Raw genomic sequence first — 49,506 nt, forward strand, 5'->3', positions numbered from 1 at the left:
CGAATCTCTTAAGACGCACCAAACATGCGCCATTAGCTCAGTTGGTAGAGCACCTGACTCTTAATCAGGGTGTCCTGGGTTCGAATCCCTGATGGCGCACCATTAACAAATTTTATATCGGGGTGTAGCGCAGATGGGAGCGCGCGTGGTTTGGGACCATGAGGTCGCAGGTTCAATCCCTGTCACCCCGACCACAAAACCTGCGGGTGTAACTCAATGGTAGAGTGCTAGCCTTCCAAGCTAGTTACGAGGGTTCGATTCCCTTCACCCGCTCCATAAATAATGAAAACACAAAGGATAAAATTCCTTTGTGTTTTTTATTGTCTTCTTTGTACTAAATGATTTGTATCAATTAGCTTAATAATAATTCTTTCTCCCTTATGACTACTTACAATTTCGCGTATAGCATTTCTAGCTCTTATAATGGCCTGCTTCATATTTATAAATTATCTTGCCACTTGCCATGTGGGTGGCACTAATATTAGTCATTATCCTCATCATTTAACATAGACTCAATTTTCTTTTGCTTTTTCTTGTTTACTATATAAAGAGTTTCAAATGCTATAAATGTAATAATAGATGACGATAAAAAGGTTACGGCTGCAACTAATAGAGTATTTATAATATCCCTCTTAAACCACTCTCCTAATTTCATATAATTAAGGGTAGTATTAATAATTGCAACAACAAGTCCAGTAACAAGGCTATTTAGCACAACAAGCTTTTGGCTGTATTTCGAAGATTCAAACAGGTCATTTCCCACCATTATATTACGAACTATGATGTATACGGAAATAGCAATAAATAAAATTACCTCAGCTGCATATTGTGAAAATGGTGCATTAAACATATATTGTTGAATTAACGCCGATAAAAGCAATCCATAAAAAAGTATTTGAAATGCATCGCTTCCTATTTTCCTTTTCTGTATTAAAATTCTTTCATCTTGAATTTTTTCTCTTTTCATCAAACTTCCTCCCAAAATAAATCATTTAATGTTTTACCAAGTGCTTTACATATTGCAATGCAGAGGTTAAGTGTCGGATTATAATTTCCTGATTCAATTAAGCCAATAGTTTGTCTTGTTACCCCCACAATTATTGCTAAATCTTCTTGTTTCATATCGCATTCCAAACGAGCAATTTTCATTCTTTTATTTTTCATATTTTCCCTCCTTATATTACATATTGTAATCCAAACATTACTCAATGTCAATTATATATTGCATTTTTATAAAAAACATAAGTAGGCTTTAAATTAAGCCCACTTATGTTTTTGTGCTATTTTTAAGTTTTGTACCCCTTACGGGAAGCCATGGCCTATCTAAGGCTCTCTTCTAACCTATAATTTTCTTGAAACCAGAGAGCTATATTTTTAATTCCTTCTTTATCCCCCTTACCCCCAAGAATAAAACTTCGTACAACATTATCAATTACGCTTATATCTACTGCAATTTTGCCCTTATCTTCTCCAACTATAATTGTTCCATCCTTCTTTCCATCACTCTTAAATATCATAGCTTTAGTATTAAAGTTGCTTTCTATAGCTCTAATATCATCGCATTGAACAAAATCACTTATTTTATCCTTTATGTTTTCTAATATTTTTTCAAAATCATCTGGATTAATTCTGCTCATATAAAACAAGCTCCTTTCTTTCAGAAATAATTAAGATTATAATCCTAATCTAGTTCCTGTAAAACTTCCTCAGAGGAATATACTTCTTTTTGCTCATAATTCATAATAACTTCAAACATTTTACCGGCTGTTTCTTCAGATATATCCTTATCAAAGAATAGCAAGGCTTTATCTCCATATGAGCTGCTCACTGCATCCTTTGCAAAAACTTTGCCTTCATGATCCGATAATATTTCTGTGATTTCTCTTCCCAAATGTGCAAACTCATCGCCCTTATTCCAAGAAACAAATCCTATAAGACTTTTAGCCTCGGAAGAATCAAATCCATTTTCTATAAGAACATCATGCCAGGTATTGCATAACAAATCATCTTTGGTCATTGTATAGCCTCCTCATTATCTTTTGTTATAGTTTTTACTTATTTCTAAAATTATATTATAGCTACTGAAATGTTCCTTCATAGATTTGCTTATACCTACCCTTTTATTTATTTTCATTCTTTTATTCTAAAATATTAGTATTGATTTTACTTACTGTAATATTTATACTAAAAATATTGAAATATCATTAGGAGGGTCTTTATGGAAAAATATAAGGTATATTTTACAGACTTAAGAACTAGACCGGGTTTAAATTTATTAGACAAGCTCGAAAGATTGGTGAAAAAAGCTGGTATAGAAGGTATTGATTTTAAAGATAAATTTGTGGCAATAAAAATTCACTTTGGCGAACCAGGAAATTTAGCCTATATAAGACCAAATTATGCTGCAAAGCTTGTAAAGTTAATAACTGAATTAGGTGGCATGCCATTTTTAACAGACTCTAACACTTTATATACTGGTAGAAGATCTAATGCAGTGGACCATTTAACTGCAGCCTTTGAAAATGGTTTTAATCCATTAACTGTAGGCTGTAACATAATTATTGCAGACGGTCTTAAAGGAACAGAGTATAGAGAAATCGAGATTAATGGTAAACACTGCAAGACTGCAAAGATAGGTTCTGCTATTGCCGATGCTGATATTGTAATCTCTATGAACCATTTTAAAGGTCATGAAATGACTGGATTTGGCGGCGCTTTAAAAAACCTAGGCATGGGTTCTGGATCAAGAGGTGGAAAACTAGAAATGCATTCAGCCTCTCAACCTAAAATAAAGAATAAAAACTGTAAGTCTTGCTCACAATGCGTAAAAAGTTGTTCTCAAAATGCTATAGAACTAGGTGAAAATAATATAGCTGCTATAAATTATAGTAAATGTATAGGCTGCGGCCAATGCGTTGCAGTATGTCAGTTCAATGCAGCACAGGTTATCTGGAATGAGTCAGCAGACACTGCTAATGAAAAAATAGCTGAATATGCTTATGCTGTTATGAAAGATAAAGAAACTTTCCATATTAATTTCATAATGAATGTTTCACCTGACTGCGATTGTTTTAATGCAAATGATTTACCTATTGTGCCTGATATAGGTATAGCTGCATCATTCGATCCTGTAGCTCTTGATAAAGCAAGTGTTGATTTAGTAAATAACGCTCCAATCATTACTGGATCTATACTCTCAGATAAACACTATCACGAAGGTCACGATAAGTTCAGTCATGTTCACTCAAATACAAATTGGGAAACTGGTTTAAAACATGGTGAAGAATTAGGAATAGGTACTTTAGACTATGAATTAGTAACCATATAAAACAAATAATCCATGGGGTCTTACCCCATGGATTATTTATTTTATATAAGACTCATATATACTTTCAATTTTTGACCAATCAATAACATTCCATATATTTTTAACATAATCAGCTCTTAAATTTTTATATTTTAAATAATAAGCATGTTCCCAAACATCTATAGTTAATAATGGCTTTTTATTTATGCTTAATGGGGAATTTTGATTTGCAGTTGTTATTATTTCTAATTCTCCATTTTCGTCTATAACAAGCCATCCCCAACCTGAACCAAAATGTCCTATTGATGAACTGTTTATCTTATCCTTCATCCATTCAATATTACCAAACTTATTATTTATAGCTTCCAAAAGTTTTCCACCTGGTGCAGTTTTAGGATTAGGTGATAAAATCGAAAAATAAAAATTATGATTTGATACTCCTCCACCTTGATTTATAACACCTTGTCTTATACTTTCAGGAATGCTGTTAACATCAGATAATATATCATCTAAGGTTTTGCCTTGTACAAATTCTCCATAACCTTCCAATAAACCATTTAGATTATTAACATATGTTTGCAGATGCTTTGCATAATGAGTTTCTACAGTTAATGCATCTATATATGGTTCTAGTTCATTATATTGATAACCTAATTCTATTTTATCAAATATCATAATTTCATCCTCCATCCTAATAATTTTTATAAGTTAAAATAACATTTTATACTTTACTTAATTTGTATACTTTTATTATACCAAACATTTTTTTATTTTACAATATTTTTATTTATTGCGTGGTGTTACCAATAAATCTTTACTTACTTTTTATATTTGCACCCCCGAGGTGACCAGCATATTGCATAGACAATTACAGTCTATTAGGATATATCCTCATTTGAATTTACAAAAAAGTAAGCATAGATATCTACCACAGTTGTGGCAACTATCTATGCTTATTATATTGTACAAAACAATCTAATGTTTTCCATCTATTTTACATGCAATAGCTTCATCATCAACATCTTTAGATATTATATCTGAATACAATTCCTTATGTCCTTTAAGCCAAGTGTTTGCATATGAACACGTAGCCGTAGTTTTAAGCCCTTTTTCTCTTAAATATTCAGCAACAACCTCCAGCATCTTTCCTGCTACACCCTGTCCCCTTAAAACTGAATTAACATAGGAATGATCAATATCTACTTCTCCATTTTCTTTAAAAACAAAGGTCGTCTCCGCCATCAATTCACCTTTTTCGTCTATGCTGTATATACGTCCATCTTCATATTTCCAATCCATATTTTCTCCTCCTTTAGATAAAAGTTGTTATTTTATATATTTTTCTAATTTCATCTCGCCTATATACTTATTGATGTTAGCCTTTTCTTTTAAATACCCTATATAGGTATTATTATAGCATATGCTAACTCAATTTCAATATAAACTTAATATATCATTCTCTTAACCCTAATTCTGAGCATAAAATAAACCGGAGACTTTTAATCTCTGTAACTTTCTATCCTTTCCGGCCCTCCTATTACTTCCCTCTTTACAACTAACACTCCATCCTTCATCACCTTTACACTCCACTTTATAAGAGCTATTTCTCCATTTTCTATTTCAATAGCACTTATAGAATAAGGCATAACACAGCAGCCGTCATTAAAGTAAGGAGTCTTTGATGGACTAGGAAACTTACTTCCGTGGGTATGTCCAGTAATTATAGGCTGATTATTTTCTTTTACCCACTCTTCGATTTTTCTATCTACTTTATCTCTTTTAGTATTACTTTTTGCAGGGCTGGTGTTATTCCTAAAACCAAAGTTGGCCTCTAAAAATCCCCATATATACCTAACAACATATTTAGTAATAAAACTTAAATTATAGTTTATACAGTCTAATTGATTTCCATGAGTAACAAAAAAGTCCAAGTTTTTATTATCCTTATTATCACTTTTATATCTAAGTATTAGCCCCTCATATATATCTAAGTTATTGTAAAGCTTACAGAGACAGCTTTCTTCTCCATTTTCATCCCTTTTCTTACATAGTTTCTTACTAAAGCTGGCTCTTTTTTTCACCTCATCATGATTGCCATAAATCATATAAAGTCTATTATGTTCTTTAAATTTTAAAAATAAATGAAAAATATCTTTATATATATCGTATATATCTTGTATTTTTCTAACTTCCCAAAGTTCATCTCCATCCCCTATTTCTATATAGGAAAATCCATTGTCGTAATAATAATTTAAAGCTGTAATGTATATATTAGAGTTTGGAAGAAAGTTGTCTTTAAAGCTTCCGTCTCCCCTATGACAATCGCTTATTAAGACTATCTTTGATTTATTATTTATTTCAATAATAGGCGATTTTTCCATTACTTTATTTAAAGTATTATTTTTAAATATGATATACCAACTCCGAAAATTATTGATACATCATTATATGCCGGTAGAAAAAAAGTGCCACCCACATGACAAGTGGCAAGTTAATTCAACTTGCCACTTGTCATGTGGGTGGCACCATAAGATTAAATGCTTCTCCTATTCATAAAATCTGACAAGGATAATTTACTAAGAACTTCATATCCCATTCCCTGCCCCAGTGGCTTAATAATAACTGTTCCCATGTTTGGAATTTCACCTACGCCAATTTCTCTTGGAAAACTGTGAGCAATAATGACACTATTGCTTCCTTCAGGAGGCTTAATTTCTAATCTTGATTGAAGAGAATGTACTATTTGCTTTTGCTCTTGTGCTGGCAAATTTCTACTTAAATTATAAATTTCAACCCAAAATGGATCTATTTGGACAGCTGCTCTTCCGAAAGCTAATTGTGCAGTTTCTATGGTTCTACAAAATGGGCTAGTTACAATTGGGTAACTAATAGGAATTCCTAAGTTACGAAGAATTTGTCCATAATAAACCGCTTGTCTTCTACCAATATCAGAAAGATTTCTTTGGGTAAAACAGTCCCTAAAATTCAAATTAGGCTGATCCTCTCCTACCGTTGCTTCTCCATGTCTAGCATATAGTATATATCCACCCTTTCTAAGTAAATCAAATAATGATTTGTTCAACTTGGCTTCTCCCTTGCAAATTTCTTACTATTTTTCCCAGGGGCCTGGCCCCTTACACATATTTTATGCTTCTATCTCCCAGGTGCTCACTGCTTTATTAAATATAAATAAATTGCTTCACCTAATTTGGGAGATTTGCATTTTACTATGGCCACAGTGGACATTCTTTTGTTGCTAAATAAACTCTTTAATTAATTTTAGAAAAATATTATACTTAAATAGTGATAATATTTTAATTGATATATTATAGATAAAAATTACTAGATTGTGGGGTTTATACATGAGAAAAAAAGATTTACTTGAATTAAAAAAACGTCTTAAAAAGGATCATTGTACCTTCACTAAGATGTGTGGCTGCTATGTTAATGGGGAAAAAAATATTATTTTAAAATTTAGAGAAACCTTTCTAAATTTAAATGAAGATGAATATTTTAAGTACTTAGAAGTTGCTAAAAAGGTACTGTCTGGAACCATTGGGAATAATATTTTAGAGCTTAACTTCCCAGTTAATGAAGATCTTATAAATGAAAAACAAATTTCTCTTATGCAGCTTAAAACCAGTCAATTAAAGAATGATGCTATACTCGATGATTTTTATCAATCCATAATAGATAATTATGATTATACTGGCAACTTTTTAATACTTCTTTTTCATGACGCATATGACGTTATTACTAAAACCAAGGATAATTCCAAGATAGATGAATCCGAAGAAGTATATGAATATGTATTATGTGCCATATGTCCTGTTTTACTTTCAGATCCTGGTCTTAGATACTTTGAAGAAGAAAACAAAATACAAGCACGTATTAGAGATTGGGTGGTTGGTGCCCCTGCTAATGGATTTGTGTTTCCTGCCTTTATTGAGCGCAGTGCAGACGTTAACTCCATTATGTATTACACAAAAAATCCAAAGGATATACATCCTGAATTGATGGAAAATGCTTTAGGTTGTTATTCAAAACAAACTGTTGCTATACAAAAGGATACATTTCAATCAATTATTAAAGATTCCTTTAGCGCTGATGAAGAGAAGGCTAATAAAGTTTTTATGGACATACAAGAAAACTTAAACACTATGATAGATGAACACAATTCCATATATGATGATACAGATGCTGAACCTATAGCCTTAACAAAAAATGATGTACAAACCCTTTTAATAGAAAGCGGAGTTCCTGAGGAACTTACTACTAGGATTGAAAAGTCCTATGTTGAATGCTTTGGGGATGACCTTCCTTTAGCAGAAAATTTAATTGATGCAAAGGTACTTAAGGCAAATGAGCAGAGAAAAAAGGAAGAAAACCTTAAAAAACAAGTAGAAGTACTTCAAGCTAGACTGGAGCAAATTAAACAAGAAGCCGCTGTAGACAATGAAACTCCCCTATCTACAGAAGTTAATGATGTTGAAGCTAATGATGATAATGCAGCTTTGGAAGAAACTTTAGGAGAAGTTTTAGAAACTTCTTCAGAAGAAAACTTAGAGGGTGCTTTAGAAACTGATTTAGAAGGAACTCTCGATACAAATTCAGCAGATAGCAAAGTTACTCCTGACTATGATGTTATACTTCAAGTAAAGCCTGAAAAAATACCTGAAATAAAATCTCAAATCATTGATGGCCAAAGATGCATAGTTATTCCTATTAATGAAAATGAACAAACTACAGTTAATGGCTTGGATGACCTAATTTAGTTCCTAGAATGGGGCCTCGCCCTATTCCAATGAAAATTTTAAGCCAATGCTTATGAGATTAAGCATTGGCTCTTTACTATTTACTTTCTATTTCTTTTATCATTCTCTCAGCGGAAGAAACAAATTGAGAGCTTGGATAGTTTTTTATTACCTTCTTAAAGTACACTAGTGCATTAGCATTATCATTAAGTTCTTTATAACTGTCCCCTAATTGATAAGTAAGCCAAGGCATAAGACTTGCGTCTGGCTTAATCTTATAAGACATCTGTAGCTTTGGCAAAGCCTTCTCATAATTTCCTTGTTTATATAATCTATTGCCTTCATTATATATGTCCCATATTTCCTTCGTAGTTAACTTAGATCCATCAACATCTTTACTAGTCTGATCTTGTCCAGATTTTGTGTTATCTGATTCTTGTTTGATATCTTTATCATTTTCATTTTTCTCTTTAGTATCTTTATCATCTTTATTGGATACATTGTTTTCATTATCTAAAGTTTTATTATCCTCATTTGATTCGGTATCTTCTTTGTCCAATTTTTCATTATTCTCATTTGATTCGCTATCTGATTTATCTAAGTCATTATTTCCCTCTGAAATTTGCTCTGTACTTTTCTTTGAAAGATCTACTGTGCTATTGTCAGCCTGGCTCTTTTTAGGACCATCACCAAGAATTAATCCAATCCCGTAGCCTATGATAAAAATAGCTACAAGCACAAAAAGGGTTGAAATTATTATGATGTTCTTTGTTTTTGCATTTTTCTTTTTAGTCACTTAATTACCTCCCTGGAATTCTTAATACAACTGATAATTTTATAATAATATTATGGATTTAATATGAATGCGTACAAAATTTATTCTAAATAATTATATATTCTTTTTAATAAAAAATCATAACCTTGCTAATAACATTAATTAAATAGTTATATCTGAAATAAACTGGTTTAAATTACCATAGGCATATCTCTTGTATAGTAGCTTTATATATGTTATTATATGTTTGTAGCAAATAACAAATATTTGTTAATAACTATACTTTCTGAAATGCTCGTTAAGCTCTTATTTTGAACCTACATTTAAAATTCGGGAGTTCAATATTTAGATGCGGAAATGTACCTTCTTGTGAGTCCCCATGGGGCATTGAAGTCGATTGAAACATCTGTGAGGACACCCACCTATCGAAGGATAGGTGTCAAAATTAGAGTACCGGTATTTTGGATATATACTTAGAAAATTTAAGCCAATGCTTTCATAAGCATTGGCTTTTTGATTTATAAAAAATCTTATCAATATGTTGTTCTTTAACACAATCTGTTACATTAGTTGTTTTAAACCTTTATGCTCAATTCAAATATTTATACGTTTTTAATCTTTTTTCTCATTTCACTCTAGCTGGCTTACCCCCATTGGTGATTAAAGTCACGGTACAACCTTTTAGTAATTGCTATAATAAGTTAAAAGGCTTGCTTTAGTCGCAAGAAAATAAAGCATCAATTTACTGAATGGAGTGATTTTCAATGAAAAAAACAAGAGTTAATTTTAATAAAATGTATTATGGCTTCCCTATTTTTCTTATAAGCTTTTACGATGAAAATGGTGTGCCTAATGTCACTACCCTATCCTCTTCTTACACATTAATGGATATGGTAACCCTAGGCTTTGGAAAAAAGGGCTATGCAATAAATCAAATTAAAAATGTGAAGGACTTTGTAATCAACATACCTGATAAAAAGATGATGCAGCAAATTGACTTTTGTGGATTTATTTCAGGTCATAAAACTAAAAAGTTTGATTTTGTAAATTTAACTCCAATAAAGTCTGAACTCGTAAATGCACCAATAATTGAAGAGTGCCCAGTATCTATTGAATGCACCTTAACGAACATTATAGAAACTGATGATTTTCCTAATATCACAAACATTTTAGCAAAGATTAAAGGAAGAGTTGTTGATTCTTCGCTTTTAGATGAAGAAGGTAATTTAATTTGTGAAGAACTAAATCCAGTCTTATATGTGGGAGATGGGGCAAAACGTGCCTATAGATATACTGAAAAGGGAACTATGGATTCTCCTAAATCATTTTTATAATAGCAAAAAGGGGCTGCATTAGTAAAACTTCAAAGTTTATATCAATACAGTCTTATCTATATACCCTAAAGAATAAATATATAATGTAAATATATTTTAGAGGTGAATGATGAAAACTGTTGTGATAAAAGAAATAGAGGGTTATGAATTAGATTCTATCTATGAACTAAACCTTAATAAAAATAGACTTAAAGACTGCTGTGGTTGCTGGAGCTGCTGGTGGAAGACCCCTGGAAGATGCATAAATAAAGATTTGGATGAATTTTATTCTAAGTACCTAGAAGCAGATAGAGTGATTATATTTTCTAAGGTTACAAAAGGTTTTGTAAGCGGAAATTTAAAAAGCCTTTTGGATAGGATTATTCCTTTGTTTATTCCTTATATTGAAGTGTCAAAGGGTGAATCAATGCATGTGCCCAGGTATGATAAATATCCTGACATAGAATTTTATTATGATGGTAATTTTAAAACTGATGAAGGTGAGCAAATTTTAAAAGACTATATTTATCGTACTTTTGATATGTTTGAATCAAAGAATGTTACAGTTAAAAAAATCGAAGAGTATAGGGAATAATTTAGCGGAGGGATATATGAGTACAATAATTATTAATGGTTCTCCTAAAGGACAAAATGGGAATTCTGAAATCTTTATTAAGCATTTTATAAGCGGTATGAAATCTCCCTGTGAGATAAGGTATATTATCAAGGAAGATCATAAAACTCTTGCACAATATGTTAAAGATTTTGATACTATTATCTTTGTACTTCCACTTTATATCCATAGTATGCCTGGAGTTACTATGCGATTTATTGAGTACTTAGAGCCTGCAGAGCCTTCTGAAAATAAATCTATAGGTTTTATTTTGCAAGGTGGTTTCCCTGAATCAAATCAATACAAATATGCAGAAAGATACTTTGCTTCACTTTCAAAGGAGCTTAATAGAACTTATTTAGGAACCGTAATTAAAGGCAACTCAGCAGGGATTTATATGATGCCTAGCTTCATGACGAAAAAACTATTTAACTCATTAAAAGGATTAGGTGAAATATATGAGCAAACTCACAGCTTCGATAAAACTATTATTGAGGATTTTAAAAAGCCACAGGAACTTAAGGGATTTGAGCTTACAAAGATGAAGTTTGCTGCTAAGTTAGGATTAAACAAAGTATTCTGGGATAAATTTTTGAAAGAAAATGGTGCTTATGATAAAAATTTTGATAGGCCCTTTCTATAGAGCTTTATAGCTCAAAGTATGGAGTAAACCGGGAAGAGTATAGGACTCTTCCCTTTTTTATATTAACTAAGGTCTAGTTTGATATTCTACTACATACTTTCCATCTACTTCAGATACATTTAAAACCTTAAAGCCTTTCTTTGCTAGCTTTTTAGATGCAGTGTTAAATTGCTTTTTATCACGATATGTTCTTTCAGTTAACTTTTTCATAAATTATCATTCCTTTCCCCTAGGTCTAAATATATTATCATATCTAGTATTGTATCCTTTTTATTGATTTATAATAATATAAAAAATCAATGAAATTCATCTGTACTCTTTTTCACCATTTACAAAACAATATAAATGTTGTAAGCTAATAATGAGTAAACACTCATTATTAAAAAGTTATTACTTATATCAATTTATCTATAGGAGGAATCAAACATATTATGGACTTTTCAAAGGATGAAAATGCAAGTTTAATAGAAAGCCTATTTTTAGAAGGAAACTTTTCCGAGGAAGAAATTACAAAAAGACAGTGGCAGATAATAGAGGCTGCAGTGAAGGTTTTTTCAGAAAAAGGCTTTGGCCAAAGCAGAACCAGTGAAATTGCTAAAGAGGCAGAAGTAGCAGAAGGAACTATTTTTAGGTATTACAAGACTAAGCAGGATTTACTTATGGGACTTGTAATTCCTATAATTGTTAAGTTTTTTAGGCCCCTAGTTATTAAATCTGCAGAAACAATTATAAAGAATGAAAAAGATAAACCTATAGACGAGGTAATAAAAGATTTATTTATAGATAGGTTAGCTCTTATAGAAAAAAACTTTCCACTTATTAAAACTGTTTTTGTGGAAGCCATGTATCATCCAGAGTTATTAGAAACTATTCAAAGGGATATTGCACCTAAGGTTATCCCCTTTATAAGTGCCTTTGTGGAAGCAAACATAGAAAAGGGAAATTTTAGAGATGACATAGATCCAAGTGTTATAACAAGGACCATGATTAGTATGCTTATGGGTTATATTTCTCTAACGGGTATGTTCCCTGAGTTTTTCCCTAAAAAAGAAGGCAAAGAAGAAGATATAAAAAATATGGTAGATATATTGCTTAATGGCATATTATCTAAGAAATAAAAGGAGTGTTTATGTTGTCAAAAAAGAAAAGTATCAAAATTATAGCCTCCCTACTGGCATTAGCATGCCTTTCAACCTTTTTTATAATGAAAAATGCTAATAAGGATAAAGATAATGAATACATATACTATGGTTCAGCAGAAGCAGATAAGATAAACCTCTCTGCAGAAATCAATGGAAAAGTTAAAGAGCTAAAATTTAAAGAAGGAAATAAGATTAAGCCAGGAAACTTAGTTGCAATTATAGACCCAAGTGAAAGTGAACTAAAACTTCAAAATGCTGAAATTGGTATAAAAAGTGCTGAAAATCAATTAGGAAAAGTACAAGATGGAACCAGAGCAGAAGAAATAAAAGCTCAAGAAGCTGCAGTGAGACAAGCCCAGGCTTTAGTTGCACAAGGAGAAGCCTCTGTTCAATCAGCCAAGGATAACGTTGATGCTGCAAAGAAAAATTATGATTATAGAAAAAAGATTTACGATGATACGACAGCTCTATATAAAGAAGGAATAGAGTCAAAATACAATATGGATGCAGCTAAGAACCTCTTTGACAACGCTTCAAATACATTAAATACTGTTAATAGTTCCATAAATTCCGCTAATGCTCAGCTAAATAGCTATAAAGCACAGCTGGATGCTGCCAAAGAAAAGTTAAACCTGCTTATAAATGGAGCTACCAATAGAGATAAAACCTCTGCCTCTTATGAAGTAGAAAAAGCTAAAAATAGTTATGAACTTTCTAAAATTGTACTGGATAAAAGCAATGTAATATCTTTAGCATCTGGAACCATAGAAACTATCAATTATAAAACAGGAGAATACGTGGCACCAGGAAGCCCTATAGTCACATTACTCAATACTGAAAATATGTGGGTAAAAATATATGTGCCAGAAAAAGTACTTCCTAGCATTAAGCTTGATAAAGAAGTAACTATGAAAAGTGATTTTCTTGAAGGTAAAACTATAAAGGGTAAGATAAGCTATATTTCCTCAGAGGCAGAATTCACCCCAATGAATATAGTTACTAAGAAAGATAGAGCAAAGCTTGTATATGGAGTGAAAATAAAAATAATAGATAACTTAGATATAGTTAAACCTGGAATGCTCTTTGATGTAAATTTAAAATAATGGGGGTTTATTATGGAATACGCTATTTCAATAAAACATCTAACTAAAAAGTTTAATGACTTTACAGCGGTGGATGACCTATCCTTTGATATACCTAAAGGAAAAATATTTGGATTTTTAGGACCAAATGGTTCTGGAAAATCCACCACCATAAGAATGATTTGCGGAGTGCTAAGACCTACATCTGGTGAAGGTAAAGTACTTGGCTATGATATTATAAAGGAATCTGAGAAAATCAAACAAAATATAGGATATATGTCTCAAAAGTTTAGTTTATATGAAGACTTAACTGTGGAGGAAAATCTTGATTTCTACGGTAATATCTATATGTTACCTAAGGAAAGATTGGCCCAGAGAAAATTAGAACTCATTGAAATGGCCAATTTAAAAGGTAAGGAAAAAAGTTTGGCAGGCACCCTATCCGGCGGATGGAAGCAAAGACTTGCTTTAGGCTGTGCACTTATACATAGTCCAAGTCTACTGGTGCTAGATGAGCCTACTGCAGGAGTTGACCCTGTTTCAAGAAGAGAATTTTGGCATACAATAACAGAACTCGCTAAGGGTGGCATAACTGTCCTAGTAACCACCCACTATATGGATGAAGCCTCTATATGCGACATTACAGCTTTTATATACAATAGTAAACTTATTACCATTGATACTACGGATAACTTATATAAAAAGCATGGCGTAAATAATTTAGAGGATATATTTATTGATTATGTGAAGAAACTTTCCAATAGAGATGTTATATCATCTTTTGATGAGCTAAAGCTGTCAAAGGATTAGGGGGAAAATTTAATGAAATGGAAAAGACTATTTACTATTACAAAAAAAGAATTTATTCATATAAGAAGAGATAAAGCCAGCTTAGCCATAGCTATGGTTATGCCAATTATGATGCTGTTTTTATTTGGCTTTGCAGTAAACACAGATGTAAATAATGTAAATTTAGTTGTTTATGATGGAGATAAAACCTCTGATAGTAGAGAATTAGTAAATAAATTCACAAATTCCTATTATTTTACCCTGTATGATATGGTGAACTCTCAAAAGGAAGTACAAGAAGCCATAGATATGGGCGAAGCAAAGGTTGGTCTTGTAATTCCACCTGAATTTGCAAAAAACCTTAGAAAAAACACCCCTTCGGAAATTCAAGTGCTGGTAGATGGCTCAGATCCAACTATAGCAAGAACTGCACTGTCTTATTCTTTATTAATTGGGAATAACTATTCCCTTAAATTAAAGAAAGTAAACTCAGGCAGCAGCGTTAATGTAAAACCTTTTACTTTATACAACCCAACTATGGAAAGCAGTAATTTTAATATACCTGGAGTTATAGGATTAATTCTGCAAAACATAACGGTAATACTAACTTCCTTTACCATGGTAAGAGAAAAAGAAAAAGGAACCATAGAGCAGCTTATTATGACTCCCGTTACAGCCCTTGAATTAATTTTAGGAAAATTGATTCCTTATACTATTATAGGCTTTGTGGATATGCTGATAGCACTTGGTTTAGGATATTTAATATTTGGAGTTGTGGTAAAAGGAAGTATGCTCTTACTTATTTTGTTAGGCACATTATTTTTAATATGTTCCCTAGCCATGGGAATGCTTATATCAACTGTAGCTAAAACTCAACTGCAAGCCATGCAGGCTTCCATTGGACTGCTTTTACCAAGTGTACTTCTTTCAGGATTTATGTTTCCAAGAGAAGCTATGCCAAAAGTTGTATACTACATGGGTAACATTTTACCTATAACATACTTTCTGCAAATACTTAGAGGAATAATAGTAAAGGGCGTTGGTTTTTCTTATCTAATAAAACCAATTAGTTCCTTAATGCTTTTAATTTTTATTATTGTCTTTATTACTATGAAAAAGTTCAGTAAAACCTTGGATTAAAAAATAAAGAAGCAGCAGACTATCTATAACTGGTTTACTTCAGAGGTACAAAACCTAAAATTACAGAGATTTTTACAATAGCTTTTGTAAAGGAAAAGGCATGATAATTAGATGAAATTATCATGCCTTTTTACTTCTCATTATAAAGTTTTTGATGAAGAATATGAGAATATTACGAACTAATTTCCCCTCGAAAAATATTCAGGTTATAGTGTCAAAAATATTAATATAATATATAGTACTAATATTTAACATTAGGTAATATTACATTTATTGTTATTATATTACCATCACATTCAGCCCAAATTTGACCATCGTGAAGTTCTACTATTTTTTTAGAAATTGCTAGTCCCAGTCCTGAGCCTTCAATATTGCTTGACCTTGAAATATCAACTCTATAAAACTTTTCAAACATTCTATTTAATTTATCCTGATCTATATATTCACCTTTATTAGATATAGATATTACAACGTTATTCCCTTTGTTGCCTGCCTTAACAATTATATCTGATGGTTTAGAGCTGTATTTTTCTGCATTGCTTAAAATATTTTCAAAAACTCTAACCATTTTTTCAACATCCATCTTTACGGGTAGTTCTGCATCAGTAATCTGTGTTACAACTTTTAATCCCTTACTCTCAAGCATAGGGGTATATTCTCCTACTATTTGGTTAAGAATAGGGCAGATGTCCACATCTACAAACTCTAAAGCAACCTCCTTGCTTGATAGCTTTGTGTATTCAAAAAGTTCATCGATTAATTTTTTTAATTTAATAGAAAGATTATACGAGGAATTCAAATATTCCTTTTCTTCTTCTTTGGTACTAAACTTTTCATTTTTCAAGATATCTAAATATGCAATAATTGGTGTAAGAGGTGTTCTTAAATCGTGAGAAACATTTGTTATAAGCTCTGCTTTAGTTCTTTCTAATTCTCTCTCGTACTCAAATTTATTTTTTAATTCTTTAGACATAGTGTTTATATTTATGCATAATTCAGCAAGTTCATCGTTACCTTTAATCTTAAGTGGTTTCTCTAAATTTCCACCAGCAATGAGCTTTACTTCTCTCGTTATATATTTAATATATTTTATATGTCTGTTTGACATTAATAAAAAGCATAAAACAAAAACTCCAACACCAGAAGCTAAATATACTAATGCAAAATAAAAAAGAAAACCATTACTCAAATTATTTTGATTTTTTTCCAGATAAGGACCAAACACATACAAGGATAATGTAAATAAATACACTAATGACAATATGAAACTCAATACAATCTCAAGCAAAAGTTTTACTTTTAAGCTTATAGTAATATCAACTTTTTTCATATCTTATACCCAACTCCCCAAATCGTTTTGATATATATGGGCTTCTTAGGATCTTCTTCTAGCTTTTCTCTTATCTTAGTTATATGAACCATTACAGTATTATCCGATTTGTAAAAATCTTCACCCCATACTCTTTCATAAATCTTTTCTATACTAAAAACAATCCCTTTGTTAACTGCGAGAAGCTGCAATATATCAAATTCTTTTGGAGTAAGTCTAACATCCTTATCACCTACAAACACTTGCCTTGTATCTGTATTTATACTTAAGTTACCAATTTCAATTATATTTTTAGGTGTTCTTGACTCAGTGGTATATCTGGTATACCTTCTTATTTGGGACTTAACCCTTGCAATTAACTCCATTGCACTAAAAGGCTTGGTAATATAGTCATCAGCCCCGGAAGCTAGTCCTTGAATTTTGTCTAAATCCTCTGATTTTGCAGATAGAAAAATTATTGGCATAATACTATCTTCTCTAATTTTCATACAAACTTCCGTACCATTCATACCTGGCATCATAATATCCAAAAGCACAAGTGCAACTTCATTTTCAGATATAAATTTCAGTGCCTGATCTCCATTTTCTGCTTTAATTATTTCATACCCCTCATTTTCCAAATATATCCCTATAACTTTCCTTATTTCTGCATCATCATCAACTATTAAAATTTTCTTTGACAAAAGTAAGCTCCTTTCTATTAAAAATTATTACATTTCAAAACATAAGCAGGCGGTACATTAAGTACAACCCTTTCCAGTTCTATTTCTTTAAAATAACTGGAAATAAACTCCTTCCTTAGAAGAGTGTACTGAAATGTTATAAATAATCCATCTTTCTTTAATATGGTTCTAGTTTTCTTTAAAATTTTGTTTGAAATATTTTTAGGTAGACTGGCAAAAGGCAACCCTGAAACCACGTAGTCTACATTTCTAATTTTATACTTTTCTAAATACATATCTACATTTTCGGCTGAGTCATTAATTATAATAATATTATCATAACCTTTATATCTCTCTTCTAGTAGTGTACAAAAGTCTTTATTATATTCTAGCAGTAATAATATTGTGTCCTGCTTTTTCCCTTCTAGAAGCTTGTCTGTAAAAACTCCGGTACCTGGACCATATTCAACTATACACTTTGCATTTTTAAAATCAATACTACTAACCATTTTCTTTGCTAGTCTTTCTGAACTAGGGGCTACGGCTCCAACAGTTCTTGGTGACTTAAAATATTCTATTAGAAACTTTACTATCTTCATACTAAGTATTCCTCCTTATTTTTATGGTTATGCTCTGTTATTTCTTCTTTTAATGTTCTTAGTATAAAGATAAAAAGTTAATATTTTCCCCTCAAAAACCTTAAGAATTCTTAAAATTTTGTAGATACTATATTTTTTGTAGTAAAAAAACATCCCAAAATATACTCTTTTTTCGGGATGTTCTATCAAAGCATTTTATACTCATTTATTTTTTCTATTATACCAATTCCTTGTGGAATAAAAGGTAATTATGCTTAATGTTAATACTATTAAAGTAACAAAATAAATAGACTTCATATAATCTTCGCCCCATTAGTCTTTTATAAATCAATCTGGCTATTCCATTTTCTATATTTCACATAACTAACTAAAATTATAATAATAAATGTAGTAATAAATACATATAGAGAATACTTTATGCTTATCCCTAGAAAAGTATATAGAAGTATAATTGGTGTATCGGCTGTAAATATAGTTATGACATATTTACTAAAAGGTATTTCAGTTAATATAGAGAAGAAACAAACAACATCTGAAGGCACTATAGGGGAAGAAATCCCTAAAGCCAAAACCTTAACATTATTATCTTGAATTAATCGATATATCTTAGGATATTTATTAATTATCTTCTCCTGATATCTCATTCCAATTGTTACCTTAACAAATAAAAACAATAAAACCTCACTTAGTAAATTTGCTATTGTAATTAAAATAAATGCTTTTACAGGATCAAATAGTATTCCAGCAATGATAATAAAAACAGTACACGGAACAAGAGTAAAAATCCTAAATGAAGCAATTATTAGAAACAGCAATGTACTGTAATTAGGATATGCTTGTAAAAATCCAGTGATTTTCCCCACACTATCGATATACAATTGATATTTAAAGAAAATAAATAGGATCGCTATCCAAAATAAAAAAACTATACTTTTAAACAACTTATTCATTTTTCATACCTCTATTTTTACGATTATTTTTATTCAAAAATTATAGATTGACTTCTTTGTTAACTTCAAGTTTTATTGTAGATGCTATTTATTAAATAAAGGTTATGAAAAAACTTAAGAATTCTTAAGATTATTTTGCACATAAAAAAAAGGTTCTAGTAATAAACCTTATTTTTAATTCTATATAAACCTTACCATAAAAGTCATATATACTTTTATTGGGTGCTTTAAATCTTCTATCCATATTTTATCGCCTAAACCCAATTGATTCATAGCTTTATACTGCTGCGACATTTTATAAGAAAGTTCCGAGCTAACTAAACAATATATTATGCTCTTTATTTTCACTCAGACAAATTACTATTTGTCTGCTAATCACCTTTACTTCTCAATAAAATTCAATTTATTAACATTAATTTTGGTTTTTGTATGTAAGCCATGCTTCTATTACCCAAAGCAGAAATGGTGTATTTCTAGCATTTCTTCAAGGTCTTCTTCTATATAATCTTTACACCCAAACCCATACTTGCACTCATAAAGGCCAGTATTCTCAATTCGGCACATCACACTTTCATGTCCATACTTTCCACACCATTTACATTTATTTAGAGCTTGTTCGTTTATTGCGGCCTTACATACATAACCACCTTCAACAGCCTCAAAGAGTTCACCATCACATTTATGTTTAACATTACATTCTTTGTCCATCTTATTCACCTCATTTTATTATTTTGACTATATGATATATTTAATTCAACTCTACAAGTTAACATTTATCTGTCTGCTTAATAAATAATCCTTACTTCGTAAAAAATACAAGTATTCATTGCTATTATACCTTAATCACAAAGATAATTCCAATGCATTCAAAACTATATATACTTAACTATAACTTTTACAGTCATTTTTGCACCCCTAAAGTAAATCCGCTAGACTATCTATTGCTTCTTTTAATACTTTTTCCTTTTTCACCCAGGGGTCAGGCCCCTTACTTTCTTTGCCAGGGTCCTGACCCCTATTTCATGTTTTTATGCTATAATATTTTTAATGACAAATCAACAATATTTAAAGAAAGGATCCTTAAATAATGAAGTCAAAATTTTTAAAGAAAAAATCTATTCTTGTTATTTTATCCTTGTTCTTTGCAAATATATTAATTGGCTGCTCTATTGATAAATCTACAATTGATTATTCCAATAAAGAAAACTCTTCAATATCACAGGACCAGAAAAAAGAAACATCAAAAGATTCTTCTAAGGAAGTAAATTCAACTGAAAAGTTAGGAAAAGACGAAAATAATATCGCTCCAGAAAAAGCTAAGGTAAGTGGTAAGGTTAAATTATATGAAGGCACTTATTTTGACGACAGGCGTTTTGGTGATAATATTTTGGAAAGTTCTTGTGAAGTTGTCATTTCCAATGTGAGGGACAATTCTTTTGATTTTACAATATATCAAGTGGATGGAAAAACAGAAAATAAAAAAGTTATTTTCCTTACAAATACAGCGGTTTTTATAGGAGATGGAACAAAGGCTGCTTTTTACGGAAAAAATTATACCCTTAATTTTACATTTCCAAATAATCATAGAGCATATCCTGTTGTAACAGACATGCAGATATCTGGATTTGCGCCATTGGAAGGTAAAACCTATGTTAATAATGGAATACCAGGGCATGAATTTAGCTAGAATAATTTATGTAGCGATGTACAAACTAACTGTGTAAAGATATTATGCTAAGGAGGGATTCTTATGCCAAAAGATAGTCAACCAGATAATAAGGTAGCAAGAATGGAAAAATGTAATTATCAAACTCCAATAACTGAAGAAGGCCATAACCATAATCCTAATGCAAAACACAAATCTATAAAAAATCAGGGATTTAAAAGCGACCATTTTAATAGATTTGGTAATTAAATATCTTTATACAAGATGTAACCAAGTGAAAATTCACTTGGTTATGTTTTATCTGTAACTTAAATATAGGATTATTATTGGAATATATATAAAAACATCGTTGCTGAATAACTCACTATATTCTGATAACTCTTGATTGTTTAAATTAGCCGTTACAAAAGCACTACAAACTTAAGATTTACTATTGTGTTTTAATGTTATTAGTGAATGTTAAGTTTGTTATTATGTCACATTCCCCATTTTCTTCTTTCCATAGATCTGTTAACTTAAATGAGTTGCTATCATTAAAATCGTCTCCTGTGCCAATTCTGTACCTATTAGAGTTTTCATTTGTAATTTTAGCATATGTTTCTTTGTTGCTAAAATCCTGCAAATTAAGTTCAAGAAACTTTCTGATAGAATCATGTAACACTTTGCTAATAAATTTATCATCATAGTTTGTAAAATATACTGTTAAATCATCTATACCTAAATTACTAACCAAATTAACGATTTCTCTTTGAGTATAGTTTTTTTCTAGTATTTTATTATAATCTAGAGGTCTTTTGATTTTTAAAACTAATAGATAAGCATATATATTACTTACAGTTAAAGTATAAGCTAACTTAAAATTTGTATTTTCTTTTAATATATCAATTTGAGGCAGTAAAACTTTTAAATTTATAAATAGCTTATCTATATCCCTTAAAGAAATATTATTAATTATAGATAGTTTCTTTATAATATACCAAAAATACTCTTGATTTTTAAACTGTAGTTCATATTGTGATATCATATAGTTAAAATATGTATTTATATCAGGTTGTGGAAGAGTAAATTCTAAGTCAATAAATCTTCTTAAATACCCAACGCTATCCATATTATTTCCATATACAGTACCAATTGAATGTGATAACTGATTTTTATCCATACATAATACAAAGATAAAATTATCTAATTCAAAAAAATGCTTTATCATGTCTAATACTTCTATAGCATACAGAGGTCTACATCTATCTAACTCATCAATAAATATTATAACTTTTTTATTAATTAGTTTTTGATACTCCATTAATGTATTTTTGAACTCAACTTTTAGATCATTTTTCTCTTTGTAATTATCAAAAATTGTTTTTCCTACTTTTTCTGCATAATCTTCCATGCAACTTTCAGCACCATCATTGAATTTCATGTTAGATAAATCAATCATTTCACCTGTTTCTGCTTTAAGAGCAATTGGTAATCCTGCTTTCAATAATTTCCTTCCAACTTTATATAGTCCTGTTTCTTTAAATTCCTTTTCTTTTTCATTAAACAAATGATTAGAAAGCAAACTTATTAATGGGATTAAAGGGTCTTGTGTATCATCATTATCCCAAACATTAAAATAAATAGGCATAAAACTTTGATTAAACTTTTCATTTTTCAAGTATTCTTCCCACATCTTAACAAATGTAGTTTTCCCAGTTCCAAATGCTGAATCAATGGATACTACCATTCCTGAATCATAAGTACTTAAAACTGACATTAAATTGTCTATAAATTCTTTCCTATTAAATTTATCATCTTTAAAAGGGTTGTTCTCTAAAATCACTAAGTCCTTATACAATTTCATCCCCCGTTCATATACTCTATTATTAATACAATGCATTTATTAGATTAAAATTAAAAATTAATATCCATATTTAACTTATTCCTTACCATTATTTTACCATAGAAAGCTGCTTTTACAAACTTTTCTTACAGGCTCAATTAAATTACCTTTATATTTAATGCCCATAACTTTTCTCCCTCTTTAATAATTTTATGTATATATTTATTATGCCTTATGCACCTAATGCTTTACAATATTAGATGCCATAGTGGCACCACACTATACTATATTTCATTTATTTCTGCTCCCAATATTCTAATAATTATAAACGGTGTCTTATACCAGTAAGTAGATATCCTAAAAATAATCCATTTATAAAAGTAACCACCAGCTGCCCTATACCAAAATACCCTTTAATATTTACTGAAAATATATAACCTAATATTAAAGTAGTAATTTCTATTAAAAAAACAGACCTTAAGAAGTTAAACTTGTTTATAGATGTATTCATAGATTTTGGTTTTTTGTCTCTAATGCTGTATAAAAAAACAAACAATATTAAAAACCCTATCAGGGCACTACCATGCTGAAGTAATTTATACATAGGAATATTATGACCTGCTAATGTTATTTCATTTCTTAAAAGCTCCATATTCTCAACAAATAGCCCTGATTTATGTGTAAATGAATCCCAAAATACATGTGTCAGCATACCAATTATACATGAATAAGAAAAAATTATGAGTTCTTTTGTATTAGTTATATCATTCTTCTTTTTAGTAAGGTACAGATATCTTTTAGATATAAAATTTGGCAGAGTTAATATAAAAAAATCTTTTATGTATTTATAAAATAAGAAATTTATTAAAAAGCAAATAGGCAGATTTAAAAAAATAAAACCCATAGGTGTATGCCCTAAATTACTACTAGGGCTAAATAATAAAAAATATATAAAATCTGGAGCCATTGAACCTAAAATTAAGCCTCCTAGATTTATTTTTTTACTTTTTGAAAATATAACTACTGAAGGATGTGCTAACGTAAAAGGTATAATATTCTCCTTTAGAAAGTTTATTTAAATTTACAGTATATGTTTATTATAAGTTATAGCCATAGTGTTTTACAACATTGTAATATCATAATGAAAAGAATATATACTTAAAGAATTTAAGCCAATGCTTGGGCAAGCATTGGCTTTTTTTGCATAACGCATACTATTTGTTTGTTTTTTATCTATCATTGAATTTATCTCTAAACTCTTGTTGATGTCTTATGTGTCTTATGATTTTACTACAGTTTTACTTTAATCAACAGCTTTCTAACCTGTTTAGGTTCATCACCAATCTTGCAGCAGGCCTTATGCGCATCATTAGGGTAAAATATTGAAGCTAAGCCAGGTTTTAAATGAATTGTTATTTCACCGCTTTTATCTTTGAAATTTAATTTATCATTTATTGTATTGTAATCTCCATCTCTTTCCATTGTATAAGATTGATTACAAAATACCAATTCTTCCCCACAGATAAGACATTGTATATCAATATAATTACGATGATTTTCATATTTACTTTCATTATGCTCCCTAGTCATGTAAGTGCTTACCACGGCATACACGTCGTCACCATCAATAGAATATTTACCATCTTCTAATGATTCTAAGTCTATTCTCTCTAAGTATTCTATAGCAAGGCTCATATTTTTACTTATTGCCTTATACGGTGCTAGACTATTTAATCCAGCTATAATCATAAAAATCCCCACCTAATATTTAAATATTTGCGTATTGAGAATAATATTTTTTAATTGTATTAATTATAGCCTCGTCTGCATCCTTGGATACCATGCCAAAAGGTTTACGGCATGGTCCTAAAGGCTGTCCAATCAAATTTGCAGCTCTCTTTACAATTGAATTAGGGTTTCCATATTTAAAACAATCTCTTATAGGTCGAATGGAATCCTGAGCCTCCTTAGCCTTCTCAAAATCTCCCTCATTCCAATGCTTATAAATGCTAACCATAATATCTGGTAAAATATTTGCAACTCCGGTAATGCCACCTTTTCCACCTGCCATTAGTGTCCACAATATTAATGAATCATTACCAGACAAAACAGAGAAAGTTTCCTTATCTGTATCTTCTATATACCTTAAAATATTATCAAAGTTCCCACTACTATCTTTAATGCCTGCGACATTCTTAAAGTTTGCTGCAAGTTTAGATGCTGTTGTATAGTCTATATTATTTCCAGTTCTTGCTGGCATATTATACATAACAATTGGCAAATCCACTGATTTTGCTATTGCAGCATAGTGTTCATAAATCTCAGTCTGGTTAATAGCAGCAAAGTAAGGAGATATAATAGAAAGAGCACTCACTCCTATTTCCTGTGCCTTTTCAGAAAGCTCAATTGTATCTTTTGTTCCTACACACCCTGTACCTGCATATACTGGTACGCGCCCTCTTGCTTCTTCTACAAATATCTCCATAACTCTAATTTTCTCTTCTTTACTTAAAATGTAGGCTTCTCCATTGGTCCCTAAGCAAAATATACCATTCATTCCTGCATTTATTTGTCTATTCACTTGATTTCTTAATTCAGCCTCATTTATTGTACCATCTTCATACATAGGAGTAGCCATTGCAGCTATTATTCCACCTATATCCATATTACTCACTCCTTTAATTAATGTTTTTAATATGTGTGTTGTTTAGTTTTAAGCATTTAAACTGTAAGCTTCATTTTTTTCTTTTTTAGCCTTACTAAATAGAAAACCCCCAACTACTATAGCAGCTACAATTCCGATCATAGTAGTTATTTTTTCAGGAGATATGATTAGTACTGCTATAACAAACATAAGGACTTTCTCCCAGGTATGCTTTAAAGTAATAAAGAAATATCCTGAAACACCCCCTGCTAAATAGGTAACACCTATAGCCATCAAAATAGTAGTGGTAACTATGCTGGTTACACTACCAACAAGTAAAATTGCTGGCTGGTAAACAAATACATATGGTACTAAGAAAGATACAAAGGCATAAATAAATGCTTTCCAACCTGTCTGCCATGAATTTCCTTCCGCAATACCCGCTGCTGTAAAGGAAGCGAGACATACTGGTGGTGTAATTTGTGCAATAACTCCAAAATAAAAGATAAACATATTTGCAGGTAATACAGGTATTCCTAATTTAACAATTGTAGGACAGAATAACACATTAGCAATCAAATAAGCTGCTACAGTAGGTAGTGCCATTCCAAGAATCAAACACCCAACCATTGCAATTAATAGTGCAACCAACAGATTTGATTGGCCTACAACAGCTATAATGCTAGTTAATTTATTTGCAAAACCAGAACGTACAACAATACCTATCATTATACCGCAAGCACCTGTTGGAATTGCTATACCTGCTGCCTGTCTAATACCATCAAGCATGGCATCTGTAAAAAGACTTAAATTCATTTTTGTTTCAGAGCTAAACATGCTTATAATGATGGCAAGGATTGTACCAATTAAAGCTGCACGAGTTAATGATTCTCCCATAAATATCAATATTACAAGAACCAATATAGGAACCAACTGGTATAACCTTGGCTTAATAGGTGCACAAGTATACTTTAGTTCTGGCGCTCCCTTGTTCTCAAGCTTTCGTTTTTTAGCAAGAAAATGTACTAGCATAAACTCAGATAAATAATATGCTAGAGCTGGTATTAATGCTGCTAGCGCAATCCTTGTATAGCTTATACCAATCATTTCTGCCATAATAAAAGCACCAACACCCATGATAGGCGGCATAATTTGACCACCAGTAGATGAAACTGATTCAATTGCTCCTGCTTCTTCAGGAGTATAACCAGCTTTTTTCATTAGAGGAATTGTAAAAACACCTGTAGATGTTACGTTAGCAACAGCACTACCGCTAATCATTCCCATTAATGCACTTGAAATTACAGCAGCCTTGGCAGGGCCACCTACAGTCTTATCACTCAATTTCATACCAAGATCAATTAGCACCTGTCCACCACCGCATTTAGCGAAAAATGCTCCAAACAAAAGGAAGTAAAATAAAGTGTCAACTGATACCCCAAGCGGAGTACCTAATATTCCATCTTGAGTCATTGTTAGCATTTCACCAAACTGCTTCCATGTCATCCCTGCATATTGCAATGGACCTGATAGATGCTGACCAAGAAAAGCATAAGCAATAAATACAAGTATAAATAAGTACAAGTTCATACCAAGAGTTCTGCGAACTGCTTCCATAATTGCAACCAATAAGAAATATGAACAGAACAAATCAATAGGAAGCATTGGGTCAACCATCATAATTCTGTAAAGAAGGCGATTGTTATTTGTAATAAAGTAAAATACCGTTATTGCTAATCCTATAATAAGAGCAAAATCTATAATCCATAACCACTTATTCTTAAATTTTTCAGCCAAAGGTTTATATAAGAAAGTAATAGCCAATGCAAGACAAAGATGAACAGGGATTGATATTTTCGCATCCAGAGGTTTTACTGCTCCTATATAAATCTGAAAAACCAGGAATATGATAGATAATACAGCAATAACGCCAAATCTCTGTTTTGACATTTTGGGCTTTTCTTTTAATTCTTCTTCTGCTGCTATGGCTTTATCCACCATTTTATCTTTATTAAATATTTTTTTCATTCCCTCACCTCTACTATTAATAGTAAAATGGAAACCTATAAAAAGCGTATTATTTAAAGGTTTCCATTTAGTTTTAGGTTACATACAAGACTTAATATAAACACTTAGCCTGTACTTCTCATAACATACTCGTATTATTTTATATAGCCAGCTTCCTTATAGTACTTTTCTGCTCCAGCACTAAGTGGAACTCCGCCTACTTTGTCTGGCTGCCATGCAGTTTTAGGATCAAAAGGTGCTATTGAAGCAAATTGTTTTACTAATTCATCTCTCTTTTCACATAAACCTTTTGTAAGAGCATATGCAATATCATCAGGCATATTGGAAGAAACATAAAGACAATCAGGTGTACCTGCAAAAATTCTTTCTTTTTCCATTCCTTTCCATAAACCTGCAGGATATTTTATTTTTTCAAAACCTTGTGCTACAAAATAATTAAGGAGACTATCACCCATCTGTACAAATGTAACAGGAACAGTCATTGCATCCTGAGTTACATCAGAGGATTGCTGTGATGTGTGATTTAATATCATATCTACTTTACCGTCTTTCAACATATTTGATAATTGAGATCCACCAGCGTTAATTACATCTCCTCCCCATGATTTGATATCAGCATAGGTAACTCCAAGATGTTTTAAAGCAAGGCTTGCACACCATTCATCCATTGAACCCTTTGGGCTAGTTCCTATTCTAATAGGAATCTTCTTTGCTACAACATCTTCTAAAGTGGTAACTCCATATTTTTTAACAAAGGCATTTGAGAAATAAGTAACTGCTGCAACATTTGTAAGGTGTCCAGCAAGTGCTTTGAATTTCTGTGTTTTAGGCTTACCAAGGGTACCATCATTATATGCCATTTTTGCAGGAGCACCGTTTATAAAGGTGATATCTGCAGTCCCATTTTCAAAAAGATACGCCGCTCCCATATTTCCAGGAGATATTGGCTGTACATCTATGCTTGAACCAGCTGGAAGATATTCCTTCAATGTTGTTGACAATGATGAAGCAATAGTATAATTAGATGAACCAACTGCATCTGTAGCAAATACTAGGTGAACTGCTTTACTTGTATTGGAATTAGGTGTTGTTTGAGAAGATGTACTGCTGGTTTTGCTGCCACAACCAGAAAATGATAACAATACCATTGCCGATAAAGCCATTGCAATTGCTTTTCTTGTTTTAAACATTTTCATAATAACCCATCCTTTACCAAATTATTTTAAATTTATTTCTAATTAAACTCCACTTAAGATGGAGCAAATTATACTTAATACCAAAAGGGTATAACACAAAGATGAATTTTAGCTATGAACTCATGCTGCATCACCACTGCATTTATAAGTTTGAAACTTTTTGTGCAATTTTCACTATAACTTCCTTTTCACCAAATCCTCCAGATTTAGATACTATCTGTAGTTTTTTCTCATTTAGATACATAAAAGATAATACTGCTCCTTGCTCAATTTCACATACTGGATGCAATTGAGTACAATTTACTTGCCTCATAAGCCCCATCAAAGTATCCCCGCCTGTAATCATAAATGTTCGAGAAATTCCACTATCCATAATACTTTTTACAACTTCTCCTAGGCAGTCAGATATCTTATTTCTTATATCTTTTTTTCTAATTCCATTTTCTTTAGCATAATTCAGCGTAGCATCCATGTTCTGTACATCGAATGTATCTACTATAAGCAATTTGTTCTGCTTACAGCTTTCAATTATTTGTGACAATTCTTTTTTACCATTTTCTTTTTTAAAATAATCAGTATTTAGTTTTTGTTCTGGTGTCAAGTTGATGTGATTAAATCCATTAGATAATGCATATTTCACTTGCTCCTTAGTAATTGGATTTAAGCTTCCACAAGCAACAAAAACTCCTTCAGTCTTTTCTAGAACTTCATTATTTGTGCCCGTTAACTCTAGAATTTCTGGAAGATATGAGGCAAATCCTGCACATCCAGCTATAAATTTTAAATTCTTAGTTTCTTTTAATTTACGTGCAATTTTCATAATATCTTCATCGGTCTCAGCGTCAAATATAACAATTTTTTTATCATCATCATTTAACTTAAAATCACTTGCTTCCTTTATACATGCTACTTTTACATTACTTTGTACTTTAATAATATCTGGTACATAGGAACTAGTAACTGGTTCAAATGGATCTTTTCCAAAGGCAGTTTCACTAATCGGAACACCTCCCAAGTAGTGAATCCCTTCCTTGGTAATTCGATTTGCTTTTGGAAAAGCTGGAATAAAGGATAAAATTGCTCCTCCTCCTGCATCTATAACTGCTGTTAGCTCACTTCCGATATTTCCTCTTAAAGCAGAATCTGTCTTCTTATAAATTACATTAATTCCAGCTTCCACTCCACGTTTTACTATATTATAAACTACATTATAAGCTTTTTCTTTGCTTAAAGGCCTTGTTTCAGAATCGATAACTAGAACTTCGGTTGTGTCGCGGATTGTCTTAAAATCAAAGTTAATATCAGTAATAATTTTTGTTTCAATACCCTTATTAACGAATTGAACACCAGTGTCAAGTGCGCCAGTAAAGTCATCTGCAATAATTAATAACTTAATCATATAGTATCCTCGCGTTTTTTATCTTTTGTCATTATAATTGCATAATCTATTGCATTCATTAAACTTAGTTCATTAGCATCGCCCTTCCCTGCATGGTCAAATGCCGTCCCGTGATCAACTGATGTACGAATAATTGGGAGGCCTAAGGTTAGGTTTACGCCTTCAACTGCCTTCCACTCATTACTTTCACTGTCATATTGAAATCCCAATACTTTAAGTGGAATATGCCCTTGATCATGATACATTGCAACCACAATATCATACCAGCCGCCCCTTGCTTTGGAAAATACTGTATCAGGTGGTATTGGCCCTGTCACATAAATTCCTTCACTAATTGCTTCTTTAATAGCAGGGATAATTTCTTCTATTTCCTCTGTTCCAAACAAACCATTCTCTCCACAATGTGGATTAAGTCCCGCTACCCCAATGCTTGGCTTACTTATTCCCAAAGACTTACAAGCATTGTTGGCCATGCGAATCACATCTAACACTCTTTGTTTCTTTACTCTATCACATGCTTCTCTCAAAGATACATGAGTAGATACATGTACCACTCTTAGGTTCTCATAAGCAAGCATCATAGTATATCTTTCTGTATTAGTAAACTTAGCATATATCTCAGTATGTCCTGAGTAGTGATGTCCTGCCAAATTAATAGCTTCTTTATTTAATGCATTAGTTACTGTTGCATCCACTTCCCTATTCATTGCCAGCTCAATTACTTTTTTTACATATTGAAAAGCTGCTTCTCCACCCATAACAGAAATTTTTCCTAGTTCTAATTCATCTGTATCTATCAAATTCATGTCATAAACGTCTATAGTTCCTGCCTGAAACTTAGCATCTTTTACTGATTTTATTTCATTAATATTAATTTTATCTTCCATCCCAACAAGCCTTACTGCATTCCTCATTACTTTAGCATCACCAATAATTACCGGCCTGCACCTGCTGTATATATCTTCTTTTGATAAAGCCTTAACAGATATCTCTGGTCCTATACTTGCTGGGTCACCCATGGTAATTCCTATAATTGCCCTATCATCCATTTTATCCCCTCACCCTACAATACCTTTTTGTAAATACTCCTTATATCTTCTAAACTTAATTCTCTTCTATTATTTGATAGAAGCCTTGTAACTTTAGCCGCTGCATTTACTAGAAAATCTATATCTTCAGGTTTTACTCCGAATTCCTCAAGACTTGTTGGAATGTCTGTGAATTTAACAATATCTGATATTTCATCTATAACATATTGAGCTTTTTCTGCTTCTTCCCCTAAATTGCCATCTTTCTTTATTACATCATAAATATCTGCAAGTCTATCTTTACAAGCTTCTTTATTAAACTCCATAACATGAGCGAACATTATTGCATTGGACACCCCATGAGGAATATGATATTTTCCTCCTAATGGATAAGATAATGCATGTACTGCTGTTGTTCCGCTTGCTGTAATTGCTAGTCCACCATAAAAAGCACCTAGCATCATGTTATTTTTTGCTTCCATATTCTCTGGATTACTATAAGCATCTCTTATGTTTTGAAAAATTAGTTTAGCTGAAGCTAGCGCGTATGTATCGCTAAAGGGTGTTGCTTTTTTTGATGTGAAACATTCTACTGCATGAGCTAGTGCATCAATACCTGTAGATGCAACAAGTGATTTGGGAAGTTTCTTAATCATTAAAGGGTCTAAAATTACGTAATCTGGTATCATACTGCTATTTACAATACCAATCTTTAAATCTTCTTCTGGTACTAGAACTATGGCATTGCATGTTGCCTCAGAACCAGTTCCACATGTGGTTGGAATCATAATGGATTTCATATGTTTTTCAGCTTTTGTTGGATCTAAAAGTAAATCTTTTATTGTATAGGCTGCATTGTTTAATAAGGAACACAATTTTGCTGCGTCCATAACACTGCCTCCTCCAATTGCAACTATAATGTCACCATTATAATTTTCAACTTCATTCATTAAATTTTCTATATCACGGTAACTAGGTTCTGTAGCTAAATTACTAAAAACTTTATAATGGGCTTTAATTTCATCTAAATTTCTAAGTAAAATATCTAATATCCCAGTAGAACAAATTCCATTATCTGTGAAAACAATTATTCTCTTAGATGCTTCTCTAATTATAATTTCTTTTATCCTATCAATGCATCCTTCCCCACCATATACATAAGGTGGAACCTGAACTTGGTAAGTTTTCATTTCATGGCCCCCTTTTGTGATATTTCATTATAAATCATTTCACTTCATATATTTGGTTTATATATCTAATTTTAACGATTACACCCTTATCATTCAACTATTTTTTTACATATTTTTGTTTCAATTTGAAACTAAGTTAAATAATGGTTGTTTTTTTATATACTTTTTATTATAATTGTTTTATATTAGAACATTTCATAAGGAGGGCATTATGAATAAAACTAAAATATTAGCGATAGCTCCATACGAAGGTATGAAAGAAGCAATGTTAAGTATTGCTAATCATAGAGAAGATATCAGCCTTACTGTAAAAGTCGGAAATTTAAAAAATGGTTTGCAAATTGTACAAGAAACTTTAGATGAGAACTATGATATTATCATTTCTCGTGGGGGTACTGCAGAAATGATTGAAAAAGCTATAGATATGCCTATCGTAGAAATTTCTATTTCTGTATATGATGTGCTTCGTGCTATTAAATTAGCTGAAAACTATACAGACAAATTTGCTATTGTGGGTTATCCAAGTATCACAAATTGTGCCTATTTACTTTGTGATTTGTTGCAATATAAAATTGATATTTATACAATTACATCAGATTTAGATGTAAACACCCAATTAGCTTCTTTAAAAGATAAGGGTTACGGTATGGTTCTTTGCGACGTAATTAGTTTTACTGTAGCAAGACAAAATGGAATGAATGCCATACTGATTACCTCGGGAACAGAAAGTATTGAAGCCGCTTTTAATCAGGCAATTGAATTGTCAAATAGATTTCATTACATACAAAAACAAAGAGATTTATACCAAATGGTATTAAAAGAAAGTGATAATAAAGTTGTTATGTACGATGCCACAGGAAAACTTTGTTTTTCTACACTTTCAGAATCAGAAGAAAATAATAAAATACTTACTTGGATAAAAGAAGGATTATCTAATTTTATTGAAGATACTAATTATAGAATTGAAAAAAAGTGTAAGAACTTTATTCTAACTATTTACAATAAACATGTAATGTGTGATGATCAACTTTATATTATTATCTATATATCATTCAAAAACAATCACTTGATTTTAAATGATGATAGTATTTCTCTTTATAATAAAAAAGAAGAAGATGGTTATGATTTAACTAATTACTTCAGTAGCCTAAATTATAATAGTGATATTCAAAACACAATAGAGGAATATAGTCATACTACTCTACCTATACTTATCATGGGTGAAATTGGTACTGGAAAAAGCAAAGCAGCTACTATTATTTATGAAAACGGTCCTTACAAGAATAACCCTTCTTATATTATAGACTGTGAATTAACTAACGATAGACATTGGTCAACATTGTTAAGCAGCGATAATTCTCCACTTAATGGCGTTCATACAACTATTTATTTTAAAAATATAGATAAGCTAAGCAGCCTTCAAATTAGCAAGCTAGTATATCTTCTAGAAAATACTAACTTCCATAAACGAAACAGAATAATATTTTCATTTGTATGCAATAACAATTCTTTAATACAGGAGAATCCAATTTACAAGTATTTAACGAATCATCTTTCCTGTCTCACACTACAATTACCTCCATTGAGAGAGAGAACTGATGATATTGCAAGTATTTCTACTCTTTACATCAATGCATTTAACACTTCTCTCGGAAAACAAATTATTGGTTTTGAGCCAGAAGCTATAACTTTATTACAAGGTTTTTATTGGGAAAACAATTTAGATCAACTTAAAAGGGTTATACAGGAATTGGTGGTTATTACTTCTACATCTTATATAAGCAAGGAAAATACTTATAGAATTTTAAAAAAGGAATCTCCTTCTCAAGTTTTATCAAAGATTCCTGGTTCTGCGCTTATTAATCTAAACCAACCTTTGAGCGATATTAGTTATGATATTATACGCCTTGTTTTAGCTGAAGAAAATATGAATCAGGGAAAAGCTGCCGAACGCCTTGGCATTAGCCGCAGTACTTTATGGAGAATGACGAAATCTCATGTATAGATTTACATTTTATCATCTATATATAAGCAAATTAGCTGCCTTAAAAAGGCAGCCTATTATATAATCAATAAAATATTATAGTAAATAGTCATTAAAATACAAAACAATAATGACATGGGCAATGTTTTTCTAATCAATTCTCCTAAAGTCACATTGAAATAATCAGCTGCTATTACCAGACATATATGTGTGGGGGATACCTGACTTGCTGCATGACAGATGCACATAAGGTATACCATCAGCGGCATGCCACCGGGGATAGCAGCAAATGCCAGCGGAGTTCCCATGGCGATGGCTCCCGTTGTGCCACTGATTGCAGTTGCCACGAAAAACATCAGTGCGAATACAAGATAGGTCTGAAGCGGCAATGTTGCCATAGCTTCAGGCAGCAGTTCCAGAACACCGGTATAATCAATAAATTCTTTTAAAACCAGTACCAGAAATGTATTAATCAGCATCTTCCTTTCAAAGGCGGAACGAAACATGGGCAACAGTTCTGCGGTTCCAACATGATAAGCCAGTATAGATGCAACAATGGACATCAGTACCGATGAAACAACGGAAAGTCCAAATCCCAAAATCAACACCAAAATCAGCAATAGCGACCATAAATGCTGAAACAAATGCATCACATCTTTTGCACGTGAATCACTCCCCGGTGTTCCAGGATTTTTCGGAAGTCTCCTTAGATATGGCAGGTATCCCAACACCACCAGTACAATGATTGGCACAATCATTCCCATCAGGAATTGAGAAATAGGTACCCCTGACAATGTCAGCATCAGCAGCACACCAGTGTAAGTAGGCAATGTGCTTTCTGGAATATGCCGGAACCAGCTAGCCACAAAGGCCTGATCCTTGGGCTCCAGATATCCATCCGTGGCATCTTTTACGATATCACTGCACAGAACCATGGATGCCGCCGATGGAAGCAGCCCAATGAATAGAGCTGCTCCCGCTGTATTAATCCGGCGGTTATGAAAGATTCCGTCCAAATCCTGCTGTGCTAGTTTAATTTGGCTTCGGGATTCCAAAATCCGCTGTAAAAAAGTAATCAAATACAGGGATAACAGCACAGACAACGATGACCACTTGGTAATTACCATGGTTGTCCGTCTTCCAATCTCCACAGGTGGAATCTGGTAAAAGAATGCTGTGACAATTAACCCTCCCAGAATCGCCTGATACAACGGACGTCGAATTGCCAGCAGGCCAATGATTACAAGGAATACAACCGCCAGATATATGATCTGCATTTTTATTAAACCTCCTCATATCTTATTGCAATTTAACTATAACTCCTAAGCATATTTTATGGAAAATACTTCAAGCAATCAATATATAAGTGAATTTATTAGTAACTATTATTTTTAATAGTTATATGTTGCATTTAACTATTTCACTACTATTTTATTATAACAATCAACAAATCTTCCTAATCCATCCTTCTGGTGCCTCTACATCTCCTAACTGAATTCCAGTTAATGTATCATAAAGCTTTTGGGTAACAGGTCCCATAGTCTCCTGACAGCCAGAAAAACAAATTTCTTTTTCATGATCTACCACTTTCCCTACTGGAGAAATCACCGCTGCTGTTCCACACAAGCCACATTCTACAAAAGAATTGATTTCAGACAATCTAACTGGTCTCTCAATCACTTTCAAACCAAGATATTTCTCTGCCACAATCATCATAGAGCGTCTTGTAATAGATGGTAAAATAGACTCTGATTTTGGAATAACAATTTCATTATCTTTTGTTACAAAATAGAAATTAGCTCCGCCGGTTTCTTCCACGAAGGTTCTCGTAGCAGAATCTAGAAACATGTTCTCATCAAATCCTTTTCGATGTGATTCCACATATGCATGCAAACTCATTGCATAATTTAGCCCCGCTTTTAAATGTCCGGTTCCATGTGGCGCAGCTCGGTCAAAATCACTGACACAAATTGTTAATGGTTTTACACCACCTTTAAAATAAGGCCCAACCGGGGTACATAGTACGCGGAACTGATATTCCTCTGCTGGCTTCACACCAATTACCGGGGAGGATGCAAACATATAAGGTCTCAAGTAAAGTGTTGCTCCGCTTCCGTAGGGTGGAACCCAGGCAGCATTTGCTTTTACTACCTGATCAATTGCATCTAAAAATCGTTCTTTTGGAAATGGCGGCATTTCCAAACCTTTTGCGGAATTTATCATACGCTCTGCATTTAAATCAGGACGGAATGTTACAATACTTCCATCTTTTGTTGTATAAGCCTTTAATCCTTCAAATATTGACTGGCAATATTGAAAAACACCTGCAGATTCATTTAAAATAATATTTGAATCTGAAGTAAGTGTTCCCTTGTCCCACTCACCATTTTTATAATTTGAAACATATCGCTTTTCAGTTTCTCGATATGAGAACCCTATGTTTTCCCATACTAAATTCTTTTTTTCCATATTCTCGCCTTCCATTTCATCTAAATTAGGGTAAAGCTTTTTATTTATATATAAAGAATTACAGAGTTTTATTTCAAAAACCCTGTAATTCTTTTTCTGTGTTATAGAGTAATCTCTAAATTACTTTTATTTATTACTAAATATATTACTCATGTTCAATCATTTTTTCTACTCTGTAACATCCTCTTTCAAATGTGCAATGGAATTATTCCTTAGTTTACTTTCATAATCTTTAAGCAGCTTAAAGAATACTCCACTAAGTGCCACGCAGGTAAGTACATTAATAAATGTAGGCAAAGCAGTCATTACATCAGCAAATAACCACATTGTCTTTGGTGGAAGCCCTACTGTAACTGCAAGTACAACCATTGCGTACTGTGACAAAGGATAAATATATCTTATAACTTTAATAATTTGCTCGTTCTTTTCTGACTCGCCAAACATAAACTTTAGGATTGTCTCAGCATATGTCCATTGACCTGTTGATGTGGTCCATGCAAATATAAATATAGCCACATTTAATAATACTCTTCCCGGATAACCAAGAGCTGATTCAAATGCTGTTAATGTTAATGTTGCACCTGAAGCTCCAGAGGACCATACTCCTGTAGTTAATATCACAAGCGATGTCATAGTACCAACTATTATAGTATCAACAAACACTTCAAATGTTCCCCATAATCCCTGATCAATTGCACTCTTTACTTTAGCTGTTGCATGTGCCATTGGTGCTGTACCAAAGCCAGCTTCATTACTATATACAGACCTTGAAACACCTCTCTTGATTACCGCTGATAAAGCAGCACCACCGAAGCCCCCTACTGCAGCCATTGGCTTAAATGCAGCATGAAAAATAAGGCTAAAAGTTGGAACTACATTTTCAATATTTATAAATATAATAATTAATCCACCAACTAAATAGAATCCTGTCATTAATGGAACAACTTTTGATGCCATTTCTGCAATTCTTTTGATTCCTCCAAATAGAACTAAATAAGTAAGTACAACATAAATAGTTCCAGTTACCATCATTGGTATTCCAAATGTTGATTCGAATGATTCTGCCACTGTGTATGACTGTAAGCTAATAAATATTACAAAAAACATTCCGAATATAAATATTCCCGCCAGTAACTTCCACCATTTCACACCGCGCTCTATTCCTAGTCCTTTTTTAATATAATACATTGGACCACCGTATGTGCTCCCATCAGGATTTACTTCCCTATAATGAACAGCTAGTGTCACTTCAACCATTTTAGTCATCATTCCTACAAATGCAGCTACCCACATCCAGAACACTGCTCCTGGTCCACCAGTTGCTATAGCACTTGCCACCCCTGCAATATTTCCAACACCAATTGTACTTGCTAATGCTATACTTACTGCTTGAATAGGTGATACAATACCCTTTTCGCTACTATTATCGCTCTTAAATATAGATCCAAATGTTTTTTTCATAATAAAGCCAAATTTTCTAAACTGGAAAAATCCCGAACCAATTGTGAAAAATAAGCCTGAACCGATTACAAGTATAATAAGCGGTAATCCCCATAAAAAATCAGCCAAAGTTGCTAATAAATTTCCCATATTTATGCCCTCCGTTTACATATTTCATCTTTAATTTTAATTAAAGCTTTCTCACCTCTGTAATGATGTTTTCTACTGCCTGCTTCACATATTTAGGATCTGTTGCTAAATTCAATCTAATAAAGCCTTTATAGTTTTCACCAAACTGTTCGCCATAATCTACCGCTAGATGGCATTTATCCTGAATAAATTTCTGTAATTTTTCCGGTTCAATACATTTACGCATATCAATAAACAGCAAATAAGTTCCTTCTAAAGCACAAACCGTTACATCTGAAAGCTTTTCATTTAATTCCTCTTTTAGATAATTATAATTATCACTAATTACTTCCATAAGATTTGACAACCACTGTCCGCCATGAGTATATGCTGACATAGTAGCGGTCAGCCCCATGATATTCATCTCTGTTCGATTTAATCCACTGGCAAATTTATCGAAAACTTTCATTAAATTATCATTTGTAATGATAATATGCGAATGAAGCAATGATGCTAAATTAAACGTTTTCGAAGCAGAAGATACTGTGATAACTATATCACGATATATCCCCTCAGAAACAGCTGCAGATGGGATAAATGAATTTTCTCCAAGTACAATATCCTGATGAATTTCATCACTTACTACTAAAACATTGTGTTTTTTACATATTGCCAGAACTTTATCTAGTTCCTCCTCCCTCCACACTCTTCCTACTGGATTGTGTGGGGAACATTGGATAAACATTTTTACTTCATTTTCCACTATTGTCTTTTCAATTGCTTCATAATTCATGGTGAAATATCCTTCATTGTAATCCAAATCAACAGCCACTAGCTTTCTTCCATTGTTTGTAACTACATTGTGGAATGGATAATAAACTGGTGTTAAAATCAGACAAGCATCTTCTGGATTTGTAAATGCATGAATAGCCCATGCAATTGCGGTTATACAACCTGTTGAAAAACGTACCCACTCTTTTTGAATTGGAAAATTATATCTCTCCTCCATCCAATCCGAAAATGCTTTATAATATTCATCTGAAACAGAGGAATATCCAAATACCCCATGCTTGATTCTTTGGGTCATGGCCTCAGTAACCTGGTCACAGGTTTTAAATTCCATATCTGCAATCCACATGGAAATCAGATTAGAATCTCCATATTTACTTTGTAAACCATCCCATTTGAAACAGTTTGTCCCACGTCGCTCCACTAGATACTTTTCTAAGAACTCTTGTTTGTCCATAAACTACCCCTCCTGAACTTTCTTCAGAACTTCATCCAGTTCAAAGGTTTGTGCGCCATCTTCTAACGTAAAGAATGGAATTCCAATGCCACCATTCTTTTTTACATTATCGTACATTGGATTGTTTTCACGCACCTCTAAAAAAGCCTTAAGTGCAGGGAAACTTGAGGAAATATCCTCAAATTGAACCTCTGCTTTTTGGTCTTTTAGCTTGTATAGCGCATATAAAGTATCTTTACATAAATGACTTCCAATTACATTAACCTTCATTATTCACGTCTCCTTTTTATTTTTCAATAGCAATTGCTTCTATTTCGCAAAGAACTCCCTTTGGAAGTGTTTTTACTGCAACACAACTTCTAGCTGGCTTTGATACAAAGTACTTAGCATAAACTTCATTAAAAGCTGCAAAGTCTCCCATATCAGCTAAAAAACATGTGGTTTTAAACACTTTATCAAAACCCGTTCCTACCTCTGAAAGAATTGCTCCAACATTTTTACAGCTCTGTTCTGTTTGTGCGGCTATTCCTTCTGCTACAGTGCCATCTTCTGGATTGACTGGAATCTGTCCGGAAGTGTATACAATCCCGTTTACCACAAATCCCTGAGAATAAGGTCCAATTGCTCCCGGTGCATTTTTTGTTTCAATAATCTTCATAATTCTGCCTCCTATAAAACTAACAAATTTCTGTGTATTTTTCATTATGTTTTGTATTAACTGCCTCACATATACGTTTCAAACCTTCTTCTATGACAGACTTCGGACATGCTAAATTTAACCTAATAAAACCGTCGGAATTTTGAACGAACATATTTCCGCCTTCAAGCAGAACCCCTGCCTTATATGCAAAGAACAATGGTAAATTCTCATCTTCCTCAAAATAAGCACTTAAATCTACCCATGCAAGATAAGTGGCTTCCGATATTTTAAATTTTGCCTTTGGTAAATTTTCTGAAAGATATTCCTTAGTAAATCTGAAATTTTCATCTAAATAAGCTCGTAATTCCTCAAGCCAAGCTTCTCCTTTTTCATAGGCTGCTTGAGCAGCTGCAATGCTTAAAGGATTATCAAAATTATAATGTCTGCTAAGCCATATTTCTCTAAGTTTTTCATCTGGAATAACAATATGTGAAATCATAAGGCCAGCCATATTAAATGTTTTGCTAGGTGCCATACAGGTAACTAGTTTATTATAATCTGGCATAACCTTCCCTAGTGGAATATGTGTTTGATTAAGGCGTATTAAATCGCAGTGGATCTCATCGGAAATAACCCAAAGCTGATGCTTTTCTATAATTTCTGCCATTTTCTTAAGTTCATCCTCTTTCCATACACGGCCTGTAGGATTGTGAGGATTACAAAGAATAAGGAGTGTTGTCTTCTCATCTGCAGCTTTTCTTTCTAAATCTTCAAAGTCTATTGTATAATATCCATCTTCATTAACTAAGTCTGAGCATACGCACTCTCTATGATTAAAATCAGCTGCATACTTGAAATATGCATAGGATGGTGTTAAGAAGAGAACCTTTTCATCCTCTTTACAAATATAATCCACTAGCTCGTACAATGCTGGAATAATACCATTTGACATAACTAGCTCCTTTTTATCAAATGTCCATCCATAACGCTTCTTGCACCAATTGGCAAAAACCTCATAATAGCTATTTTCAAATACTCTTGTATATCCGAAAATACGTTTTTCCAGACGTTCTTTAATACCATCAATTACAACATCTGGAGTCGCAAATTCCATATCTGCAACCCACATCCTTATAAATTCTTCATCTTTATAAGGAAAGATCATTGTGTCATCTGCATGAAAAATATAGCTGCGGAATCCATCCGTATTCATGGCATTTGTATTTCTACGGTCAATAATTTCATCAAAATTATACATACTTTATTCCTCCTATTCCATTAAAATGGAATTTTCTACTATGATGATCTGCCCCTAGTCTACTTCTTTGTTTTTAGTGTCCGGGTATAGTTTGTACAAAATTTAATACATCTCATTCCTTTCTTTTTATGTGCAGCCTCATCTTGTATCTAATTTTAGCAATTAAGTTTTTCCATATCAAACCACTCAAAGTTTCCTGTGGATGGACTTTTTTTTACTTTTTTCTACTCACAATGGATTTCCTGCCTCTTTTATGCTAAAATTTTTCTATATAACGAAAACTTATAGAACTTTTTAAATTTTGTGTATTTATACGAAACTATTTATTTATACAGGGAGGAAAGTTATGTCTGAGATTAGTACACAGGTTGGCAAACAAATTCGCGCTTTTAGAAAAATGCGAAAATTAACACTGGATGAGCTATCCAATATGCTTCATAAAAGTAAATCCACAATTTCCAAATATGAAAAAGGAGAAATCTCTATTGATATACAAACACTATATGAAATTGCTGATGCTCTGCAAATTCATGTTGAGCAATTGCTTTACCTTCGTCCCAAACGTACTGTTATCTCTCCCCAAAATAACAGCCCTGCCTTTTTCAGTGGCGCATCCCAATTTTACTCCTATCTTTATGACGGCCGAAGCAATAATATCATACGTTGTGTATTTGACGTTCTCTCTGAAACAGAAAATAACCAATACAAAATTATGATGTATATGAACTATAAAGATTTTGAGAATTATCAAAACTGTGAAAACACCTATTGGGGATATATTGAACATTATGATGCTCTTACACGCATTTCCCTTGTTAACAAGGATACACCTATGGAAAAGGCCAGCGTTCAAATACTAGCCTCCTATTTAGATTCCGGCACTAAATGGGGATTGTTTAACGGATTCTCGTCGAGACCAATGATGCCAATTGCTGTTAAAATGCTGTTTTCGAAAACCCGTTTAAAGGAAGATTCTGCTCTGATTCATCAGCTTAAGGTTTCCAAAGATGATATACGATTGCTGAAATTATACAACATGCTATCTGTAACTTAGAGAGGGATCATTATTAATATGTAAAAAGCCGTACAATCTAATAGTTGTACGGCTTTTGGATAATTAAAAACTATGCTACACTGTATATCTTCACATCTGGGTCAGCAGCCCACAATGGTTTGAGACCTACAAAAACATCTTTGTTGAATAACTCACTATCTAAATATGCCTGTGCATGCTCTACGCTGTCAAATCCGTGAAGTACCTGAACGTCTTCATCGCGAATTAAAAGGTCTTTAGTAAGGGCACCAGGTATGTTATTTAAAAATGGCGCGCGATAATCCGCATAAATCTTTCCTGCAGCGCCTCTGTTTGTGTTGCTGATTTTCATTGTGATTTCAAGATAAGCTTTTACTTCCATTGTAAAATTCCTCCCTAAACATTCTTATATTTGTTTACTTCATAATCAAATTTTATTAAAAAAGCTACATAAGTAAAAGATATCAACAAATTTATGAGTAACTAATAAATTTCATAGTAACTTGTAAATTGATAGCAATAGAATATAATTTATATATAAAAAGTATTGGAGGGATGGAAGATGTATAAACCCAAATTAGAAAAGGAAATTAGATGCCCCTTAGAGTACGGATTGGATATATTCGGTGGTAAGTGGAATTCGCGTATTATATGTGTGCTGGCTGAAAAACATACCCTGCGTTACAGTGAAATTCGTAAGGAAATGACAGATATAACTGATGCAGTATTAGCGTCAACTTTGAAAAGCTTAATTTCAGATAACATAGTAAGGCGGGAACAATATAATGAAATTCCCCCTAAGGTAGAGTATTCATTAACAGATAAGGGTAAATCTGTTGTGCCTATTTTACAAAGTATTTGTAGATGGTCTGGGGCTTATCATAAAAATGAAAGTGAACATATAATGGCTCAATGCCAGAAATGTGATTATAATAATGAATAAAGTAACTAAGCTATTTAAAATCAATGCTTACTTAAAATAAAAGAAGCACCAGATAAGTCCAGTGCTTCTTTTGAGTTGCTTTTAAATTACCTTTACATAAAACTTTCTATTTCTTGGTCCATCAAATTCACAAAAATATATGTCCTGCCAAGTACCCAGCTTTAACTTTCCATTTTCAACAATTACGCTGCAGGATGAACCCAAGAATTATATATATTCATCAAATGATATTACTTTATATATTCAGTAACGAAATCAGTAAAAAGAATACCTTCCAAATGATCTATTTCATGGCAGAAGCATTTTGCTAAGTCTCCTGTACCTGTCAATATAATTTTCTCACCATTTTCATTTAATGCTTGTACTGTTACTTTTGCAGGTCTTATTAACTTACCCCATTTATTTGGAATACTCAAACAGCCTTCTACAACTTCTTGCGTTCCCTCTTGTCTAATTATCTTTGGATTTACTAATTTTATAAGTCCTTGTCCCATATCTATTACAACTAATCGCTTTAATATACCTACTTGTGGGGCGGCCAATCCGCCACCATTTTCCGTATTATACATAGTATCAGCCATATCATTTAATATTTGTCTTATTTTATCATCTACAACTTCAACTACCTTACTCTTTTTCCTTAATATTTCATCATCATACAACCTTATTTGCCTTAATGCCATTTAAACTACACCTCTACTTTGCTCTGCTCTTGATTTTCTTTCACTTTCTTCAAATAGAAAAATTTCTTCTATGGTACTATGAAATACTTTTGCAATATCATAAGCCAACCATATAGAAGGTTCAAATTTTTCTGTTTCAATAGCGTTAATTGCCTGTCTCGATACACCTATAAGTTCACCCAATTGTTCTTGGGTTAGCCCTAAATGTTCACGAAATTGTTTTATTTTATTTTTCATTAAGTATCACTCCTGTAATGTTTACCTTACATTATTAGTATAGTATTACCTTCACATAATGTCAAGTAAACCTTACATGCAATATAATAAAAACAGCAATAATTCCTTTGAATTTTATTGCTGTTTTTGTGTTATTATTTTAGATATTTTTTGTTTTGCACTTCAAAACGCAAGACGCTGCAGATAAATCCAGTGCTTCTTTTTGGTTGCTTTTAAATTACCTTTACATAAAACTTTCTATTTCTCGGTCCATCAAATTCACAAAAATATATGCCCTGCCAAGTACCCAACTTTAACTTTCCATTTTCAACAATTACGCTGCAGGATGAACCCATAAGTGAAGCTTTTATATGGGCATGAGAATTTCCTTCCATATGTAGATATCCATTTTTCTCAGGAAAAGCCTTATCTAAACCTAATAAAATGTCATGTACAACATCTGGATCTGCATTTTCATTTATTGTTACCCCAGCAGTGGTATGAGGAATGAAAACTACAGCTATTCCATCCTTAACATTACTTTTACTTACTTCTTCCTGTACAATTGAGGTTATATCTATGAATTGATCTTGTTTTGTAGTTTTTAATGAGTGTTCCATGATTTCACCCTTTCTATAAGTTCTTCTAAATTTTCATAACTCTATATCTTGCCACTTGCCATGTGGGTGGCACCTTTTGCGCTACCTAAACAGCCACCATACGCCTTCCTTTTCCCCTCTTTCCAAATTAAATCCCAGTTCTTCTGCCACTTTTACAACTTCTTCTTTAGTGCAAACATTTGAAAAATCTATTTCTATCTGGTTATTTTTTAAACCCTTTTCTCTCAGCTGCTGCTTTATGTAAATCCTCACAGGTTCAAGGTTACTAACCTCTGCTGTGTCTTCCTTCGTATCTTCGCCAGGACTAAATATCCTTTTCATGACTTCTTTAATGCCCATAACTTTTCTCCCTCTTTAAGAATTATATGTATATATTAATTATACGTTATACTCCAGATGCTTTACAATATTAAATGCCACAGTGTGGCCGCATCCTAAAGGGCTATAATATTCTTGATTGCCTCTATAATATATCTCATTTATTTACAATCCAAATATTCTATATTATTAATTATACTTTAAACTTACTTAGTGATTCACATAAACTATTTGACATCTCTGCAAGATTATTCATTGAAGATGCCACCTCTTCAATAGAAGCTGTCTGTTCTTCAGTTACAGAAGCAACTTCCTCTGTACCAGAAGTATTTTGATCTATTATTGTTACCATATTTTTCATGGACTTTTCCACAGATACTGCATTTTCATTAATTTCCTTTGTTTCATTGGCAACTTCTTTTATTTTATTTACCATTTCAAAAACAGAATCTTGTATAAGATTAAATGAATTATCTGTTATTTCAAGTGACGTTTCCTGTTCTTCTATTGACGCCTTTACATTAGTTACTTCATTTACAGCTTTTTCAATATCATCTTGTACTTCTTCTATTAAACTGCTTATCCTTTGTGTAGATTCCTTTGATAATTCAGCTAACTTTTTCACTTCATTGGCTACTACTGTAAAGCCCCTACCAGCCTCACCTGCTCTAGCCGCTTCTATGGAGGCATTTAATGATAATAAATTTATTTGCCCTGTAATTTGGTTTATAAATTCTACAACCTTTCCTATTTCATTGGATTTAGTAGATAGGTCAGAGACTACATCCGTTACATTTTGTGATGCTTTCTTAGTATTATTCATTCTATCACCTTGCTCTTTTAGGCTTGTAGTCCCACTAATTACAGTTTCCATTGCCTTGTTTGCAAGTTCGTTAATATATACCGTATTTTCAGTTATGATATTTAATCCTTCCACAACACCATGAACAGCTTTGTCACTTTGTTCCGCTAATTCAGCCTGTTTTGATGCATTTTCTGCTATGCTCACTATGGTTCCTGCAACTTCTTCCGCAGATGCACTAATTTGATCAGAGGCTTTCATTATATCTTTAGAGGATGCTGATACAGTTATGCTTGTATTTTTAGCTTCATGGATTAACTCTCTAATTTTTTCAATAAATCTATTGAATCTTTCTGTAACTTCACCTAATTCATCTTTTTTATGTACCTCACCCCTAATAGTAAGGTCCCCTTCTTCTGCTTGTTCCATTAATATCTTAAATTGTTCTATAAACTTTGTAATACCTTTATATGTAGATATAATCAAAACAGTAAAGAAAATAATTAAAATGATACCAAGAATTAAGATATACATTAGATTTCTATTAAAATTATTTGCATCAATATCAGATTGTTTTTTCATTTCTTCCATTTCTAACTTTGCTTTATCTTGTATTTGTTTTACTAATAAATCCATATCATCAGTAGGTTTTCTGTCTATGCCCTTTACTAATTTATCTACTATGCGGTGGCTCTCCATATTATTTGGGTCATAGCTTTTAATTGCTTTGCTATATTTATCATATAGTTCTTTATGATTGCTAAGTAATGTATCAACTGAAGAAATATCCATACCTTGTTTCTCCATGTCTTTCTTAAGCTTTAATAGCTGTGACTGAACATTATCATTTTCCTCCGAGAATTGAGCGTAATATTTCTTAAAAGATGCAGAGTCATAACCTCTTAACAGAGTATTTTTCCACTCCTGTACCTGTTTCTTGAAATCAACTTGAGCTTGTCTTGTCTCATCAACCATATTGATATATTCAGCAGTTATTTGTAACCTACTTTTGTGTTTTTCATTAAAATCTTTAAATGTAATCCATGAAAAACTAGTGATAATAAGTATAAATATCATAACAAATCCTATTAATCCATATAGTCTTACACTTATTCCTTTTCCACCCTTCATTTTAACCTACCTCCTAAAACATACTCTCTTACCACTTTAATTTAAATAATACAGAAATTATAGCACTGATCTTTTATATTCCTGTTAATTCAATGTTAAGTGAAAGTAAATTCATAATTTTATACCTGTTTGTTTATAATACAGTGTTGCTTATAGACAAAAACAAAAAAATAGCAGCCTCAATTGCAAATTGATAGCTGCTATATTACTAATTTAGCCACATGGTATCACATTCATCACAAATAAATATTGCTGTATCATTTTTAATAATCCTTGCCTTATGCTATATATTACTCTCCATATAATGCTGCATGCGTGGACATTGTACGAGACATTTCAAACAGCATTCACAGTGGTATACATCAACTATTAAATCTCTGTTCATACCTGGCTCCCAAGTAGTACCGTGAATTACATTGGCAGGGCATATATCTTTACAAACAGTACAGCTACCACATTTAGGCATTACCCTCTGCCTATTTTCAATAGGTAATGGTGCATTTGTTAAAACGGTACCTATACATAATGCACACCCATATTCTTCAGTAATCAACAAATTGTTTTTACCAATCCATCCCAATCCCGATAATATAGCAATTTTCTTATGTGGGAGCACAGAAGTTTTTGTAGCTTCTTCAAAGTACCCATTTATTATATTTTCATCTTATTATTGTCATATATCGATACTCATAGCCCTTTTAACATTTTCAACAGTCTCATTTCCTATCATATTTGCTTTTTTGCTACCATCAAGTATAATATCACGGACTTCTTTAATATTTTCTTCATAATAAGCACGCTTTTCTCTAAACGGGTCAAGTAGTAGATTTAATTTTTTTGATAAAAGATTTTTACAAGCTACACAACCAATATTGGCGTTTCTACACATCTCACAAATATTTTCATATTCACCTTGATTGAATGCTTTATGATATTTACTTACTGTACATATATCTGGATTACCCTTATCTTTTACGTTTATCCTATTGTTATCAGTAAGTGCTGATTTTACTTTTTTATTTACATCTTCAACGGTATCAGACAAATAGATAGCATTACCAAGACTTTTACCCATTTTAGAATTTCCATCTAAACCGATTAGTCGAGGAGTATCACTGATTAAGGCTTGTGGCTCTTTGATTATAATATTTTCTTTACCATATAATTCATTAAAACGCCTAACAATTTTTCTTCCTTGTTCTATGTGAGGAATCTGGTCTTCTCCAACCGGAACTAAATCAGCATTGCAGAAGGTCATATCCGCTGTTTGACTGACAGGATAACCTAAAAAACCATAGCTTAAATCATCGTATCCATATTGCTTAGCTTCAGTTTTTATAGTGGGATTATGGCGTAATGAATTCACGGAAACAAGCATGGAATAAAATACTGTCAATTCTGCAATTGAGCTAATTTTAGATTGTAAGAAAATAGTTACCTTATTTGGATCCAATCCTACTGATAAATTGTCGATTGCAACATCATAGATGCTTTTATTAATTAACTCTGGTCGTTCAAAATGGGTTGTTAAGGCCTGTATATCAGCTAATAAAATGAAGGTATCATATTCATCTTGTAATTTTACTCTATTTTGAAGACTTCCTACATAATGTCCCAAGTGTAACTTACCAGTTGTTCTATCACCTGTTAAAATTCTTTTCATTTTTAGTACCTCCTGTCAAATGTTATTAGAATGAACACCACCAACCATCATCCATAAAATCATCTCCTTAAAATAAAAAAACCTCTATCCCAAAGGGACAGAAGTTCATAATTCTGTTTTGCCACCCAAATAGCAAGTTCAACATACTAACATATGCTTCCATCATAACGGTTAGGATTTCCGTCAACGCCTACTCACATCTCTTTCGGGTTGCCCTCATGAGTCCATTCAACATAGATTCAAATGCTATATTCCCACCAACAATAGCTCTCTGGAATTCAATTTCATATGTTTACTACTCTCATTCAACGGTTTAATTTTTTATTACTTAATATGTTATACTACATCATAAGAAATTCTTTGTCAAGTTGAAAAAAATTGAGAATATTATGGGGTAATATAAAAAATCTTTACTTCACAATAATTTACAAATATCACTTAGCAATACTATACTAATCGGATATTTTCACATTGCTAATAACGTCCTTTAAAACCACTTAGTAGAAATATATACATTTTTACTAACATGTATTTTTCTTTTTATTATTAGTTATAGTGTTTTATAACATTGTAATATGATAATAAAAAAGTTAACCTATTAAATATGGTGAATAATGTTACCATTTTTGCAACGTAATGCTGCACCTACTGTGTGATTTTCATCAACTTCATCAAAGTTTTTATTGATAACTTGTTTTGCCTCCTCAATTAATTTCAAATCATTATCATCAATCATAATTAATAAATCTCCTTTATTAGTAATCATTTTTAATCCGCCATATAAGAAATATATGACATAATTGAATCTAAAATTATGTTACATCAACTCTACAAATTGGAATTTGTCGCTGTATTTAAG

Annotated in this window: 54 protein-coding genes, 3 tRNA genes, 1 other RNA gene, 1 pseudogene and 1 other annotated feature; of the genes and pseudogenes, 18 read left to right on the plus strand and 41 right to left on the minus strand. The window is 32.2% G+C overall.

Annotated elements, in window-relative coordinates:
* The first annotated feature begins 26 nt into the window (after nt 1–26).
* The 3 genes from DP68_RS13570 (at nt 27) to DP68_RS13580 (ending at nt 276) form a co-directional block, all read left to right on the plus strand.
* A tRNA-Lys gene (locus DP68_RS13570) sits at nt 27–102 on the plus strand.
* Nucleotides 103–118: 16 nt separating this feature from the next.
* A tRNA-Pro gene (locus DP68_RS13575) sits at nt 119–194 on the plus strand.
* Nucleotides 195–202: 8 nt separating this feature from the next.
* Nucleotides 203–276 (plus strand) — tRNA-Gly (locus tag DP68_RS13580).
* A 205-nt stretch (nt 277–481) separates the two neighbouring features.
* Here the strand turns inward: DP68_RS13580 and DP68_RS13585 are convergent.
* The 4 genes from DP68_RS13585 to DP68_RS13600 all read right to left on the minus strand — a co-directional run bounded on the left by DP68_RS13585 (nt 482) and on the right by DP68_RS13600 (nt 2,017).
* A complete protein-coding gene (locus DP68_RS13585) occupies nt 482–967 on the minus strand; it encodes a DUF6773 family protein (protein ID WP_035310423.1) in 486 nt (161 codons plus the stop codon).
* The gene (locus tag DP68_RS13590; protein WP_035310425.1) at nt 967–1,164 is read right to left on the minus strand and encodes a helix-turn-helix transcriptional regulator; all 198 of its coding nucleotides are present in this window, start codon (nt 1,162–1,164) and stop codon (nt 967–969) included. Before DP68_RS13590 ends, DP68_RS13585 begins: the two co-directional genes overlap by 1 nt.
* A gap of 155 nt (nt 1,165–1,319) precedes the next feature.
* Complete coding sequence (locus DP68_RS13595) at nt 1,320–1,637, minus strand: hypothetical protein (RefSeq protein ID WP_035310427.1); 318 nt, start codon at nt 1,635–1,637, stop codon at nt 1,320–1,322.
* A 44-nt stretch (nt 1,638–1,681) separates the two neighbouring features.
* A complete protein-coding gene (locus DP68_RS13600) occupies nt 1,682–2,017 on the minus strand; it encodes a hypothetical protein (RefSeq protein ID WP_035310429.1) in 336 nt (111 codons plus the stop codon).
* 201 nt (nt 2,018–2,218) lie between these two features.
* Here DP68_RS13600 and DP68_RS13605 point away from each other — a divergent pair, with 201 nt between their 5' ends.
* Nucleotides 2,219–3,328 carry a DUF362 domain-containing protein gene (locus DP68_RS13605; RefSeq protein ID WP_035310430.1) on the plus strand — a complete coding sequence of 370 codons (1,110 nt, stop codon included), beginning with the start codon at nt 2,219–2,221 and terminating at the stop codon, nt 3,326–3,328.
* A gap of 36 nt (nt 3,329–3,364) precedes the next feature.
* Here DP68_RS13605 and DP68_RS13610 read toward each other — a convergent pair whose 3' ends face one another.
* The 4 genes from DP68_RS13610 to DP68_RS13625 all read right to left on the minus strand — a co-directional run bounded on the left by DP68_RS13610 (nt 3,365) and on the right by DP68_RS13625 (nt 6,389).
* Complete coding sequence (locus DP68_RS13610; protein ID WP_035310508.1) at nt 3,365–3,979, minus strand: superoxide dismutase; 615 nt, start codon at nt 3,977–3,979, stop codon at nt 3,365–3,367.
* A gap of 303 nt (nt 3,980–4,282) precedes the next feature.
* Nucleotides 4,283–4,606 carry a GNAT family N-acetyltransferase gene (locus DP68_RS13615; protein ID WP_035310431.1) on the minus strand — a complete coding sequence of 108 codons (324 nt, stop codon included), beginning with the start codon at nt 4,604–4,606 and terminating at the stop codon, nt 4,283–4,285.
* Between the two features lie 200 nt (nt 4,607–4,806).
* Nucleotides 4,807–5,688 (minus strand): metallophosphoesterase, encoded by an 882-nt coding sequence (locus DP68_RS13620; protein WP_035310432.1) that lies wholly within the window; start codon nt 5,686–5,688, stop codon nt 4,807–4,809.
* A 152-nt stretch (nt 5,689–5,840) separates the two neighbouring features.
* Entirely contained in the window at nt 5,841–6,389 is a 549-nt protein-coding gene (locus tag DP68_RS13625) for a histidine phosphatase family protein (RefSeq protein ID WP_035310434.1), read from the minus strand.
* A 280-nt stretch (nt 6,390–6,669) separates the two neighbouring features.
* On the opposite strand from DP68_RS13625, the gene DP68_RS13630 reads away from it, so the two are divergent.
* A complete protein-coding gene (locus DP68_RS13630; protein WP_035310436.1) occupies nt 6,670–8,082 on the plus strand; it encodes a DUF4317 domain-containing protein in 1,413 nt (470 codons plus the stop codon).
* A 76-nt stretch (nt 8,083–8,158) separates the two neighbouring features.
* Here DP68_RS13630 and DP68_RS13635 read toward each other — a convergent pair whose 3' ends face one another.
* Nucleotides 8,159–8,857: a tetratricopeptide repeat protein gene (locus tag DP68_RS13635; protein WP_035310438.1), complete on the minus strand. Its 699-nt coding sequence runs from the start codon at nt 8,855–8,857 to the stop codon at nt 8,159–8,161.
* Nucleotides 8,858–9,116: 259 nt separating this feature from the next.
* Here DP68_RS13635 and ssrS point away from each other — a divergent pair.
* The 4 genes from ssrS (at nt 9,117) to DP68_RS13650 (ending at nt 11,405) form a co-directional block, all read left to right on the plus strand.
* Nucleotides 9,117–9,308, plus strand: a non-coding RNA gene (ssrS, locus tag DP68_RS19300) — 6S RNA.
* Nucleotides 9,309–9,600: 292 nt separating this feature from the next.
* Nucleotides 9,601–10,170: a flavin reductase family protein gene (locus tag DP68_RS13640; RefSeq protein ID WP_035310440.1), complete on the plus strand. Its 570-nt coding sequence runs from the start codon at nt 9,601–9,603 to the stop codon at nt 10,168–10,170.
* Nucleotides 10,171–10,279: 109 nt separating this feature from the next.
* Nucleotides 10,280–10,744: an NAD(P)H-dependent oxidoreductase gene (locus DP68_RS13645; RefSeq protein ID WP_035310442.1), complete on the plus strand. Its 465-nt coding sequence runs from the start codon at nt 10,280–10,282 to the stop codon at nt 10,742–10,744.
* Between the two features lie 16 nt (nt 10,745–10,760).
* Nucleotides 10,761–11,405, plus strand: a complete 645-nt coding sequence (locus DP68_RS13650; protein ID WP_035310444.1) for an NAD(P)H-dependent oxidoreductase — start codon at nt 10,761–10,763, stop codon at nt 11,403–11,405.
* 66 nt (nt 11,406–11,471) lie between these two features.
* Here the strand turns inward: DP68_RS13650 and DP68_RS19695 are convergent, their stop codons facing one another.
* Nucleotides 11,472–11,615 (minus strand): hypothetical protein, encoded by a 144-nt coding sequence (locus tag DP68_RS19695; protein ID WP_204599601.1) that lies wholly within the window; start codon nt 11,613–11,615, stop codon nt 11,472–11,474.
* 221 nt (nt 11,616–11,836) lie between these two features.
* Between DP68_RS19695 and DP68_RS13655 the strand changes: the two genes are divergently transcribed.
* Genes DP68_RS13655 through DP68_RS13670 form a run of 4 tightly spaced genes read left to right on the plus strand, consistent with a single transcriptional unit; the run spans nt 11,837 to nt 15,558 of the window.
* Nucleotides 11,837–12,523 carry a TetR/AcrR family transcriptional regulator gene (locus DP68_RS13655; protein ID WP_035310446.1) on the plus strand — a complete coding sequence of 229 codons (687 nt, stop codon included), beginning with the start codon at nt 11,837–11,839 and terminating at the stop codon, nt 12,521–12,523.
* 11 nt (nt 12,524–12,534) lie between these two features.
* Entirely contained in the window at nt 12,535–13,650 is a 1,116-nt protein-coding gene (locus tag DP68_RS13660) for an efflux RND transporter periplasmic adaptor subunit (RefSeq protein WP_035310447.1), read from the plus strand.
* Between the two features lie 12 nt (nt 13,651–13,662).
* A complete protein-coding gene (locus tag DP68_RS13665; protein WP_035310448.1) occupies nt 13,663–14,439 on the plus strand; it encodes an ABC transporter ATP-binding protein in 777 nt (258 codons plus the stop codon).
* A gap of 12 nt (nt 14,440–14,451) precedes the next feature.
* Nucleotides 14,452–15,558, plus strand: coding sequence for an ABC transporter permease (locus DP68_RS13670; protein WP_035310450.1), 1,107 nt, complete (start codon nt 14,452–14,454; stop codon nt 15,556–15,558).
* Between the two features lie 241 nt (nt 15,559–15,799).
* Here the strand turns inward: DP68_RS13670 and DP68_RS13675 are convergent, their stop codons facing one another.
* From DP68_RS13675 to DP68_RS13695, 5 genes are all read right to left on the minus strand, one after another.
* Entirely contained in the window at nt 15,800–16,888 is a 1,089-nt protein-coding gene (locus DP68_RS13675) for a HAMP domain-containing sensor histidine kinase (protein ID WP_035310452.1), read from the minus strand.
* Complete coding sequence (locus DP68_RS13680; RefSeq protein WP_035310454.1) at nt 16,885–17,571, minus strand: response regulator transcription factor; 687 nt, start codon at nt 17,569–17,571, stop codon at nt 16,885–16,887. The genes DP68_RS13675 and DP68_RS13680 overlap by 4 nt, the downstream gene beginning before the upstream one ends.
* Before the next feature lie 17 nt (nt 17,572–17,588).
* Nucleotides 17,589–18,149 (minus strand): rRNA adenine N-6-methyltransferase family protein, encoded by a 561-nt coding sequence (locus DP68_RS13685; RefSeq protein WP_035310456.1) that lies wholly within the window; start codon nt 18,147–18,149, stop codon nt 17,589–17,591.
* 320 nt (nt 18,150–18,469) lie between these two features.
* The gene (locus DP68_RS13690) at nt 18,470–19,099 is read right to left on the minus strand and encodes a VTT domain-containing protein (protein ID WP_035310457.1); all 630 of its coding nucleotides are present in this window, start codon (nt 19,097–19,099) and stop codon (nt 18,470–18,472) included.
* Nucleotides 19,100–19,546: 447 nt separating this feature from the next.
* On the minus strand, nt 19,547–19,807 hold the full coding sequence (locus DP68_RS13695; protein WP_035310459.1) for a hypothetical protein: 261 nt from the start codon (nt 19,805–19,807) through the stop codon (nt 19,547–19,549).
* A gap of 379 nt (nt 19,808–20,186) precedes the next feature.
* Between DP68_RS13695 and DP68_RS13700 the strand changes: the two genes are divergently transcribed.
* Both DP68_RS13700 and DP68_RS19700 read left to right on the plus strand, forming a co-directional pair.
* Entirely contained in the window at nt 20,187–20,786 is a 600-nt protein-coding gene (locus DP68_RS13700) for a hypothetical protein (protein WP_035310461.1), read from the plus strand.
* A 63-nt stretch (nt 20,787–20,849) separates the two neighbouring features.
* Nucleotides 20,850–21,014, plus strand: coding sequence for a hypothetical protein (locus DP68_RS19700; protein WP_204599595.1), 165 nt, complete (start codon nt 20,850–20,852; stop codon nt 21,012–21,014).
* 181 nt (nt 21,015–21,195) lie between these two features.
* Here DP68_RS19700 and DP68_RS13705 read toward each other — a convergent pair whose 3' ends face one another.
* The 9 genes from DP68_RS13705 to DP68_RS13745 all read right to left on the minus strand — a co-directional run bounded on the left by DP68_RS13705 (nt 21,196) and on the right by DP68_RS13745 (nt 32,072).
* The gene (locus tag DP68_RS13705; protein ID WP_035310462.1) at nt 21,196–22,602 is read right to left on the minus strand and encodes a P-loop NTPase fold protein; all 1,407 of its coding nucleotides are present in this window, start codon (nt 22,600–22,602) and stop codon (nt 21,196–21,198) included.
* A gap of 307 nt (nt 22,603–22,909) precedes the next feature.
* Nucleotides 22,910–23,662: a DUF4184 family protein gene (locus DP68_RS13710; RefSeq protein ID WP_363330960.1), complete on the minus strand. Its 753-nt coding sequence runs from the start codon at nt 23,660–23,662 to the stop codon at nt 22,910–22,912.
* A gap of 215 nt (nt 23,663–23,877) precedes the next feature.
* Nucleotides 23,878–24,336 carry a YhcH/YjgK/YiaL family protein gene (locus tag DP68_RS13715; RefSeq protein WP_035310466.1) on the minus strand — a complete coding sequence of 153 codons (459 nt, stop codon included), beginning with the start codon at nt 24,334–24,336 and terminating at the stop codon, nt 23,878–23,880.
* A gap of 19 nt (nt 24,337–24,355) precedes the next feature.
* Nucleotides 24,356–25,252: a 4-hydroxy-tetrahydrodipicolinate synthase gene (gene dapA / locus DP68_RS13720; protein ID WP_035310468.1), complete on the minus strand. Its 897-nt coding sequence runs from the start codon at nt 25,250–25,252 to the stop codon at nt 24,356–24,358.
* Between the two features lie 48 nt (nt 25,253–25,300).
* Nucleotides 25,301–27,259, minus strand: a complete 1,959-nt coding sequence (locus DP68_RS13725) for a TRAP transporter fused permease subunit (protein ID WP_291549320.1) — start codon at nt 27,257–27,259, stop codon at nt 25,301–25,303.
* A 134-nt stretch (nt 27,260–27,393) separates the two neighbouring features.
* Complete coding sequence (locus tag DP68_RS13730) at nt 27,394–28,455, minus strand: TAXI family TRAP transporter solute-binding subunit (RefSeq protein WP_035310470.1); 1,062 nt, start codon at nt 28,453–28,455, stop codon at nt 27,394–27,396.
* 142 nt (nt 28,456–28,597) lie between these two features.
* The gene (locus DP68_RS13735; protein WP_035310472.1) at nt 28,598–29,854 is read right to left on the minus strand and encodes a four-carbon acid sugar kinase family protein; all 1,257 of its coding nucleotides are present in this window, start codon (nt 29,852–29,854) and stop codon (nt 28,598–28,600) included.
* Entirely contained in the window at nt 29,851–30,903 is a 1,053-nt protein-coding gene (pdxA, locus tag DP68_RS13740; RefSeq protein WP_035310473.1) for a 4-hydroxythreonine-4-phosphate dehydrogenase PdxA, read from the minus strand. Before pdxA ends, DP68_RS13735 begins: the two co-directional genes overlap by 4 nt.
* A 14-nt stretch (nt 30,904–30,917) precedes the next feature.
* A complete protein-coding gene (locus tag DP68_RS13745; protein WP_035310475.1) occupies nt 30,918–32,072 on the minus strand; it encodes an iron-containing alcohol dehydrogenase in 1,155 nt (384 codons plus the stop codon).
* Between the two features lie 211 nt (nt 32,073–32,283).
* On the opposite strand from DP68_RS13745, the gene DP68_RS13750 reads away from it, so the two are divergent.
* Complete coding sequence (locus DP68_RS13750) at nt 32,284–34,077, plus strand: sigma-54-dependent Fis family transcriptional regulator (protein WP_035310477.1); 1,794 nt, start codon at nt 32,284–32,286, stop codon at nt 34,075–34,077.
* A 56-nt stretch (nt 34,078–34,133) separates the two neighbouring features.
* Here the strand turns inward: DP68_RS13750 and DP68_RS13755 are convergent, their stop codons facing one another.
* The 7 genes from DP68_RS13755 to DP68_RS13785 all read right to left on the minus strand — a co-directional run bounded on the left by DP68_RS13755 (nt 34,134) and on the right by DP68_RS13785 (nt 41,238).
* A complete protein-coding gene (locus DP68_RS13755) occupies nt 34,134–35,333 on the minus strand; it encodes a DUF401 family protein (RefSeq protein ID WP_052085812.1) in 1,200 nt (399 codons plus the stop codon).
* 166 nt (nt 35,334–35,499) lie between these two features.
* Entirely contained in the window at nt 35,500–36,525 is a 1,026-nt protein-coding gene (locus DP68_RS13760; protein WP_035310480.1) for a branched-chain amino acid aminotransferase, read from the minus strand.
* Between the two features lie 168 nt (nt 36,526–36,693).
* Nucleotides 36,694–38,115 (minus strand): sodium:alanine symporter family protein, encoded by a 1,422-nt coding sequence (locus DP68_RS13765; protein WP_035310482.1) that lies wholly within the window; start codon nt 38,113–38,115, stop codon nt 36,694–36,696.
* A gap of 40 nt (nt 38,116–38,155) precedes the next feature.
* On the minus strand, nt 38,156–39,340 hold the full coding sequence (locus DP68_RS13770; protein ID WP_035310484.1) for a MalY/PatB family protein: 1,185 nt from the start codon (nt 39,338–39,340) through the stop codon (nt 38,156–38,158).
* Nucleotides 39,341–39,343: 3 nt separating this feature from the next.
* Nucleotides 39,344–39,610, minus strand: a complete 267-nt coding sequence (locus DP68_RS13775; protein WP_035310486.1) for a glutaredoxin — start codon at nt 39,608–39,610, stop codon at nt 39,344–39,346.
* A gap of 16 nt (nt 39,611–39,626) precedes the next feature.
* A complete protein-coding gene (locus DP68_RS13780) occupies nt 39,627–39,998 on the minus strand; it encodes a RidA family protein (protein WP_035310489.1) in 372 nt (123 codons plus the stop codon).
* Nucleotides 39,999–40,017: 19 nt separating this feature from the next.
* Nucleotides 40,018–41,238, minus strand: a complete 1,221-nt coding sequence (locus tag DP68_RS13785) for a PatB family C-S lyase (protein ID WP_035310490.1) — start codon at nt 41,236–41,238, stop codon at nt 40,018–40,020.
* Nucleotides 41,239–41,584: 346 nt separating this feature from the next.
* On the opposite strand from DP68_RS13785, the gene DP68_RS13790 reads away from it, so the two are divergent.
* Entirely contained in the window at nt 41,585–42,292 is a 708-nt protein-coding gene (locus DP68_RS13790) for a helix-turn-helix transcriptional regulator (protein ID WP_035310492.1), read from the plus strand.
* A 70-nt stretch (nt 42,293–42,362) separates the two neighbouring features.
* Here the strand turns inward: DP68_RS13790 and DP68_RS13795 are convergent, their stop codons facing one another.
* A complete protein-coding gene (locus DP68_RS13795; RefSeq protein ID WP_035310494.1) occupies nt 42,363–42,653 on the minus strand; it encodes a hypothetical protein in 291 nt (96 codons plus the stop codon).
* A 180-nt stretch (nt 42,654–42,833) separates the two neighbouring features.
* On the opposite strand from DP68_RS13795, the gene DP68_RS13800 reads away from it, so the two are divergent.
* Nucleotides 42,834–43,214, plus strand: coding sequence for a helix-turn-helix domain-containing protein (locus DP68_RS13800; RefSeq protein WP_035310496.1), 381 nt, complete (start codon nt 42,834–42,836; stop codon nt 43,212–43,214).
* Between the two features lie 81 nt (nt 43,215–43,295).
* Here DP68_RS13800 and DP68_RS19305 read toward each other — a convergent pair.
* The 9 genes and pseudogenes from DP68_RS19305 to DP68_RS19315 form a co-directional block, all read right to left on the minus strand.
* Nucleotides 43,296–43,418 (minus strand): annotated as a pseudogene (locus DP68_RS19305) (YjbQ family protein); the annotation flags it as partial.
* A 26-nt stretch (nt 43,419–43,444) separates the two neighbouring features.
* Nucleotides 43,445–43,897 (minus strand): peptide deformylase, encoded by a 453-nt coding sequence (gene def / locus DP68_RS13805; protein ID WP_035310499.1) that lies wholly within the window; start codon nt 43,895–43,897, stop codon nt 43,445–43,447.
* Nucleotides 43,898–44,134 carry a helix-turn-helix transcriptional regulator gene (locus tag DP68_RS13810; RefSeq protein WP_035310500.1) on the minus strand — a complete coding sequence of 79 codons (237 nt, stop codon included), beginning with the start codon at nt 44,132–44,134 and terminating at the stop codon, nt 43,898–43,900.
* 212 nt (nt 44,135–44,346) lie between these two features.
* Nucleotides 44,347–44,733 (minus strand): secondary thiamine-phosphate synthase enzyme YjbQ, encoded by a 387-nt coding sequence (locus DP68_RS13815; RefSeq protein ID WP_035310502.1) that lies wholly within the window; start codon nt 44,731–44,733, stop codon nt 44,347–44,349.
* Between the two features lie 81 nt (nt 44,734–44,814).
* On the minus strand, nt 44,815–45,072 hold the full coding sequence (locus DP68_RS13820; protein ID WP_035310504.1) for a hypothetical protein: 258 nt from the start codon (nt 45,070–45,072) through the stop codon (nt 44,815–44,817).
* A gap of 172 nt (nt 45,073–45,244) precedes the next feature.
* Nucleotides 45,245–46,984, minus strand: coding sequence for a methyl-accepting chemotaxis protein (locus DP68_RS19310; protein ID WP_035310505.1), 1,740 nt, complete (start codon nt 46,982–46,984; stop codon nt 45,245–45,247).
* Nucleotides 46,985–47,267: 283 nt separating this feature from the next.
* Nucleotides 47,268–47,540: a hypothetical protein gene (locus tag DP68_RS13830; RefSeq protein WP_291549340.1), complete on the minus strand. Its 273-nt coding sequence runs from the start codon at nt 47,538–47,540 to the stop codon at nt 47,268–47,270.
* A 117-nt stretch (nt 47,541–47,657) separates the two neighbouring features.
* Nucleotides 47,658–48,647 (minus strand): tryptophan--tRNA ligase, encoded by a 990-nt coding sequence (gene trpS / locus DP68_RS13835; protein ID WP_035310506.1) that lies wholly within the window; start codon nt 48,645–48,647, stop codon nt 47,658–47,660.
* Between the two features lie 90 nt (nt 48,648–48,737).
* Nucleotides 48,738–48,965 (minus strand) — a binding site (T-box leader).
* A 280-nt stretch (nt 48,966–49,245) separates the two neighbouring features.
* Nucleotides 49,246–49,413 (minus strand): hypothetical protein, encoded by a 168-nt coding sequence (locus DP68_RS19315; protein WP_291549343.1) that lies wholly within the window; start codon nt 49,411–49,413, stop codon nt 49,246–49,248.
* Between the last annotated feature and the right edge of the window lie 93 nt (nt 49,414–49,506).

It is taken from the genome of Clostridium sp. HMP27 (assembly GCF_000765165.1).
Classification (GTDB): domain Bacteria; phylum Bacillota; class Clostridia; order Clostridiales; family Clostridiaceae; genus Clostridium_AK.

Bases quoted from the DNA above. Each gene is read 5' to 3' on its own strand.
- DP68_RS13655 (WP_035310446.1), top strand. From the start codon at position 11,837: ATGGACTTTTCAAAGGATGAAAATGCAAGTTTAATAGAAAGCCTATTT.
- DP68_RS13700 (WP_035310461.1), top strand. From the start codon at position 20,187: ATGAAGTCAAAATTTTTAAAGAAAAAATCTATTCTTGTTATTTTATCC.
- trpS (WP_035310506.1), bottom strand. From the start codon at position 48,647: ATGAAAAGAATTTTAACAGGTGATAGAACAACTGGTAAGTTACACTTG.
- DP68_RS13685 (WP_035310456.1), bottom strand. From the start codon at position 18,149: ATGAAGATAGTAAAGTTTCTAATAGAATATTTTAAGTCACCAAGAACT.
- pdxA (WP_035310473.1), bottom strand. From the start codon at position 30,903: ATGGATGATAGGGCAATTATAGGAATTACCATGGGTGACCCAGCAAGT.
- def (WP_035310499.1), bottom strand. From the start codon at position 43,897: ATGGCATTAAGGCAAATAAGGTTGTATGATGATGAAATATTAAGGAAA.
- DP68_RS13775 (WP_035310486.1), bottom strand. From the start codon at position 39,610: ATGAAGGTTAATGTAATTGGAAGTCATTTATGTAAAGATACTTTATAT.
- DP68_RS13765 (WP_035310482.1), bottom strand. From the start codon at position 38,115: ATGGGAAATTTATTAGCAACTTTGGCTGATTTTTTATGGGGATTACCG.
- DP68_RS13780 (WP_035310489.1), bottom strand. From the start codon at position 39,998: ATGAAGATTATTGAAACAAAAAATGCACCGGGAGCAATTGGACCTTAT.
- DP68_RS13715 (WP_035310466.1), bottom strand. From the start codon at position 24,336: ATGATTATAGCTGGATTAAATAGTCTAGCACCGTATAAGGCAATAAGT.
- DP68_RS13690 (WP_035310457.1), bottom strand. From the start codon at position 19,099: ATGAATAAGTTGTTTAAAAGTATAGTTTTTTTATTTTGGATAGCGATC.
- DP68_RS13725 (WP_291549320.1), bottom strand. From the start codon at position 27,259: ATGAAAAAAATATTTAATAAAGATAAAATGGTGGATAAAGCCATAGCA.
- DP68_RS19700 (WP_204599595.1), top strand. From the start codon at position 20,850: ATGCCAAAAGATAGTCAACCAGATAATAAGGTAGCAAGAATGGAAAAA.
- DP68_RS13795 (WP_035310494.1), bottom strand. From the start codon at position 42,653: ATGGAAGTAAAAGCTTATCTTGAAATCACAATGAAAATCAGCAACACA.
- DP68_RS13615 (WP_035310431.1), bottom strand. From the start codon at position 4,606: ATGGATTGGAAATATGAAGATGGACGTATATACAGCATAGACGAAAAA.
- DP68_RS13695 (WP_035310459.1), bottom strand. From the start codon at position 19,807: ATGGACAAAGAATGTAATGTTAAACATAAATGTGATGGTGAACTCTTT.
- DP68_RS13670 (WP_035310450.1), top strand. From the start codon at position 14,452: ATGAAATGGAAAAGACTATTTACTATTACAAAAAAAGAATTTATTCAT.
- DP68_RS13730 (WP_035310470.1), bottom strand. From the start codon at position 28,455: ATGAAAATGTTTAAAACAAGAAAAGCAATTGCAATGGCTTTATCGGCA.
- DP68_RS19315 (WP_291549343.1), bottom strand. From the start codon at position 49,413: ATGATTACTAATAAAGGAGATTTATTAATTATGATTGATGATAATGAT.
- DP68_RS13770 (WP_035310484.1), bottom strand. From the start codon at position 39,340: ATGGACAAACAAGAGTTCTTAGAAAAGTATCTAGTGGAGCGACGTGGG.
- DP68_RS13650 (WP_035310444.1), top strand. From the start codon at position 10,761: ATGAGTACAATAATTATTAATGGTTCTCCTAAAGGACAAAATGGGAAT.
- DP68_RS13820 (WP_035310504.1), bottom strand. From the start codon at position 45,072: ATGGGCATTAAAGAAGTCATGAAAAGGATATTTAGTCCTGGCGAAGAT.
- DP68_RS13750 (WP_035310477.1), top strand. From the start codon at position 32,284: ATGAATAAAACTAAAATATTAGCGATAGCTCCATACGAAGGTATGAAA.
- DP68_RS13665 (WP_035310448.1), top strand. From the start codon at position 13,663: ATGGAATACGCTATTTCAATAAAACATCTAACTAAAAAGTTTAATGAC.
- DP68_RS13760 (WP_035310480.1), bottom strand. From the start codon at position 36,525: ATGGAAAAAAAGAATTTAGTATGGGAAAACATAGGGTTCTCATATCGA.
- DP68_RS13645 (WP_035310442.1), top strand. From the start codon at position 10,280: ATGAAAACTGTTGTGATAAAAGAAATAGAGGGTTATGAATTAGATTCT.
- DP68_RS13605 (WP_035310430.1), top strand. From the start codon at position 2,219: ATGGAAAAATATAAGGTATATTTTACAGACTTAAGAACTAGACCGGGT.
- DP68_RS13810 (WP_035310500.1), bottom strand. From the start codon at position 44,134: ATGAAAAATAAAATAAAACAATTTCGTGAACATTTAGGGCTAACCCAA.
- DP68_RS13745 (WP_035310475.1), bottom strand. From the start codon at position 32,072: ATGAAAACTTACCAAGTTCAGGTTCCACCTTATGTATATGGTGGGGAA.
- DP68_RS13815 (WP_035310502.1), bottom strand. From the start codon at position 44,733: ATGGAACACTCATTAAAAACTACAAAACAAGATCAATTCATAGATATA.
- DP68_RS13800 (WP_035310496.1), top strand. From the start codon at position 42,834: ATGTATAAACCCAAATTAGAAAAGGAAATTAGATGCCCCTTAGAGTAC.
- DP68_RS13675 (WP_035310452.1), bottom strand. From the start codon at position 16,888: ATGAAAAAAGTTGATATTACTATAAGCTTAAAAGTAAAACTTTTGCTT.
- DP68_RS19695 (WP_204599601.1), bottom strand. From the start codon at position 11,615: ATGAAAAAGTTAACTGAAAGAACATATCGTGATAAAAAGCAATTTAAC.
- DP68_RS13790 (WP_035310492.1), top strand. From the start codon at position 41,585: ATGTCTGAGATTAGTACACAGGTTGGCAAACAAATTCGCGCTTTTAGA.
- DP68_RS13630 (WP_035310436.1), top strand. From the start codon at position 6,670: ATGAGAAAAAAAGATTTACTTGAATTAAAAAAACGTCTTAAAAAGGAT.
- DP68_RS13755 (WP_052085812.1), bottom strand. From the start codon at position 35,333: ATGCAGATCATATATCTGGCGGTTGTATTCCTTGTAATCATTGGCCTG.
- DP68_RS13785 (WP_035310490.1), bottom strand. From the start codon at position 41,238: ATGTATAATTTTGATGAAATTATTGACCGTAGAAATACAAATGCCATG.
- DP68_RS19310 (WP_035310505.1), bottom strand. From the start codon at position 46,984: ATGAAGGGTGGAAAAGGAATAAGTGTAAGACTATATGGATTAATAGGA.
- dapA (WP_035310468.1), bottom strand. From the start codon at position 25,252: ATGGATATAGGTGGAATAATAGCTGCAATGGCTACTCCTATGTATGAA.
- DP68_RS13620 (WP_035310432.1), bottom strand. From the start codon at position 5,688: ATGGAAAAATCGCCTATTATTGAAATAAATAATAAATCAAAGATAGTC.
- DP68_RS13660 (WP_035310447.1), top strand. From the start codon at position 12,535: ATGTTGTCAAAAAAGAAAAGTATCAAAATTATAGCCTCCCTACTGGCA.
- DP68_RS13595 (WP_035310427.1), bottom strand. From the start codon at position 1,637: ATGAGCAGAATTAATCCAGATGATTTTGAAAAAATATTAGAAAACATA.
- DP68_RS13590 (WP_035310425.1), bottom strand. From the start codon at position 1,164: ATGAAAAATAAAAGAATGAAAATTGCTCGTTTGGAATGCGATATGAAA.
- DP68_RS13585 (WP_035310423.1), bottom strand. From the start codon at position 967: ATGAAAAGAGAAAAAATTCAAGATGAAAGAATTTTAATACAGAAAAGG.
- DP68_RS13735 (WP_035310472.1), bottom strand. From the start codon at position 29,854: ATGATTAAGTTATTAATTATTGCAGATGACTTTACTGGCGCACTTGAC.
- DP68_RS13640 (WP_035310440.1), top strand. From the start codon at position 9,601: ATGAAAAAAACAAGAGTTAATTTTAATAAAATGTATTATGGCTTCCCT.
- DP68_RS13600 (WP_035310429.1), bottom strand. From the start codon at position 2,017: ATGACCAAAGATGATTTGTTATGCAATACCTGGCATGATGTTCTTATA.